The following is a 56,034-nucleotide window of genomic DNA, read 5'->3' as shown; positions in this document are numbered from 1 at the left end:
GCCGCTGCCAGTTGGGCGTCGATCTCGGCGAACAGCGTCGCGTACCCCTCGACGATCAGTGTCGGGATCTCCTCGTAGCCGTCCCACGCCATGTCCTGGACGAGCACCGTGTCCGGCGCCTCGGCGGCGCGCGCCGCCCGTTCCACCGCCGCGTCGTAGGGGCCGGTCACGACGGTGACCTCGGCGCCCTCGCCCTCGATGGCGGCCACGGCCGCCGGATGTACGCCGTCCGGGACGAACACCCGGGCCCGGCACCCCAGTTGGCGGGCGGTTCTGGCCACCGCCCGGCCGTGATTGCCGTCGGTGGCCGTGACCAGACACGGCCGCGCACCGGACGCCGCCGGCCCGTCCTCCGCCCGCGCCAGCACTTGGTGGATCGCCCAAGAGGCGCCGAGCGCCTTGAACGCGGGCAGGCCGAGCCGCGTCGACTCGTCCTTGACGAAGACCCGTCCTACGCCCAACTCGACGGCCAGGGAGGGGAGATCATGCAGCGCGGTCGGTGCGTAACCGGGCAGCGAGCGGTGGAAGGCGCCGGCATCCGCCCGCGCAGGGGGGCAGGTCCACGCCCGTGCGGCGGGACGCGCGTACCAGAGGAGGGAGGAGCGGGAACCGGCCACGGAGTCAGTCTCTCGATTCTGCACGTGATCACCTTCCCGCCCGCCCCGACCATCGGTCCAGCGAGAAAAGGTGGGCACGGGCATGTCGACGTCCGCGCTCTCCAGCGGTGAGCTGCTGGACCCAGGCCGGTTCCGGTCCGTTCCGGTCGGTTCCGGCCAGTTCGGTCAGCTTCGGGAGAAGGCGAGCACCGCCGCGAGGTTCATGGGCCGGCGCGTCGAGACGTAGATGTAGGGCGCGCCGCCGTAGGCGTTCCTCAGCTCGATGCGCAGGGCGGTCGGGATGTAGGAGCGAAGGAGCAGCAGCGCGTACGGGTTCGCCTTGACCGTGCGCCATTCGAAGGCTTCCCGCTCGTCCAGGATCTCCGTCATGCCCAGCGCCTCGATGGGCACGGTCCGCTCACCGACGACCAGGGAGCCCGGCGTCACCAGGATGCGCGCCCTGCCGTGCGCGTGCACGATCGCGGAGGCCACCGCGATGCCCAGTGTCGCCACGGTCACCGCGACGATCGGTCCGAAGGGAATCGCCCCGAGCCCCAGTCCGGCTCCGCCCAGGACGACCAGGGCCCACCAGGAGCGGGGAACACTCAGCCGCTCTTCGTAGATGTGCATGACCGCATCCTGGCAGGGGAGTCCGCCGCCGCGTACAGCAGGATCCGGCCCCGCCGGTCTCCTGTGGTCCGTACGCGCGCCAAGGCAACGCGAAGCCTCCGGTTCCCGTCCTCGAAGAAGCAAGAGGGGCACATGAGTTCGTTTCTGTGCTCTGAGGACAGTGATCCAGAGGAGGACCACTTTGAGACGCGTCTCAAGAGTGGCGACCACGGCGCTCGCGATGCTCGCACTCGCGGCGGCGTCCCCGGGGGCGGCGCGGGCGCTGCCGTCGGCCGACGCCCGGCCCCCCGCGTCGCCCACCCCGCCGGGCAGCGACGACAACCTTCCCCACGGCTGGCGGGTGGTGGGCGAGGGCAACGGCAGGCAACTGGTCTGGGCCGCGCCCGAGCCGGTGCCCATGGGGGACGCCCGCGTCGAGTTCTACTCGGGGGACAAGCTCCTCGGGCGGCCCGAAGCGGCCCGCGACGGCCGCTCGTTCCGGTTGCCGCTCGGCGGTGCGCGCGTCGGAGCGGCGAAGAAGCTGCGCGTCGTCGCCGGCGGCCGCCGCCTGGACGAGGCGGGAGCCGGCCGGGAGCCGAACGCCCCGCGCTCCGCCTCGCTGCCGGCCCCGGCGCCCGCGAACGAGGTCGACCCCGGCACGCCGGGCCGCTACCGCACCGTCAGCGGCTCCTACACCCTGGACTCCGTGCGGCTGCCCGGCTACGCGCAGCCGGTGGAGATGAAGGCCGACGTGGTGGGCCCCGCCGACGCCCCGGGGAAGCGGCCACTGGCGCTGTTCCTGCACGGCCGGCACGCCACCTGTTACGGCGGCGGCGACGGAGCGGACGGTTCCTGGCCCTGCAAGGGCGGCGCCAAGCCGGTGCCGAGCCAGTCCGGGTACCGGAAGGCCCAGCAGCTCCTGGCCTCCCAGGGCTATGTCACGGTGTCCATCGCCGCCAACGGCATCAACGGCCAGGACCACCTCGCCGAGGACGCCGGCGCGCAGGCCCGCTCCTCGCTGGTGCGCCTGCACCTGGCCCGCTGGGCGGACTGGGCCGAGAAGCGGGACGGCGCCCCGGCGGCGGTCCGCGACACCGCGCCCGCGGACCTGGACCGGGTGCTCCTGGTGGGCCACTCCCGCGGCGGCGAGGGCGTCAACCGGGCCGCGCTGGACAGCCTTTACGCCCCGCCCGCCGACCAGGACGGCTACCACGGCCCCGTGCGCTGGAAGATACGGGGCAACGTCCTGATAGGCCCCACCATCTTCGGGCAGAACCCCGTCCCGGACGTGCCCTCCGCGACGATCCTGCCCGGCTGCGACGGAGACGTGTCCGACCTCCAGGGCCAGCTCTACGCCGACGGGACGCGCCGCGTCAGCAACGGCACCGCCCTGCACAGCTCGCTCTACATGGTCGGCGCCAACCACAACTTCTTCAACAGCGAATGGACTCCCGGGCAGGCCAAGGCGCCCGCCGACGACGACTTCCAGACCGGGGGCCGGGACCGGGTGTGCTCGCCGGGCAGCAGGACCCGCCTGACCGCCAAGCAGCAGCAGGCCGCGGGCGCCACGTACATAGCCGCGGCGGCACGGCTGTTCGTCGGGGGTGACGACCGGGTGCGGCCCCTCCTCGACGGCTCGAACCGGCGTGCTCCCTCGGCCGGCCCCGCGCGGGTGCTGAGCCACGCCGTCGGCGCGCGCCGCACGGAGGCCTTCCTGCCCGACTCCTCGACCACCGTCACGGGCGGCCGGCTGTGCGCCCAGGTGCATCCGGACGCCGCCCGCTCCTGCCTGCCGCCCGACATGGCGGGCGGCTCACCGCACTTCGCGGGCTGGGAGGTCTCACCGGAGCCCGGCCGGGACGCCGTGGCGATGCGCTGGACGCGGGCCGGCGCCCCGGTACGGGTGAGCCCCGCCCGCCCGGTGTCGCTGGCGGGCGCCAAGAACCTCGCGCTGCGCGTGATCGTGCCGCCCAACACCACCGGCACCAAGCTGGACGTCACGCTCGTGGACGCCGCCGGGCACCGCGCCGGGCTCGGCCGGGTCCGCGTCGACGGGCTGCCGGGCACCGGTCGGACCACCTCCTACTGGGGCCGCGAGGTCCGCGTGCCCCTGACCGCCGAGGTCCGGACGAAGCTCGACCTCAAGCGGGTGAAGACCCTCGAACTCACCCCGCGCACCCGCTCCGGGAAGGCGTGGCTGGTGGACGCCTGGGGCTGGCGGGCCGGGACGCCCGCGGTGAAGCAGTCCGCGCTGGCCCGGGTCGACATCGGCCGGCTGACCGTCGACGAGGGCGATTCCGGGGTGCGCACGCACCACGTACCGGTCCGCGTCACCGGCTCGGGCACCGGCAAGGTCCGCCTCTTCGCGCCCAAGCCCGGCTCGGAGGAGGTCGGCCACCGCACGGTGCCGGTACGCCCGGGCGGCCCGGACATCGACGTGCCGATCGAGGTGCGGGGCGACACCCGCTACGGCTACGACGTCCCGCACGACGCGTTCGCCAAGGCGGTGCGCGGCGCCGTGATCGGGTCCCACCACGGCGGCGTGACGGCACGCAACGACGACCCGATGCCCGAGCTGACCCTTGAGCCCGTCGCCGACCGCGTCACCGAGGGCAAGCGGCTGAAGTGGCGCATGACGCTCGCGGAGCCCATCGACGTGGACCTCATGGCGGGACTCGCGTTCCGGCCCGTCGACCGGGGCGCCGAACTCTCCACGCTCGACGTGGATCCGCGCTGGCTCATGGAGGAGGCGGGCCAGAAACCCCGCCCGGGGCGCGCGCTCTCCAAGATGTGGAAGGACGGCGAATCCCTCTTCCTCATCCTGCCCGCCGGCAAGAAGAGCGTCGAGGTGAGCGTGCCCACCATCAAGGACACGGTGCGCGAGCCGGACGAACACCTGAAGGCCCAGCTGTTCGTGTACGACCAGTACGGGGAACCGCAGGACGGCGGACCGGTGATCACCGGAACGGTCCGGAACGCGAGGTAGCGCGGGGATCGACCGGCCCGGCGGCCAGTTCGGTCGCCGGTCCGGCCGACCCGCGGGCGCGTTCGGACCGACGCATGAGTCAACAGCATGGCGGCGGGAGAGGTTCCCGGGGGGCGTAAATCCCCGACCCCTTCCGTCGATCTTGCATAGGGTGCGCCCATGTCCGCTTCCTCGAACGCTCCCCAACTCCAGCTCCTCGGCCCCGGGCACGCACCGGCCCTGCTCGCCTTCGAGAAGGCCAACCGCGCCTTCTTCGCCGCGTCGGTGCCCGACCGGGGCGACGCCTACTTCCGGGACTTCGCGGCGCGACACGGCGCCTTGCTGGCCGAACAGGCCGAGGGCGTCTGCTACTTCCACGTCCTGGTCGACGACGCGGGCGACGTGCTCGGGCGGGTCAACCTCGTGGATGTGACCGACGGCAGCGCCGAACTCGGCTACCGCATCGCGGAACGGGCCACCGGCCGGGGCTTGGCCACCCGTGCCGTTCGGCAGGTCTGCGACCTCGCCGGCACCGCGTACGGCCTCACCGGGCTGCGTGCCGCCACGACCTTCGACAATCCGGGCTCACGGGCCGTGCTACACCGCGTGGGGTTCCTCCCCGCCGGCGACATCCGGCTCGACGGCCGCCCCGGGACCCGTTACACGCTGGCGCTCTGACGCCTCGGGTGCGGTCGCCGGAGGCTGCTGGGCCCGTTCCAGGAAGCGGAGCAGCTCCACCGGGAACGGCAGGACGAGGGTGGAGTTCTTTTCGGCGGCGACGGCCACCACGGTCTGGAGCAGCCGGAGTTGGAGCGCCGCGGGCTGTGTGGACATCTCCTTCGCGGCCTCGGCGAGCTTCTTGGAGGCCTGGAGTTCGGCGTCGGCGTTGATGACGCGGGCCCGGCGCTCGCGGTCGGCCTCGGCCTGGCGGGCCATCGAGCGCTTCATCGTCTCGGGCAGCGACACGTCCTTGATCTCGACGCGGTCGATCTGCACGCCCCAGCCGATGGCCGGGCTGTCGATCATCAACTCCAGGCCCTGATTGAGCTTTTCGCGATTGGAGAGCAGGTCGTCGAGGTCGCTCTTGCCGATGATGGAGCGCAGCGACGTCTGCGCCATCTGCGAGACCGCGAAGCGGTAGTCCTCCACCCGCACGACCGCCTCGGCGGCGTCCACCACCTTGAAGTAGATGACGGCGTCCACCCGCACCGTGACGTTGTCCCGGGTGATGCCGTCCTGCGCGGGCACCGGCAGCGTCACGATCTGCATGTTCACCTTGCGCAGCCGGTCGACGAACGGGACGACCAGCGTGAAGCCGGGCTCCCGCACATGTCCGGAGAGCCGGCCGAGACGGAAGACCACGCCACGCTCGTACTGCTTGATCACCCGGGCCGCGGCCATCCCGTACACCAGGCAGCCCGAGGCGACCGCCGCGCCTGCTGTCAGCAGCTCCTGCACCATGGCGACCCCCCTGACGTCCGAGTCGGCCACTGTTTTCACGATATGCCCGCGCTTGTCCATCGGTCGAGCCCCGGGTGGCACCGGAATCAGCCGGCACCGGACTCGGCCGGCACGCGAGTCAATCGGCGGCGGGCCCGGGCCGGTCCGGGTGGGGCCGGGACTCGTGCAGGCGCGTGTGATAGCGCCCCTCGGACTCGCGCCCGGTCGGATCCTCACCGGCCATGATCACCTGCCGTACGGTGTCCCGCCGCTCCTCGGGACCGGTGAAGAGCCGCTGCGGGTAGGTGCGCGACCTGTCCGTCTCGGTGCGCAGGCCGTGCGCCGCCAGCGTCGCCGCGATACGCCCGTAGGGCACGCTCCGCAGCACGAACGCGCTCACCCACACCTGGGTGCGCGCACAGCCGAGCAGCGCGTCGAACGTGCGGTGGGAGAGGTAGCTGATACCGCCCGTGACGGTGATCAGCCCGACGCGGGCGACCGCGCGGCACAACTCGGCACTGGGCGGACGCTGTTCCAGGTCCTCGGCGTACGCCTCGTCGAGGAGCCCCACCTCCAGCGCGTAGCGGGTGGCGTTCGCCGCGACGTCGAGCCCGATGACCGGCGTGGCGTCCGCGCGCCGCCGCGAGGCGTAGAACTCCTTGTCGTACTGGACGAGTTCGTGCGGGGTGAGTGCCGCGGTCCGCGCGGAGGTGTAGTGGGCGTACAGGTCGGCGAGGGTGAGGTCGTGGTTGAGCAGCGCCGCGTTGATGCCGTAGGAGCAGCACACGTCGAGGACCGTGACGGGGCCGCCGCTGCCGGGCACCTGGGCGCGCAGGTCGCGGGTGCGGCGGAAGACCGCCTGGGCGTGGTGCGGGATCTCGTACTCGTACGGCGCCAGGGTGCGGAAGTAGGCGCGCGGGTCCGGCTGGTCGTAGAGGTCGTCGAACCGGGTCTTGCCCGATGCGGTCCTTTTCCTCGGCCGGTCTGTGGCCATGGGGCACCTCCGGGAGTGAGGGGTCGGTCGGGGCCGATGTGCAGCTCTACCCGACACGCGCCGACCTCGCCAGGCCCCGTGGCGGCTACCGGCCACGGCACCGCCCGCCGCGCCGGTCCCGAGGCGCCTGTCCGACCGCCCTGGAGCCGATGCTCACCTCCCAGGGTCCCACGCCCCGGAGCCGGCCGTTCCGGCGCATTCCTCCGGGCCCCCGCGCCGGGGCACCTGGCGAGAGGCACCCGGCGAGGGGCCCGTCTCCCGTAGGCCCCCGCCCCTCCCGTACGGTCCCCTCAGCCGACCGCGACGGCAGGCCCCTCGGCCGGTGCCGTGTGGCCCGGCTCCCGCGCGGCCGCCCCCGCCCGCCGGGCCCACCGCACCGCGGGCCCCATCAGCAGGGACGCCGCGAGGAAGACCGCGCCGAGCACCAGCCACCCCGGCACGCCCCACGTCACCAGGAGCCACGTCAGCAGGAGCGGTCCCGCGGTGCGGGCGACCGGGACGCCCGTGCCGAAGAAGCCCTGGTACTGACCCACGTGCCGCGCGGGCGCCAGCGCGAAGCCGATCTGCCACGCCCCGGCCGACTGCTGCATCTCGGCGATCACCTGGAGCACCGCGCCGACGACCAGGACGGCGGCCGCCGCCCACGGCGAGAACACCGCCGCCGACGCCGCGAAGACCGCGCACGAGGCGAACATGACGAGCCCGGAGCGCCGCACCGCGCGGACGGCCGTCGCCGGACCGCTCACGCCCCGGGCCATGCGCACCTGGAAGGCCATCACCGCGAGGGTGTTGAGGACGAACAGCGCCGAGACCAGCCACCCCGGGGCGGCGGTGCGCTCCACCGTCCACAGCGGGATCGCGAGGCTGAGCAGCGGCATCCGCAGCAGCAGCACCGCGTTGAGGAGCGCCACCACCGCGTAGGGCCGATCGCGCAGCACGGCGAGCCTCGGCCCGCCCACGGCCGCGGCCGGGGTCCGCGGCAGCGGGGGGAGCCGCAGCAGCACGGCCCCGCAGAGCAGGAAACCCGCCGCGTCGAGTGCGAGGACCGCGCGGTAGGCCTCGGCGGTGTCATGGCGCAGGGCCAGCCCGCCGATGGCCGCCCCGAGGGCGAGACCGGCGTTCAGCGTCGACTGGAGGTGGGCCAGCACCGCCGTGCGCTCCGGAGGCGGTACGAGCCCGGCGAGCAGCGCCTGCCGGGCCGCCGCCAGACCGCACTGCGCGACCGCGTACACCACCGCCGCCACGACGAACAGCGGGAAGGAGCGGACGAACAGGAAGGCCCCCACCGCCGCCGCCGTGGCCAGGGCGAGCAGCACCGACGTCCCGCGCGGCCCCCGCCGGTCGGCGAGCGCCCCCAGCGGCACCCCGGCCACCGACCCGATCGCCCACGCGACCGTCAGGCCGAGGCCGATCTGGGTGGGGGAGAGGCCGACGACCCGGGTGAAGTAGAGCGCCGACGACACGTAGTACGCGCCGTCGCCGACGGAATTGCTCAGCTGCGCGGCCGCGAGGGCGCGCGGCGCCCCCGGCGGCGGAAGAACACGGATCGACACGACGCTCCCCGAGTCGGCGGCCCGACGGGCCGGCCCTGGTGTGACGCGTCGAAGGTAGGCCGGGGGCGACGGCCGTGAGCGGGCCAATCACCCACCGCGATCGTGCGCCAATCCGGCCTCACGCCTCACGCCTCGCACCTCACGCCTGGCGCCTCACGCCTGGCCCCTCCCGCCTCACACCCCCGCGTCTCAGCCGTCGGCCGCCGCCCGGAGCGCCGCCACGTCGAGCTTCTTCATGCCGAACATGGCCTGCATGGCGCGCTGGGCGCGCTCCGGGTCCGGGCCGGTGACCAGTTCGGTGAGGATGGTGGGCACGACCTGCCAGGACAGGCCGTACTTGTCCTTGAGCCAGCCGCAGGGACCCTCCTCGCCGCCCTCGGACAGCTTCGCCCAGTAGTGGTCGACCTCCTCCTGGTCGGCGCAGTCGACGGAGAGGGAGACGGCCTCGCTGAAGGTGAACTCCGGGCCGCCGTTGAGGGCCGTGAACGGCTTGCCGTCCAGCTCGAAGTCCACCGTCAGGACGGTGCCCGCCGGGCGCGGGGCGCCTTCTCCGTAGTACGAGATGTTCTTGATCGCGGAGTTCGGGAAGACCGAGACGTAGAAGTTCGCGGCCTCCTCGCCCTGCGTGTCGAACCAGAGGTTGGGGGTGATCCTGGGCATGGCACTCTCCTGTCGCGTACGCGCCGGTCCCGCCCGCACCTGCCGGGCGAACTGTCTCTATGGGGACCGTCGCAGCGCCCGGAACTCATCGCCACTCGGTCACCGGGATGTGCGCACGCGCGGCTCCCGCTCCAGACGGATGCCGAAGTACCGCTCGTAGGCCGCGAGGACCTCCGCCTCCGAGGCCAGCTCGGTGACCGTCCGTTCGCCGTCGCGGGTGGTGGTCAGGGTGCGGCCGCTGAGCGTGATCCGGCTGTCCCCGTCGATGATCGAGCAGACCAGGGAACGGGTGAAGTGGGAGGCGGGGGAGGTGCGGTGATACCAGGCGCCGCCCGTGAAGTCCGCCAGGGTGCGCGGGCGCGGGTCCAGCAGGTACTGCGGTTTTCCGTCCTTGAGGACGTCCAGGTCACCCTCCGCGCTCTCCACGAGACGGAACGTGCCGCCGGGGTCCGTCTGCTCGCCCCGCTCGCCGTACGCCAGCGGCAGATGGCTCTGGGCGCCGAACCCGATGTCCGCGAGCCACTGGCCGCCATCCTGCGTACGCACCAGGAGCGCCAGATGGTCGAAGGGGATGCCGAGCCGGCCCTTCTCGTCGTACACCCGGGCCTGCAGCGGTGTCACGTCGAAGCCGAGGGCCGTCAGAAGGGCCCCGAAGGCGCCGTTGAGTTCGTAGCAGAAGCCGCCGCGGCGCTCCCGCACGACCTTCGCCACCAGGGCCTCGGCGGTCAGTTCGATCTCCTCGCCGAGGTGGACCGAGAGGTTCTCGAAGGGGACGCTGCGCAGATGCGCGAGGTGCAGCTCGCCGAGGGCCCGGGCGGTGGGGGCGGCCGGGCGGGCGGCGCCGATCCGCCGCAGGTAGGCATCGGTCTGTTCGGTGTCCATGCGCCCCAGTGTGGCCGGGGCGGCCGCGCCCGGACCACGGCCCCCCGGCGTTGCCGCACCGGCCATCGGACCTAGGACCTCCGCCCTACCGTCCCGCGCGTCAATTCCCGGACGCGCACCATGCGAGACCCCAGGAGGTGGATCACCGATGGACCACAGGCAGTGAGGGACCACAGACAGTGAGGGACCACAGACAGCGAGGGACCACAGGCAGGAGGAACCGATCGTTCCGCGCCAATGGCCGACGAGAGTATTGACACGTGACTGCACCCTGTGAACTAGACCGGGACCGCGCCTCTCCTCCCAGGGGATGAGACTCCACCGCACGCAGTACACCGCCCGTGGGCCGATAGTCGGGCTCGCAGTCGGACTCCCGCGCCGCCGTCGGCGGCGAGTATGGAGAGCAATCCCGCCGACCCGCCCGACGTGCGCCGACCGCACCGACGGAGGGCCGGCTCCTGCCAGCTCCAACCCGACGGGGGTCCCTTTCGCCGTGGCTACGTTCCTGTACAAACTAGGCCGCCTCGCCTTCCGGCGACGCCGTTACGTGGCGCTGCTCTGGGTGGCGCTCCTCGTCGGTGCGGGCGTCGCTGCCTCGACCGCCCCGGCCCCGCCCGAGGACTCCTTCTCCATGCCGGGAACGGAGTCGCAGAAGGCCTTCGACCTCCTGGAGAAGCGCTTCCCGGACGCCAGCGCCGACGGCGCCAGCGCACGCGTCGTCATACGGGCCCCCAAGGGCGAGAAGATCACCTCGGCCGACTCCAAGGCCGAGGTCAAGAAGATGGTCGCGGCGATCGGCGAGGGCTCGCAGGTAGCCGGCGTCGACGACCCGTACAAGGCGAAGACCGTCAGCAAAGACGGCACCACCGCCTACACCTCCGTGACGTACAAGGTGGCCGCCACCGAACTGACCGACAAGTCGCGGGACGCCCTGACCAAGGCCACCGACACGACCCGGCACGCGGGTCTGACCGTCGAGGCCGGCGGCGACGCCGTCATGGCCGAGCAGGACATGGGCGGCAGCGCCGAACTCATCGGCATCGCCATCTCCGCCGTCGTCCTGATCCTCACCTTCGGCTCGCTGGTCGCGGCGGGCATGCCGCTGCTCACCGCCATCATCGGCGTCATGATCGGCGTCAGCGCCATCGGGGCGCTGGGCAGCACCCTCGACCTGTCCGCCACGACCTCCACCCTGGCGACGATGATCGGCCTCGCCGTCGGCATCGACTACGCCCTGTTCATCGTCTCCCGCTTCCGGGCCGAGATAGCCGAGGGCCGCACCCCGGAGGACGCGGCGGGCCGCGCCACCGGAACCGCCGGTTCCGCCGTGGTGTTCGCCGGACTCACCGTCGTCGTCGCCCTCTCCGGCCTCGCGGTCGTCAACATCCCGATCCTCACCAAGATGGGCCTGGCCGCCGCCGGGACCGTGGTGGTCGCCGTCCTCATCGCGCTCACCCTGATCCCCGCGCTGCTCGGCTTCGCCGGCCGCAAGGTGCTGCGCCGCAAGGACCGCAAGAAGTCCACGAGCGAGCTTCAGGACCCGAACGCCAAGCCCAAGCTCGGCACCCGCTGGGCGCGCTTCGTGCTGCGCCGCCCGCTCGCCGTCCTGCTCGTCGCGGTCGTCGGCCTCGGCGCGATGGCGATCCCGGCCACCAGCCTCGAACTCGGCCTGCCCGACGAGGGCACGGCGGCGCCGGACACCACCCAGCGCAAGGCGTACGACATGCTGTCCGAGTCCTTCGGCGCCGGCTTCAACGGCCCGCTGATGGTCACCGTCAGCAAGGACTCCGGGGTCGCGGCCGCCGCGAAGACCGTCGGCGAGAAGCTCGCCAAGGTCGACGGCGTCGTCGCCGTGACGCCTGCCACGGCCAACAAGGCCGACGACACCGCCATCCTGAGCGTCGTCCCCGGGAGCGGACCGAGCGACCACAAGACCGAGGAACTGGTCAAGTCGATCCGCTCCAGCGCCGAGGGCATCGGCGCCGACACCGGCTCCGAGATCCTGGTCACCGGCCAGACCGCGATGACCATCGACTTCTCGCAGACCCTCGATGACGCGCTGCTGCCCTACCTGGGCCTGGTCGTCGGCCTCGCGTTCCTGCTCCTGATGCTGGTCTTCCGCTCGATCCTCGTCCCGCTCAAGGCGGCGCTCGGCTTCCTGCTCTCGGTGGCCGCCGCGCTCGGCGCCGTCGTCGCCGTCTTCCAGTGGGGCTGGCTCGCGGACGTCGTGGGCGTCGACCAGCCGGGCCCGATCATGAGCATGATGCCGATCTTCATGATCGGCGTGGTCTTCGGTCTCGCCATGGACTACGAGGTGTTCCTCGTGACGCGGATGCGCGAGGCGTACGTCCACGGGGCGCGCCCCGGCGAGTCGATCGTCACCGGCTTCACCCACGGCGGACGGGTCGTGGCCGCGGCCGCGATCATCATGATCAGCGTCTTCTCCGGCTTCATCATGGAGAACGACGACATGATCAAGATGATGGGCTTCGGACTGGCCGTGGCCGTCCTCTTCGACGCGTTCGTCGTCCGCATGGCGATCGTGCCCGCCGTGCTCGCGCTGCTCGGCAAGGCCGCGTGGTGGCTGCCGCGCTGGCTGGACAAGGCGCTGCCGAACGTGGACGTGGAGGGCGAGAAGCTGCACAAGTCCCTCGGCGACACGATGACGCCCGACGCGCGGGACGAACGGGAGCTCGAGTCCGTCGGCAGGTGACACGGCCGTAACCACCGGGCGGGCCGGCCGGGGCATCCCTTCACGGGGCGCCCCGGCCGGCCCGCTCGGCGCTTGTCGGCCCTTCGTCAGGGCTGCTGCCGGCGCTCGCGCTGCTGCTGTGGTGAGGCGTCGTACGAGGCGCGGGCCGCGGCGATGGCGGTCCGGTGGCCGATCGACCAGTCGGCGAGCGCCTTGACGAGGTGCGTGAAGCTGTGGCCCATCTCCGTCAGCTCGTACTCGACCTGGGGCGGGATCGTCGGATACACCGTCCGCCTCACCAGCCCGTCCCGCTCCAGGCGGCGCACCGTGACGGTGAGCATGCGCTGCGAGATGCCGCCGTGGATCCTGCGCTGCAACTCCTTGAACCGCAGGACACCCGCGGCGAGTTCCACCACCACGTACACGGACCACTTGTCGCCGAGCCGGTCGAGGACGTCCCTGACCCCGCACTCGTCCTGCGGCGTCTCGCAGCTGATCACCGGGTCCCCGGCCGCGGGGGTGGTTACCGCGGTGTGCCCTGCTGACATCCAAGTGCCTCCTTACGCGGCGCGGTCGCCGCTGCCGATGATGGTCCCGAAACCGCTGACCGGCGGCGTCACGTAGAGAACCGCTCACCACGGGGGAACCATCCCATGCTCATGATCACCGGCGCCACGGGCGCCCTCGGCAAGCTCGTCACCGCCCGCCTCACCGGCCGCGACGACGTCGTCATCGGCACGCGCCGCCCGGCGCCCGGCGAGCGCCGCGTCGACTTCGACGACGCCGCCTCGCTGGACTTCACCGGCGTCGACACCCTCCTGCTGATCTCCGCGGGCGCCGCCGAGGACGACGTGGTCACCGCCCGCCACGACGCCGCGATATCCGCCGCGGAGAAGGCGGGCGTGCGCCACCTCGTCTACACCAGCCTCAGCGGCGACGGCGACCACCTCACCTACGCGCCGGCCCACCGGTGGACCGAACGCAGGCTCCGCGCCTCCTCGTCGGCGTGGACCGTGCTGCGCAACGGCCTGTACGCGGAGTTCCTCGCCGCCATCGCCGCGCCGGGCCCCGACGGCACGATCGCCGCGCCGCTGGGCGCCGGCCGCCTCACCGCCGTGGCCCGCGAGGACCTCGCGGAGGTGGCCGTCCGGGTGGCGACGGCGCCGGCCGCGCACGCGGGCCGCACCTATGAGCTGGTCGGCGAAGAGGCCCTGGGCGGCGCCGACCTCGCGGCCGCGCTCGGCGGCTCGTACGAACCGGGCTCCCTCGCCGCGACCCGCGCCTCCCTCATCGAGGCGGGCCAGGCCCTGCCCTTCCAGGTGCCGATGCTCATGAGCACCTACTCGGCGATCGCGGGCGGCTTCCTGGACGGTACGTCGGTCGCCCGCAACGACCTGCGGACCCTGCTCGGCCGCGAGCCGCGCCCGGCGATCGAGGCGTACCTGCGAGCGGTACGGGGCTGAGGGTTCGGCCCGGTGCCCGTGGAGCCGTCGGGCCCACGGCCCCGCTCCGGGCGCTACCGCGACGGCGGCGGCGCCGTGCTGTCGCGCAGGACGAGCCGCGTCGGCACCAGCGTCGTACCGCGCTCGGCGGCGCCCTGCCGGACCTGCCGCAGCACCCCCTCGACACAGCGCCGCCCGACCTCCGCGAAGTCCTGGTGCACCGTCGTCAGCGGGGGCAGGAAGGAACCCGACTCGGGGATGTCGTCGAAGCCGATCACGCTGACGTCCCGCGGTACTTCACGACCCCGCTCGTGCAGGGCCCGCAATAGACCGAGCGCCATCTGGTCGTTGGCGGCGAACACCGCCGTGCAGTCGTCCCGCGGGGCGAGTTCGAGACCGGCCCGGTAGCCCGACTCCGCCGACCAGTCGCCCCGCACCGGCGGCGGCACGAAGCGCCCCTCCTCGACGAGCGTCGCGCGCCAGGCGTCGGCGCGGCGCTGGGCGGCGAACGACTCCGCGGGCCCCGCCAGATGCCACACCGTGCGATGGCCGAGGTCGAGCAAGTGCCGTACGGCGGCCCGGGTGCCGCCGGTCTGGTCGGTGTCGACCACGGTGTAGCGGTCGCCCGCGTCCGAGTCCGCCACGACGACCTGGACGTGGGGCGGCAGGGAGAGCGTCGCCGCGTCCAGCAGATGCACCTCCATGATGACGATCACCGCGTCGACGGCCAGTTCGCCGAGCCGGGAGAAGGCGCCGCGCACCTCGTCCTGCGTGGGCACGGCGACCGGCAGCAGCGTGACGGCGTACCCCTCCTGGGCCGCGGACGTGGCGATCGCCTCCAGCGTGCGGACGTTGCCCGTGGTGGAGAGGGTGAAGGTGATGACGCCGATGGTGCGGAACTCACCGCGTTTGAGGGCGCGGGCGGCGCTGTTGGGCCGGTAGCCCAGCTCCTTCATGGCGGCGAGCACCTCCAGGCGGGTCTCCTCCGTCACGCCGGCGTAGCCGTTGGAGACCCGGGACACCGTCTGGGAGGACACGCCGGCGAGGCGGGCGACGTCCGCCATGGAGGCACGCTGCGGCTGCCCCCCGGCCCGGGGCCGACGGCCTGCCCGCGCCCCTGCTACCCGCTCCGACGGGCCGCTGCCCGCCTCCCTCGCCGGGGCACTGCCCCTCATCCCCACGCCGTTCTTCGCTGCCACGCCGTCCCCTGCTTCCACGCTCTCCCTCACCAGGTGAGCCGTCGGTCCGCCGAACGACCCTTGACCCCCGTCATCGGGGCAGTGTAGACATGCCGCCACCGAATGTTTACGTAAACATAACACCGCGCCCTGCGCGGCGGAGCGCGATGTTTGCGTAAACACCCGGCCTATGTTTACGCAAACATCGCGGCACGGAGCGGCAGGCGCCGGTTCCGCGCGGGACGAGCGAGGAACGTGACATGACGACGCTGCACCCGACGACGGCCCCAGGGCGGAGATCCATCCGGCCTCCCTCGCGGCGGCCCCGCCGCGCCGGCCGCTCCTGGGCGGGGTGGGGGTTCATCGGCCCGTTCGTGACGGTCTTCGCCCTCGTCTTCCTCGCGCCCCTCGCGTACTCCGTCCACCTCAGCCTGTTCCGTGAGCAACTCATCGGCGGCACCACGTTCGTGGGGTTCGACAACTACGAGCAGGCGCTCGAGGACGAGCAGTTCTGGGCGTCTCTCGGCCGCGTCTCGCTGTTCCTCGCGGTCCAGGTGCCGATCATGCTCGGCATCGCCCTGCTCGTGGCCCTCGCCGTGGACAGCGGCCGCCTCTACGGCAAGGACTTCTTCCGGATCGCGGTCTTCCTGCCGTACGCGGTGCCCGCCGTGGTGGCCTCGCTGATGTGGGGCTTCCTGTACGGCACCCGCTTCGGGCTCGTCGGCGACATCAACGACGCCCTCGGCGTGTCGCTGCCCGACCCCCTCTCCCCGGACCTGGTGCTCGCCTCGATCGGCAACATCGTCACCTGGGAGTTCGTCGGCTACAACATGCTGATCTTCTACGCGGCGCTCCGCGTGGTCCCGCACTCCCTCTACGAGGCCGCGCAGATCGACGGCGCCGGCCAGTGGCGCGTCATCGCGGCGATCAAACTCCCCGCCATCCGGGGCGCCCTCGTCATCGCGACCATCTTCTCGGTCATCGGCAGCTTCCAGCTCTTCAACGAACCCGCGATCCTCCAGAAGCTGGCGCCCAACGCCATCACCACCGACTACACCCCGAACTACTACACGTACTCGCTGTCCTTCTCCGGCCGGCAGCACAACTACTCCGCGACGGTCGCCATCGTCATGGGCCTGATCACCATGGTCGTCGCCTACGTCGTCCAGCTGCGCGGCATGCGCAAGGGAGCGTGAGCCCGATGACCGACGCCACCACCGCCCCCGGCCCCGCCACCCGGCCGCCCGCCGCCGTCCCCCGGCTGCGCGCCCCGAGCCGCCGCGTGACGAGGCGCCGGCCGAGGCGCAGTGTCACGCTGACCGTCGTCACCGGCGTGGTCCTGCTCTACAGCCTGGCACCGCTCGTGTGGCTGCTGCTGAGCGCCACGAAGACGCAAGCGGGCCTGGCCGACTCGTTCGGGCTCTGGTTCGACGGGGAGTTCGCGCTCTGGGACAACATCACCGAGACGTTCGCCTACCAGGACGGCGTGTTCGTCCGCTGGCTCCTCAACACCCTGCTGTACGTGGTGGTGGGCGCGGGCGGCGCCACCCTCCTCGCGGTCCTCGGCGGCTACGCCCTCGCCAAGTTCGACTTCCCCGGAAAGCGGGGCGTGTTCGCGGTCGTCATCGGGGCGGTCGCGGTGCCCACCACGGCGCTCGCCGTCCCCACCTTCCTGATGTTCAGCGAACTGGGTCTCACCGACACCCCCTGGGCGATCATCGTCCCCTCCCTGATCTCGCCGTTCGGCCTGTACCTGATGTGGGTGTTCGCGAGCGAGGCGATCCCCACCGAGCTGATGGAGGCCGCCCGCGTGGACGGCGCGGGCGAGCTGCGCACCTTCTTCCAGGTCGCCCTGCCGCTGCTGGCGCCCGGCACCGTCACCGTGCTCCTGTTCACCACGGTCGCGACCTGGAACAACTACTTCCTGCCGCTGATCATGCTGAAGGACCCCGACTGGTACCCGCTGACCCTCGGCCTCGACGCGTGGAACAAGCAGGCGTCCACGGCCGGCGGCGAAGCCGTCTTCAACCTCGTCGTCACCGGCTCCCTGCTGACCATCGTGCCGCTGATCGCGGCCTTCCTGCTGCTCCAGAAGTACTGGCGGTCCGGCCTCTCCGCCGGAAGCGTCAAGGAGTGAGCTCGACCCCCGCCCGCCGTACGGCAGCCCGGGCACGACAGCCCACACACGGAATGTCGCACCCCGTCCCCGAGCACCACCACGAGAACACGAGAAGTGGAAGCATCGCCATGCCCAAGCGTCCCCGCCGCCTGCTGCGCGGCACCGGTATCGTCTGCGCCCTCGTCCTCGGGGCGAGCGCCTGCGGCGGCTCCGACGACGGCAACTCCACCCAGGAGCGGGTCGGCCCGGCCGACATCCGGGCCGCGCTGAAGAAGGGCGGCACCGTCACCGTCTGGGCGTGGGAGCCCACCCTGAAGCAGGTCGCCGCCGACTTCGAGGAGAAGTACCCGAAGGTCGACGTCGAACTGGTCAACGCGGGCACCAACAACGACCAGTACAAGGCGCTGCAGAACGCCATCTCCGCGAAGAAGGGCGTCCCCGACGTCGCGCAGATCGAGTACTACGCGCTCGGCGAGTACGCCCTGACGAAGTCCGTCACCGACCTCACCCCCTTCGGCGCAGGCAAGCTCGCCGGCAGCTACTCGCCGGGGCCGTGGAACGCCGTGAAGAACGACGAGGGGATCCACGGCCTCCCCATGGACTCCGGGCCCATGGCGCTCTTCTACAACAAGAAGGTCTTCGACAAGTACGACATCGCCGTGCCGACGACCTGGGACGAGTACGTCGAGGCGGCCCGCAAGCTGCACAAGGCGAACCCCAAGGCGTTCATCACCGCTGACGTCGGGGACGCCGGGCTGACCACCAGCCTGCTGTGGCAGGCCGGTTCGCACCCTTACGACGTCGACGGCACCGAGGTCGGCATCGACTTCACCGACGCGGGGGCGAAGAAGTACACCGGCACCTGGCAGAAGCTCATCGACGAGAAGCTTCTGGCGCCCGTCGCTGGATGGAGCGACGACTGGTACAAGGGCCTCGGCGACGGCACCATCGCCACCCTGCCCATCGGCGCCTGGATGCCCGCCAACTTCGCCTCGGGCGTGAAGGGCGCGGCCGGTGACTGGCGCGTGGCGCCCCTGCCCCAGTGGACCAAGGGCGCCGGGGCGAGCGCCGAGAACGGCGGCAGCTCGCTGGCCCTGCCCACACTCGGCGAGGACAAGGAACTGGCGTACGCCTTCGTCGAGTACGCCAACTCCGGCGCGGGCGTGCGGACCCGCGTCGAAGGCGGCGCCTTCCCCGCGACCACCAAGGACCTCCGGTCCAAGGAGTTCCAGGACACCAAATTCCCCTACTTCGGCGGCCAGCGGGCCAACAAGATCTTCGCCGAGTCCGCGGCGGACGTCCCGGCCGACTGGGAGTACCTGCCGTACCAGGTCTACGCCAACTCGATCTTCAACGACACCGCCGGGAAGGCCTACGTCTCGGGCACGCCGCTGGCCAAGGGACTCAGGTCCTGGCAGGACGCCTCGGCCAGGTACGGAACCGAGCAGGGCTTCACCGTACGGAAGTAACAGAAGCAGCCGACGGCCCCGGCCCCGCACGGGCTCACCCCCCTCCCGCATCCCCGCACCCGTGCGCCGCTCGCCGGCGGCGCACCGGAAGGACCACCATGATCTCCCCCCTCCCGCTCCGGCTCCTGGACGGAGCGGACGGCGACGGCCCCCGCCCCCGCCTCGCCTACGGCGCGGACTACAACCCCGAGCAGTGGCCGCGCGAGGTCTGGGCGGAGGACGTGCGGCTGATGCGCGAGGCCGGCGTGAACATCGTCTCCCTCGGCATCTTCTCCTGGGCCCGCCTCCAACCCGCCGAGGACACCTGGGACTTCGCCTGGCTCGACCACGTCATGGACCTGCTGCACGCGGGCGGCATCGCCGTCGACCTGGCCACCGCGACCGCCTCACCGCCGCCCTGGCTGACCACGGCACACCCCGAGATCCTGCCCGTGACCGCGTCCGGCGAGACCCTGTGGCCCGGCGCCCGCCAGCACTGGCGGCCCACCTCACCCGTCTTCAGGACCCACGCCCTGCGGCTGGTGCGCGCGATGGCCGACCGCTACGCCGGCCACCCCGCCCTGGTGGCCTGGCACATCTCCAACGAGCTGGGCTGCCACAACGTCTACGACTACTCCGACGACGCGGCCCGCGCCTTCCGCGTCTGGCTGCGCGAGCGCTACCGCACCCTCGACGCCCTCAACCACGCCTGGGGCACCGCCTTCTGGTCCCAGCGCTACGGCGACTGGGAGCAGATCCTGCCGCCCCGCCTGGCCGCCTCCCACCCCAACCCCACCCAGCAGCTGGACTTCAAGCGGTTCTCCTCCGACGCGCTGAAGGAGTATCTGCGCGCCGAGCGCGACATCCTGCGCGACCTCACCCCGGACGTGCCCGTCACCACCAACTTCATGGTGATGGGCGGCACGAAGGGCATGAACTACGCCGACTGGGCGGACGAGACCGACTTCGTCTCCAACGACCACTACGTGAGCCCCGGCCCCCAGGCGCGGGACGAGCTGTCCTTCTCGGCCAACCTCACCAGCGGCATCGCGGGCCACCGCCCGTGGTTCCTCATGGAGCACTCCACCAGCGCCGTCAACTGGCAGCCCGTCAACCTCGCCAAGCGCCCCGGCGACCTCGCCCGCGATTCACTGCTGCACGTCGCCCACGGCGCCGACGCCGTCTGCTTCTTCCAGTGGCGCCAGTCGGCGGCGGGCGCCGAGAAGTACCACTCCGCGATGGTCCCGCACGCCGGGGCGGACAGCGAGGTCTTCCGCGCCGTGCGCGACCTCGGGCGCACGCTCGGCGCGCTGGCCCCCGTCGCGGGCAGCACGCGGGAGCCCGCCCGGGTCGCCGTCCTCTTCGACTGGGAGTCGTGGTGGGCGAGCGAACAGGACTCCCATCCCACCACACTCCTCGACTACCGCCAGGAGGCCCTCGACTGGTACTCCGCGCTGCTCACCCTCGGCATCCGCGCCGACGTCGTCACCACACGGGCCGACCTCGACACCTACGACCTGCTGATCGCGCCCGTCCTCCACCTGGTCCCCGAGGCGCTCGCCAAGGACCTCACGGGCTACGTCGAGAGCGGCGGCCACCTGGTCACCACGTACTTCTCCGGAATCGTCGACGAGAACGACCACATCTGGCTCGGCGGCCACCCCGGTGCCCTGCGGGAGCTCCTCGGCATCCGGGTCGAGGAGTTCGGGCCGCTGCTCGCCGACGACAGCGTCGAGCTGGACGACGCCACGACGGGCACGGTGTGGACCGACCGGATCACCGTCGCCGCCCCCGGCGTGGAGGTCCTGGCCACCTACCGCACCGGCGCGTACGCGGGCCGCCCCGCCGTCACCCGCAGGGCCTCGGGCGCAGGCTCGGCCGCGTACGTCTCCACCCGGCTCGGCGCCGAGGGCCTGACCGCGCTGCTGCCGCGGCTGCTCGACGCCGCCGGCGTGGACAGCGAACTGCCCGCCGCCGCACGCGGACGCGTCGAACTCGCCGTACGCCGTGGCGATGACGGCCGCTACCTGTTCCTCGTCAACCGGACCGACGAACCGGTGCCCCTGCCCGGCCTGACCGGCGAACCGCTGACCGGCCCCGGCGAGGGCGGCGACCTCGTCCTTCCCCCCAGGGGCGTCGCCGTCCTGCGGCAGCCCGCCCCCTGACCCGCACCCGATCCCCGCGCACAGCGCCACCGCACCGCGACCGCACACGAGTTGGGAGCACACGTTGGCACGCCGTACCCGCACACGACGCCTCGTCGCAGCCGTCGGCATCACCGCCCTCGCCACCGGGGCCGCGCTGATCACCGTCCCGCAGCCCGCGGCCGTCGCCGCCACCGCCGCCGTCACCGTCCGGCCCGACCCCTCCTACCGGCAGGAGAAGTTCGAGGGGTGGGGCACCAGCCTCGCCTGGTTCGCCAACGTCACGGGCGGCTACCCCGAGGAGATACGCCAGAAGCTGGCGCGCCTCCTCTTCGACGACGACGGACTCGCCCTGAACATCGCCCGCTACAACATCGGCGGCGGCAACGCCCCGGACGTCAAGGACTACCTCCGCGCCGGGGGAGCGGTCGAGGGCTGGTGGCGGGCCCCCGAGGGCACCACCCGCGAGGACACCGGCTGGTGGGACGCGAAGGACCCGGCGGACTGGAACCCCCGCGCCGACGCCACCCAGCGCTGGTGGGTCGACAGGATCAAGAACGACATCGACCACTGGGAGACGTTCAGCAACTCCCCGCCCTGGTTCATGACCAGGAGCGGCTACGTCTCCGGCGGCTTCGACGCCGCCCAGGACCAGCTGAAGGCCGCATCGGCCGACGATTTCGCCGCCTACCTGGCGGGCGCGACCAGGCGGCTGGAGAAGGAGCACGGCATCAAGGTCGACACCCTCGACCCGTTCAACGAACCGAACACCACCTACTGGAGCACCCGCCTCGGCAGCGACGGCGAACCCGTCGGCGGCCGCCAGGAAGGCGCCCACATGGGCCCCGAGCTCCAGCAGCGCGTCATCCGGGCCCTGGCACCGGCCCTGCGCGCGTCCGGGACCCGCGCCAAGATATCCGCGATGGACGAGACCAACCCCGAGGTCTTCGCGCGCAACTGGCACAACTACCCCGCTGAGGTCCGCGCCCTGGTCGACAGGATGAACGTCCACACCTACGGCACCGCCGGCCGTACGACGGTACGGGACCTGGCGAAGGCGGCCGGCAAGCCGCTGTGGATGAGCGAGGTCGAGGGCGACTGGGGGGACGGCCAGGACTTCGCGGACATGTCCCCGGGCCTCGGTCTCGCCCAGCACATGGTCGACGACCTGCGCGAACTGGAGCCCCGTGCCTGGGTGTTCTGGCAGCCGGTGGAGGACTACGACAACATGAAGCCGGGCGGCGAGTCCGCCAAGGGCGGCAACTGGGGCAGCATCCAGCTCCCGTTCAGCTGCACCGCCGAGGACACCCTCGACACCTGCCCCATCCGCACGAACACCAAGTTCGACACCGCCCGCAACTTCACGCACTACATCAAGCCCGGCGACCGCCTCATCAAGGTCGACGACACCTCGAGCGCCGCCGCCGTCGCCGAGAACGGCCGAGGGGCGACCGTCGTCCACGTCAACAGCACCACCGCCGAACGAACCGTCACCGTCGACCTGTCGAAGTTCGCCCGCGTCAGTCGCGGTGCCACCGTCACACCGGTGGTGACCAGCGCCGGGGGCAAGCTCGAACGGCACCCCGCCATCGGCGTCACCGGCCGGAAGGCCACCTTCACCGTGCCCGCGGAATCGGTGACCTCCTTCGTCGTCACCGGGGTCTCGGGCGTCGCCGAGGACGCGGCCGTGCCCCGCAAGGACGCCACCTACCGGCTGACCGGCGTCCACAGCGGCAAGCACCTCACCGCCACCGAAACCGGCCTCGTCGTCAAGAGCGCCGAGGCGCCCGGCGGGACACAGCGCTGGCAGCTGCGCGGGATCGGCGGCGCCACCGGGAGCACGCGGCGCCACGTGATCACGGACCCGGCGGGCGGCAAGCGCCTGACCGTACGCGCCACCGGGAACCACGCCCCGGTGCTCGAACCCGACCGGGGCCGCCCCTGATCAGCTGCGGTCCGCGTAGACGATCCAGACCTGACCGGGGGCGAAGGGCATCCGCCGGCCGTCGGGCAGCGTGAACGTCGTGCCGGCGGTGGCCGAGGGCCGCGCCCACCGGGTGGGGTAACTCTTCCCGTCCCGCAGGACGAGCGCCTCCCCGCCGCCGACCGTCTCGATGTACGGCGTCACCGCGCCGGTGTAGTCCTTGTAGCGCGAGGACCGCATCGTCACGTACTGGATCACGACGGTCCGTGCGCCCAACCGCGCCCCGGAGGTGCTGCGCGCAGGCGCACCGTCGAAGGACGCCAGCCAGCGGCCCTCATCGGCCGACCAGTCGAAGGTGTGCGAGGCCAGGTCGTAGTCGACCGCCATCCGCGCCATAGGGGTGCCGCCCGCCGGGGCGGGACCGAAGCGGAAGCCGATGTCGGCGGGCCGGTCGGCCTTCGGCATCGAGCGCAGCAGCGCCTTGGGACGGACGAAGAGGTCGTGCGGGGCGGGCCGGCCGGACTGCCGGAAGTACGCCTCGGGGACATCGGTGTGCGTGCGGGCGTGGACGGGGGAGTCCTGGAGCGTCTTGAGGAGCGCGCTGCGCACCCCCGAGTACGCGAGGGCCGGCCGGCCGAACTGGCGCAGGAGTTCGATGTCGGACTCGCGGGCGCTGCGCACCGGCCCCGCCGCTTTCGGCAGTTTGCCGGAGTACACGCCCATCAGGCGGCTCATCCCGCCCTCGACCTTCTCCACGTAGACGATGTCCGCGTCCCCGATGCCGGTGTGCGGACGTGCCTCGCTCGCGTTGTCGAACTTCACCGCGAGCACCGGGCCCTGTCGTGCCGCCTGCCCGGTGAAGGGGGAAAGGCTCTGGGCCGGCGGCACCCGCTCGGGCGCCGGGGCACCGCTGCCCGCCGGGGCGGGGCCACCAGCGGGGGAGGGGTCACCGTCCAGGGCGGAACAGCCTGCGGCGAGGGCCGCCGTGGCGGTCAGGGTGAGAACGGTCGCGGCGACGCGGATGCGGCGCGCGGGGCGGACCGGTGCTGATGCCATCGAGGTGTCTCCCTTCATGGCGGGACCCGGCGTCGGGCCGGGCATCTGTCGTGGCCGCACAGCGGCAGCACCAGGCCTTCCTCCCGGAGCCGGGCCCGTACCACCGCAGGGGCCATCCACCCGGTCACGTCACTCCTTCCGGGCGTTGTGCGCCCTTCCTGGCGCGCCGCACCCGGGCGGCGCGTCGCGGCAGTAGGCGGGACTCAGCAGTAGGCGGGACTCAGCGGTGCCACGCGCCCGTCGGCGAGAATCATGTGCATGGCAGCGCTGAACGAGATCCTCCCCGTGGCAGCCGTCCTCCTCGACGCGCCGGCGGCCGACTGGCGCGAAGCCGTCCGGCGCGCCGGTGACCTGTTGGTCGCGACGGGCGCCGCGGCGGACGCGTACACCGCCGAGATGATCGAGAACATCGAGCGGAACGGCCCGTACCTCGTCGTCGCCCCCGGTCTCGCCCTGGCCCACGCCAGGCCCTCGCCCGCCGTCCACGCCACCGGCATGTCCTGGGTGCGGCTCGCGGCACCCGTGGAGTTCGGCCACGAGACCAACGACCCCGTCGAACTGGTCGTCGGTCTCGCCGCGAAGGACGCCGGCGAGCACACCGCCGCCATGGGCGCGCTCGCGCGGCTCCTCGCCGACCCCGACACCGCCCGCGCCCTGCGCGAGGCGCCGACCCCGCGAGCGGTGCACGCCCTCCTGGCGGACGCGCCCGAGGAGGCGCGTCCGGAGGTACGCGGCGGCAGGGGTGCCCCGCACAAGATCCTGACCGTGTGCGGCAACGGCGTCGGCACGAGCCTGTTCCTCAAACAGACCCTGGAAGTCGTCCTGGAGCGCTGGGGCTGGAGCGGGTACGTCACCGTCGAGGCGACCGACACCATCTCCGCCAAGGGCAAGGCGCACGAGGCCGTCGCCGTCCTCACCTCGCGAGAGATCGCCGGGACACTCGGCGACGTCGGCGTGCCGGTGAAGGTCGTGGAGGACTTCACCAGCGCGGCGGAGGCCGACCGCGTCCTGCGCGACACGTACGACGTCTGACGGCCCCGGCAGCTGCAAGGAGAGGGAACACACCATGGACCGGCTCGTGACGATCGCACAGTTCCTGGTCGACGAGATCCTCAGCCGACCCGCCTACCTCATCGGGCTCATCACCGCCGCCGGGCTGCTCGCCCTGCGGAAGTCCGCCGGGCAGATCGTGGGCGGCGCCATCAAGGCGACGCTGGGCTTCCTGCTGATCGGGGCCGGCGCCACCCTCGTCGTCGACGCCCTCGCCCCGCTCGGCAGGATGATCCAGGGCGCCACCGGGGCGCACGGCGTGATCCCCACCAACGAGGCGATCGTCGGCATCGCCCAGGAGCGGTACGGCGCCCGCGTCGCCTGGCTGATGATCCTCGGGTTCGCCGTCAGCCTGCTCCTGGCCCGCTTCACGCCCCTGCGCTATGTGTTCCTGACCGGCCATCACATGCTGTTCATGGCGACCCTGCTGACGATGGTGCTCGCCATCGGGGGCCAGGCCTCGTGGGTCGTGGTCGCCGTGGGCGGTGTCCTGCTCGGAATCCTGCTGGTGGCACTGCCGGCCTTCGCGCACCCCTGGACCAAGCGGGTCACCGGCAACGACAGTGTGGCGATCGGCCACTTCGGCACCGCCGGCTACATCGCGGCGGGCGCCACGGGCCGGCTGGTGGGAGGCCGCAGCCGCTCCACCGAGGAGATGGACCTCCCCGAAGGGCTGCGCTTTCTGCGCGACTCGATGGTGGCGACCGCCCTGTCCATGGTCCTGATCCACCTCGTCACCTCCCTCGTCTTCCTCGGCAAGGTCGGCAGGACGGCCGCCTTCAAGGCCTTCGGCGATGACGGCGCGGCGGGTGCGGCCGGCGTCGGCGACTACGTCATGCGGTCCGTCATGCAGGGGCTCCAGTTCGGCATCGCGGTCGCCGTGATCCTCTTCGGCGTGCGGACGATCCTCGGCGAACTCGTCCCCGCCTTCCAGGGCATCGCGCGCAAGCTGGTGCCCGGCGCCGTGCCCTCGCTCGACGCGCCGATCGTCTTCCCCTACGCCCCGAACGCCGTCCTCGTCGGTTTCTTCTCCAGCTTCACGGGCGGCCTCGTGAGCCTCGGACTGCTCGCCTGGATTTTCCACCCCGCCTTCGGTCTCGCCCTGGTCCTGCCCGGTCTGGTCCCGCACTTCTTCACGGGCGGCGCGGCCGGCGTCTACGGCAACGCGACCGGCGGCCGGCGCGGCGCGGCCCTCGGCGCCTTCGTCAACGGCGTCCTCATCACCTTCCTGCCGGCGCTGCTCCTGAAGGTCCTCGGTGCCTTCGGCGAGGAGAACACCACGTTCGGGGACGCGGACTTCGGTTGGTTCGGCACGCTCGTGGGGTACGCGGCCAAGGCGGGGGAGACGGGCGGGGCCCTCCTGATGCTGCTGATCGGCGCGGTCGTCCTGCTCGGCGCGATCGTCGTCCAGAAGCGGGTGGTGGAGACCGGCTGGGACCCGGGCGCCCACCGTGACGCCCTGCTGCCACCGGACAAAGGCCCGACCGCCGGGGCCACGGACACCGGCGGTCCCGCGGTGACGTACGGCAAGATCGCTCCTCCGCGCGGCGCCCCGAAGCCCCCTCCGCCGCCCGGGCGGCAAGGCTGACCGGCCGGGAGGCCCGCGCCGTCAGCAGTGCCGGTACACGTGCCCGTCCTCGCCCGCGGGCAGGACGTCGCGGTCGCGCAAGGTCACCGACAGTTTCGCGCCCCAGGAGCGGCAGGCGGCGTCGAAGTCCTTCTGCTCGTACTCGATGTCGAAGACCCTGCCGTCGTACGCCGCCTCGAACGCGGGGCACTCCCGGTAGCGGGCGCACTCCTCGGTCACGGCGAAGTCGAAGCCGATGGAGCGGCGCCGCGCCAGGAGGTCGGTGGTGTTCTTCTGGGCGATGGCCAGGCCCTCGTCGTGGGCGCGGCGGGCCAGGAGCCGGGCGAAGGCCGCCGCGTCGTCCACGGTGAGCAGCCCCTTGGAGCGCTCGTAGGAGTCGAGGTTGTCGGGCTCCACGGCGTCGAAACCGGCCTCGGAGCAGCCCTCGATCCACTTCCCGACGACATCGAGCAGGGCGGAGCGCTTGGCGGGGTTGGAGATGTCGAGCAGGGGCTCGTGCCAGTCCTCGTCGACGACCAGGCGCCCGTCGCCGTCGCGCAGGAGCAGCTCGGGGTGCTCGCGCTGCCACCAGCGCGCGGCCTTCCTGCCGGGCTGGGCCTGGAAGGCGTTGACGTAGCAGATGTTGTACCGGCCGGGGGCGGGATCGGCGGCGCGATCGCGCGTGAGGGCCCGCACCTTCGCCGGGGGCCGGTAGGCGCCGCCCAGTTGGTAGTCGAACGCCGCGTCGACGGGCGGGCGCCGGACGGCGTCACCGGCGGGGGAGCCGGGGGCCGGCGAACAGGAGGTGGCGAGGGGGCCGAGAAGCACGAGGAGCAGCGCGCCCCCGACGCCGGCGCGTGCGGTCCGCGTGCGGCGGTTCTTGCTGGTGGGCCACTTGATTCCGGTCACCGGGCCAGGATCGCAGCCCCGCGCCGTCGGACGGTGCGCGGGGCGCGGTCCCTGGGCGGTCAGGACAGTTTCAGTGCTTTCGCCGCCTGCTGGGCCATCCCGGCCTCGCCGGCGGCGTTGGGGTGCACGGGGACGAAATTCGTGCCGAAGAGCACCGGTTCGATCCACCGCTCCTTCACCGGGCGGCAGGCGTCATGGGCGTCGGAGGCGGCGTCCATGTCGACGTACGTCGTGCCGGTCGCCGCGGCGGCGCGCCGGGCGGCGGCGTTCAAGTGGGCCTGCGTGTCGCGGAGGTAGGGCACATCGCCCTCGGCCAGGGGCATCTTGAGGAAACAGCCGGGGACGGCCTTGGCGGGAGTGATCCAGGGGTAGCCGAGGATCGCGACCCGCGCCTTCGGTGATCTGGCCTTGATCCGCTGGAGGGAGGCCTTGATGGCCGGGTACGTCGTGGACTCGATCCGGTCCTTGAAGGTGGTGCCGTACGTGTCCTTGCAGGGGCTGCCCTTTCCGCCGGAGAGGACCCCGGCGGTACCGCAGGCGAGGACGGCGTTGATGAACGTGTTCTGGTCGTTGCCGCCGATGGTGAGCGTCACCAGCTGTGTGTCGCTCTTCAGCGCGTCGAACTGCGGGGGCACGCCCGGGTGTTGGGAGGACGTGAAGTCCTTGGTCTGGGCTCCGCCGCAGGTCACGTCCGTCAGTTTCGCGCCGAGGGAGGCGGCCAGCAGGTGCGGGTAGTTCTTCGACGTACGGGCGCAGACGAGCGGCGCTCCCGGGTCGAGGGGCAGAACGCCCGAGCCCGCGCTGTAGCTGTCGCCGAGGGCGACATAGCGCAGTGGCTTCGGGGTCTCGGTGGCGGCCGGTCCCGCGCCGAGGCCGAGTACGGCGACCGCGCCGACGGCGGTGAGGGCGGCGACGGGGCGATGCTGAGCGGGCATCCGCATGGACGTTCTCCTCCGAGGGGGAGCGAGGCGGGGGTATCCAGGGCCCGGGCAACGTATTGCAGCATCCGCGGCGTCGACTACAGGCGGGGATGCGTGTCGGGGTGAGACGTGTTGGCATCGGGGTGACAAAAGACGACGACCGGCGTCCGCCCCGCGCTCAGGGCCCTCGTCGTGAGGTCTGGTTGCTGCGCGGTGCGAACGCCGGTCCGGCCTCGAAGGCCACGGAGTCACGAGGTGACGGGGCGAGCGGATGAGTCAGTGAGCGGGTGGGCGGGTGAGTGGGTGTGGGGGGGCGCCGGGTCAGAGCTTGCGCCAGCGCGCGTTCGCGAAGGAGAAGAGGCCGAAGGCGGCGAGCCCGAAGGCGATGATCGCGAGCAGCCACGGCCCGAAGCCGGTGTCGGCGAAGGAGCGCAGGGTGTTGTCCATGCCCTTGGCCTCGCCGGACTTGTGCCGCACACCGGCGGCGACGGCGAACCCACCGGCCACCGCGAAGACGACGCCCCTGGACACGCCGCCGAACACACCGAGGATGTCCACGGCCTGGCGCACCCGGTGCGACATCTCGGACAGACGCAGCCGCTTGTGGAACTTGCGCATCAGCGCGCGGCCGGCGATCCAGAGGCCCGCCACGAGCACGGCGGCGCCCGCCGCGGCGACGATCCACCGCCCGCCGGGCCAGTCGAAGGCCTTGGCCGTCACGTCCTTGGTCTGCTGGTCGCTCGAACCGCTGCCACTGCCCTCGTCGCCGGTCGCGTAGGCGAGGACGGAGTACGCGACGAAGATGTAGAAGAGGCACCGCGCGGCGGACATCGCCCGCTTGCTCGGCTTGTCGCCGTCCGGCCCGGCCTGCCCGAAGAAGGCCTCCGAGAGCCGCCACAGGGCCATTCCGGCCAGGGCGATGCCGAGCAGCCACAGCAGGATGTTGCCGAACGGCCGGTCCGCGAGCTCCGCCACGGCGCCACCGCGGTCCGCCTGCCGGCTCCCGCCGTCGGAGAAGGCGATCCGCAGGGCCAGCGTGCCGATGAGGAGGTAGATCACTCCGCGGCCGATGAATCCGGCGCGGGCGATCGAGGCGATGGCCGTCCCCTTGGCCGCCCGTCGGGCCCGGCCTTTTCCGTGTGCTGTCACCGAAGGCAGATGCATGGCTTCCCCATGCCCCGAGGGCCTCTCCTTATGCGATCCGAACAGTCATGATGTGCCCCCCGACCGGCGGGGGCACATCAGTGGTGGACGCTCCGCGCGCCCGGTCGCCTGTTGGTGTACGGGGCGCCGGCCGGGATCGTGAAGCTCCGGTCGAGGCGGGTGATGCGCAGCACGCGCCAGTTGCGGGCGCTGCCCGGCACGAGCCACAGCGTGCCCTGTGCCGAGGCCACCTGCTGCCGGATCCGTACCAGCAGCCGCAGGCCACCGGCGTCGAGGAACGTCACCTTCCGCAGGTCCGCGACGACCTGCTGACCGGCTCGGTCGAGCAGGGCCGTCACACGAGGGGTGAGCTCCTGGTCGGCCCAGGCGTCGAGTTCACCCCAGAACGCAAGGACATCCGTGCCGTTCACCATGCGATGGTTCAGGCCGAAGGTGAAGTCGGCGGTGCCCGTTTCCCAGTCCAGCAGTGTCCTGCCTCCTTCACTGAGAGTAATCAATAGAAGGGTGGTGCGGCTGATGCGAAGCGGCATCGGACGCCGCCGGATTCCAGGGCGGTACCGAAGTCCTATGCTCATCTTTCCCGCTCAGCGCCGTTCGTACCCTTGTCCGGCCGGTAGTTTGAACGGATCGAACGATGGATCACGGTTCAAGTGGTTTACTACTCAGTGTAGTTGCGGTCCGGGTGGCCGGCGCCCGGTCCCGACCCGCCGATGACGGCGGCGGCCCCCCTCGCCGTACGCCGGGGCCGCCCGGGCAATTCGAACGGATCACCGCCTGCTTGTCGTGCCCGGCGCAAGCAGCGGATACGGTGCTGACGTGGTGATCGATAGGGAGGGGCCGATGCCAGGTACTGCGCTGCTCATCGCGGCGGCCCCCGTCAGCAAGAGCCGGCTCGTCGACGCGGCCTCCGTACTTCCCGTACTCGCGGCGGTGTCGCCCGCGGCGCTCGCCGGGACCGACCCCGCGAGCGTGGTGGAACTGGCCGACCCGCTGGACCCGCAGTCGGTCCTGACGCGGCTGCGGGCCGCCGCCATGGCGCCGGGGCCGTTGACGATCTACCTGGTCGGGCAGGTCCATCTCGACCGGCGCCAGCGCCACCTGCACCTGGCGCTCGCCCGCACCACCCCGGCGACCATGCGCTACACCGGATTCCCCTGGCACTGGTTCACCCAGGAACTCCGGCTGCGCCCCGCGGGCAGCACCACCCTCGTCGTCGACCTGCACACCGACCCCGAGAGCTGGCAGGCCCTGCACGAGCACCCGCTCGACGCGGGAGCCGGCGTCGCGCTGTACGGCCGTATCGCCCCGCCCGCCAAGCGGCGCGCGCCGGCGGCCCCCGCCTACATGAAGGCGCTCGCCACCGTGCTGCGCAGCGGCCACCGGCCTCCGCTCCCGCACCTGCACGAGCAGGCGGTCGCCCAGTCCCTCGCCGAGGGCGCGCAGGACCTCGTGGTCGCCGGGGAGCCCCGCCTGGCCCCGCCCGCCGCCCACCAGCGGCTTATCGTGAGCCCCGCGCCGGAGCCGGCCGCCCCGGCGGGCGGGCCCGAGCCGGACGCCGGGCCCGCCGATCCGCACGCCGCGATCACCGCCGCCGTGGAAGCGGGCCGGCACGAGGAGGCGGCGGCCCTCGCCGCCTCCTGGGAGCAGACCGCGCTGCGCGCGCACGGACCGGGCTCGAACGAGGTCATCCATTGGATGGAAGTCCGTGCGGATCTCGCCCGGTTCGCCGGTGACGTGGCGCGCAGCTGCGAGATCTGGCTCGCCGTGGCCGAGGCCCGCCTCGCCGCCGGGCAGGCCCCCGACTCCCCGCAGGTGGAAGCCGCGGCGGACCGGGCCCACCACCTGTGGGACCGCGTGCGCGACGCCGAGACCGTCCGGGCCCTCGGTCCCGACCTGATCCGCCTGCGCCGCCGGGTGCCGGGCCGCCGGCCGGGCACCCTGCAGCTGGCGCAGCGCCGTCTCGAACAGTTCCACACGCAGCGCGTCGGCTGAGGGCGTCCGCCCGCCGGGCGGGAGTTCAGAGCGCGGTGCCGAACGCCTGCGTCCACCAAGGCCCGCCCGAGCCGTTGTGGACGCCCACGCCCAACTCCTTGAAGTCGCAGTTGAGGATGTTGGCGCGGTGCCCGGCGCTGTTCATCCAGGAGTCCATCACGGCGGCCGGCGTCCGCTGGCCGCGCGCGATGTTCTCGCCGTAGGTGCTCCAGCGGTAGCCGGCGGCCGTGATGCGGTCGCCCGGGCCCGTGCCGTCCGGGCTCGTGTGGTCGAAGTAGTCGCGCGCCGCCATGTCGGCGGAGTGTTTGGTGGCGGCCGCGGCGAGCCGGCCGTTGGAGCGGACGGGCCCGCACCCCGCCTTGGCGCGCTCGGCGTTGACCAGGGCGACGACCTGTGCGGCGGTGCCGCTCGGCGTGGCCGCCGGGGTGGGCTCGGGCGCCTTCGGCTTCGGCCGGGGCTTCGGCGCGCTCTTGACCGGGCTAGGCTCCCGCTTCGGCTCGGGCTTTTTCTTCGCCTTCGGCTTCTTCTTCGCCTTCGTCCTGCTCGGGGTGGGCTCGGCCGACGCGGAGGCGGAACGCTTGGGGGAGGGGGACGCGCTCCTGGAGGCCTCGGCCGCGGCGGGGGAGGCCGGTGCCGCGGCGGTGGCCGGGGCGGTCTCGTCCGTCTCCGGGCCGGTCAGCAGGTGGAGGGCGGCGCCCCCGGCGACGAGCGCGACGACCGCGGCCGCCACGCCCGCGGTACGGCGCCGGCGCCGGGCGCGCCCTCGGCGGGCCCGTGTCCGCGCGGGCACCGGCGCACCGGCGGCGGGGGCGGGGGCGGACGAGACCGAGCCGACGGTGCCGAGGTCGGGCTCAAGGACTCGCTGCGACAGGGCCGCACCGACGGGGACGAGGGCGAGCGCCACGAGCAGCCGCTCGGCGGGCACCAGGTCCGTCCAGTGGCCCGAACAGGCCACGCAGTCCCGCGCGTGGCGGGCCAGCCGCTTGCGCCACAGGGCCGAGGGCACACCGTCCCAGCCCGCGGTCAGCTGCCCGAGCGCCGCGCAGCGGGGCTCGGCGGCGAGGGCGCGGACCACCACCCGCGCCGTCTCCAGCTGCGCCTTCATCCGCTGCACCCGCACCGCCGCGTGCTGCGGGGACAGGTCGAGGGCCGCGGCGACCTCCGCCCGGGTCAGCTCGCCCGCCGACTCCAGCCACCACAGCGACAACAGCCCCCGGTCGTCCTCGTCCAGCCACCGCGTGGCCTCGGCGGTCTCCCTGCGCTGCCCGGACAGGCCGAGCCGCACGATGGTCAGGTCCACGAAGTCCGCGCCCGGGTCCACGACGTCGTAGCCGTCCACCGGGCCGCCACCGGCCGGTATCGCGCCCGTGGCGCGCTCACGCCAGTGCCCGCGTATCCGGTTCATGGTGATGGCCACCAGCCAGCTGCGGAAGTGGGACGGATCGCGCAGCCCGTCCAGGCCGCCGAGGACGCCGAGCATGGTCTCCTGCACCACGTCGTCGACGTCCGCGTGGCCGCCGAGGGCCCGCCCCACGATGTTGTAGACCAGCGGCAGGTACTCCGCCACGAGCGCGTCCTGCGCCTGCTGGTTGCCGTCCTGCGCTGCCCTGACCATCGCGACTTGGCGTTCGCTGCTCACGCTGTGACCACTTTCTGTGTGGGGACCTGTCTCCTCCGACACAAGGGAGACGCGCGGCCCGCGCCCGGATAACAGAAATCCGGCGGACCTCACGCCTCGTCGTGGGCGGTGAGCCGCTCGGACCTGGCCACGAGCCGGGACAGTTCGACGCGAGAGCGTACCCCGAGCAGCGCGAAGACGTTCCGCAGGTGGTGGTCGACGGTCCGCGGGCTCAGCGACAGGCGCCGCGCCACCTCACGGTTGGTGGCGCCCTCCGCGACGCAGTGGGCGATCCGCAGCTGCTGCGGGGTCAGCCGCGACAGGCCGCCCGGCGCCCCCGTGCTCCACGCCTCCCCGGTGGCGCGCAGCTCGGCGCGCGCCTGCTCGGCCCAGGCGCGGGCGCCGCACCGCTCGAAGGAGACGAGGGCGTCCCGCAGCCGCCCCCTGGCCTCGCCGGGACGGCGTCTGCGGCGCAGCCACTTGCCGTACAGGAGCTGCGTACGGGCGTTCTCGAAGTCGCCGCCGGCCTCCTCGTGGCGGGCGAGCGCGGCGGCGTACAGGGCGTCACCGTCCGCGGGGCCCGCGAGCAGGGCGTGGCAGCGGGCCAGCTGGGCGGGGGCCTGCGGGTCGGCGCCCTGGGCGGCCCACTCGGCGAACTCCGCGACGCGCTCGCGGGCCGCTCCCTCGTCCTCCCCGGCCAGGCAGGCCGCCTCCACGAAGCAGGGCACGGCGAGCATCCGCACGGCGAAGTGGCCCCGGCGCGGCCCCGGCCGCACCACCGGGCCGAGCCGGGCGGCGGCCTCAGGGGCGCGGCCGCGGCTCAGGTCGAGGCGGGCCAGCGCCCACTGGGCCAGGGTCGAGGCCTGCGCGAGGCCGTGCCGCCCGGCGGTCCGCGCCGCGGCTGCCGCGTGGGCGGCGACCGCCTCGTCCTCGCCCTCCACCGACGCCACCAGCGCGAGGATCGCGTGGTGCTGGGCGGCGATGTTGCGCTGCCCGGTACGGCCGGCGGTGCGCAGCCCCTCCTCGGCGTGGGCGCGGGCGCGCGCGTGCCGCCCGGCCCGCAACTCGGCGTAGGCGAGGTACTCCAGGGCCTGCGGTACGTGGATCTCCGTGCCCCGCGCCCGCGCGGCGGCCAGGGCCCGGGCGTTGACGCGGGAGGCCGCCGCGAAGTCCCCGACGAGGAGGGCGGCGACCCCGGCCCGCAGCAGCCGCGACGGCTCGTCCGCCCCCGCGCCGTGTGCCACGACGTCGCGCAGGCCGGGGCTCGCGGCACCGAGCCGCCCGCTCATGACGACGGACATGGCGGCGCGGTACTCCTCGGCCAGCGCGTCGGTGCCCCCGGCCGGCGCACCGGTGGCCCCGGCCGCACGGGGGGTGCCGAGAGCCGCGAGGTAGGCGTCGGCGTCCCCCATGTCCCAGGCCGCCGCCATGGCGCACAGCCGGGCCTCCCGGGCGCCGTCCGGGTCGTACGGGGCGAGGAGTTCCGCCGCGAGCAGGAGCGCCTCGCGGGCATCGGCGACGGGGCCGTCCCCGAGCGTGAGCCGGCCCCGGACCAGTGCGACCGCGCCCCGCACCTGGGCGTCGCTCGACTCGGCGCGGGCGGCGGTGAGCAGCTCCTCGGCCTGTGCGGGGCGGCCCGCGAGCCGGGCGTGGTGGGCGGCGGCGGCACGCCGCAGGGCACGCTCCCGTGACGCCCGGGTGAGATCCGCCGCCGCGGTCAGGGCCGCGGCGCGCAGCGCGTGGGACGGAGCGGTCCCGGGCGCGCGGGCCTCGACGGCCAGCGCCGTCGCGAGCCGGGCGTCGGGCCGCTCGGCCGCCAGGGCCCGGTGCAGTCGCTGGAGCAGCGCCGGTGTGCGCCCGTCGTCGAGGGCCGAGGCCAGCAGCCGGTGGGCGGCACGGCGCCGGGCGGCCGGGGCCCCGGTGTACAGGGCGCGGCGCAGATCCGGGGCGCCGAAGTGGACGCGGCCGGCGCTCAGGCGCACGATCCCCGCCGCTTCCGCCGCGCGCAGCGACGCGCCGTCCAGGCCGGCCGCCGCGCCGGCCCGCAGTACGAGGTCCAGGTCCGCGCCGGCCGGCTCGTCCCCGGGGTCGTGGACGGCGGCGGCGATGAGCAGCAACCGCGCCGTGTCCCGGGGGAGTTCGGCCGGATCGATGCCGCCGTACGGCGGGGACGGCGCCCCCTCGGCGACCCGTCGGGGCAGTGGCGCCCGCCCCGCCAGCTGAGGAGACGTGAGTCCGGCGAGGAGGGCGTGGACCAGGCCGGGGTTGCCGCCCGCCGCGCGGAGAACAGCCTCCCGTACGGCCGGGTCGGCGCCGCCCGGGGCGACGTCGTCGAAGAGCGCGGCCGCCTCGGACGGCGCGAGCGGGTCGAGGCGCAGGACGGGCAGCGCGGCCAGCTGGGGATCGTCCGCGCGGTGTGCCGCGACGGACAGGAGGAGAGCGACGGGGTGGGGCCCGCCGAGGCGGCGGGCGGCGAAGCCGAGGGCCGCGCGGGAAGCGGCGTCCCACAGATGGGCGTCGTCCACGCAGATCAGCAGCGGATGCCCGCCCGCGAGGTCGCGCACCACGCAGAGCAGGGCCCCGGGCCCCTCCGGCAGCGGGCGCAGCGGCGCTCCCGCACACCACAAGGAGTGGACGCCGCTGTACGGGATCAGGGACTCGGCGGGGACGGCGCGCGTGCTCAGCACCGTCCCCGTTCCCAGCGAGCGGAACCGGTGGGCGGCGTGGGCGAGCAGCGTGGTGCGGCCGAGCCCTGGTGCCGCGGCCAGCACCAGGGCTCCGCCCCGACCTTCGCGCACGCCGGTCAAGAGGGCGTCGACGGCGTGCAGTTGAGCGCTCCGGCCGTATATCCGGAGGGGACCCGTCGCAGTCGTCAGTCCGGCCACGACCGCCACGTTACTTCGGCGTAAAACTTCTTGGAAGCCTCCTCGAACCCTCAAGCGGAGGCGTTCTCAGGAGGTGTGCGGGCAGTTGCCCCGGTACTCCTCGATCGTCGTGCTGGGACGAGGCAGCGGGCAGAGGAACTGCTCGTAGCGCTGATCGTTGTCGATGAACCGCTTGAGCCACGAGACGCTGTACTTCGCGATCGTGGTGTTCGAGGTGTTGGGCGTGAAGTGGGTCGCGTTGTTCAGCTCCAGATACGCCTTGTCGAGCGAGGCGGGCAGCGTCTCGTAGAAGGGCTCCGAGTGGGTGGCGACGGGGGCGACCGTGTCGCCGTCCGCGCCGACGACCAGGGTGGGGGTGCGCAGTTCGGGCCAGGTCTTGTCGAGGTTCCACCCGGTCAGCGGGATCGCCGCCTGGAGACTGGGGCGGTCCTTGGCGGCCTCCAGAGTGCCGCCACCGCCCATGGAGTGGCCCATGACGCCGAGCCTGCCGCTGTCGACGCGGTCCCGCACGGAGCTGCGCTGCGTCAAGTAGTCCAGGGCCGACAGGAGTTGGCTGCCCCGGCTGGCGGGCTGGTCCAGGGTGGTGAGGGTGTCGATGGTGAAGACCACGAAGCCCTGCGAGGCGAGCCGCGGCCCCAGCCAGGAGATGGACGACTGGGTGGCCGTGTAGCCGGGCGAGACGGCGACGGCGCCGAACGTGCCGTCGGCGGTGGTCGTCGGGTAGTAGATCGTGCCGCCCCCGAAGCCCGTCACGCTCAGGGACGACACGCGGGTCTCGGACACGGCGTAGGGGCCGCGGGGAGCCTCGATGCTGGAGACGGTCGGCGCGGGACCGCGTTCGTACGGGTTCTCCGCGGCGCCGGCGCTGCCCGACTGCGCGGTGATCAGCCCGCCCACGGCGAGCAGGGCGGCGAGCCCCGCCCGCACCAGGCGCGGACGGAGCCGACGGGTCGGACGCGGAGGGGGCGGGGTGCCGAGGAATGCGTCGGTGAGCTGCTGCACGGCGGTCGTGTCCTTTCGGCGAGCGTTTGCTGGCAGCGGCAACTGTCCGGGCACACCCGCCCCGGGCACATCGGTGAAATCACCGGTCTTCGGCGCGGAGCCGAGCCGGACGGCCGCTCCTTCGGCCGGTCAGCGCTTGGGGAAGGCGACCTCGGGGTGCTGCGGTGCCGGGCCGTCGAGCAGTGGCCGCGGCGCTCCCCGCAGCCACTTCTCGAAGAAGGCGCCGGCATAGGCGCGGGTGATCCGCTGGGACCGCTCCCCGGAGAGCGGCACGTCGGGATCGACGATCCCGGCCTGCTCCGCCAGAACCGGCACGTCGGTGAACGTGAAGTGCCCGGCGCCCTTGACGGTGAGCCACCGCTTCCAGCCGTCGAGGCTCTGCCAGGTGCTGTCCCAGTTCTCCCCGTCGCCGCGCCCCGGCGTGTGCTCGGCCTCGGTGCCGAGCATCAGGAACGGGCGGCCGTCGATCCCGCCGGGGTCCGTGTGGAAGTGGCCGTCCATGTTCATGCCCGCCCGTACGCGGTCGTCGCGGGTCATGGTGGCGAGCGCGGCCGCGCCCCCGATGGAGTGCCCGCCGGCCCCGATCCGGCGGGGGTCGATCATTCGGGAGTGCCGCCACGCGGGGTCGCGGCCGGTGAGCCGGTCGATGACGAAGGACAGGTCCTTGGCCCGTCCCTCGGTGACGACCTTGCCCATCCCCGGTTTCTCGGCGGGGCCGCAGGCCTCGCAGGTGAGGATCCGCCCGCCGGGGAACGCCGTGCCGAGCGACTCGTACGCGTGGTCGACGGTGGCGACGACGAACCCCCGGGCGGCGAGGTCCTCGGCGAGGTGGGTGAGCGTGGACCGGGGCGCGCTGAAGCCGGGGGAGAGCACGACCAGCGGGAAGCGCCCCGGCGCGGGCCGTGCCCCGGAGCGGGCATGGGTGCGGGTGGCGCTGTACGCGGCGGGCGAGAGCTGCCCCTGCACGCCCTACCACTCCAGCAGGAGCCGGGCCTCCTCCTCGGAGGTGTACGCGGTCGGCCGCCCGCCGCCGTGCCGGCCCGGATAGTAGACGGACACCATCAGCTCCCGCGCGTCCGCCGACGGCACCCATGGATCCCGGCGGCTCTTGTCGACCAGATGCACGGTGTCCCGTCCCACCGCGTACGGCCCGGTGGGGCGCGGCAGCCGCAGGGGAGCCGACGCCGGTTCATCGGCCGTGACAGGTACGGAGCCGGCCGGCCGGGGCGCGGCGTGCGCGGTCGCACCGCTCACGGCGGGCACGGCGAGGGCGAGGACGAGAGCGGCGGCGAGGGCGCTGCGGCGCGCGGTGTTGCGGGCTGGGTTCATGTCGACTGACGCTAGTGCGCCGCCCGTTGCCGACACGTCGCCCCGTGGTCGGACCCGGGGCAGACCGTGGAGGTACGCGCGCGTCAGCTTCTGGTAGGACCACCGGCCGCGCCGTCGACCCGGGGCGTGACCAAGGGGGCCGCGTCGGGGCCGTGGGGACGCGCCCGCGCGTCACGGGGCGCCCCCACGGTCCTCGGCCGCCGTTCGGGGGCAACGGCGACGCCCCTCAGCGGCGCCGACCCCGCTGAGAGGCGTGGGGAGCGAGGTCCGGGCGCCCCCCGCCGACCCCGAGTCGGCGACGACCACGAAGGGCTGCCCCTTGCTTCCGCCGCCCGGGGGCGCGCGGATGCACCAGGCCGAGGATTTCTTCCGCTCGCTGCGGCCGAGGGCTTCTCATGCCTCGCGGGAGGCGTCCCCCAGCAGCGCGCGAAGCCGCTGCATGCCGCGTCGCGCGTGGCTCTTGACCGTGCCCAGCGGCCACCCGGTGCGCTCGGCGATCTGCGGCTGCGTGAGATCCTCGTAGAACGTCAGGCGCAGCACCGTCCGCTGCGGCGCCGGAAGCCGTGCCAACTCCCGTTCCACGAGCACCCGGTCGAGGACCTCGTCCGCCTCCGGGCGGCCTGCCGCGTGCAGCAGTCCCGCGTCCTCCACGAGGTCCGCCCTGCGCGTCCGCGCCGTCAGCGCGTCCGCGACCTTCCGCCGCGTGATGCCCGTCAACCACGCCATGGGGCTGCCCAGTTCGGGCCGGTACCCGGCGTGGCCGCGCCACGCGGCGAGGAAGACCTGCTGGGCGACGTCCTCCGCCTCGCGGCTGTCACCGAGCGCGCGCCATGCCAGCGCCCGCACCCGGGGCCCGCACCTGCGGTACACCGCGTCGTGGCACGCCTCGTCGCCGCGCGCCAGCCCCACCGCCAACGCCTCTTCCCGCCACGGCACTTCGCCGAAGGCCGCCGCGGGCTGTGACACCGCTGTGCTCATCGACGCCTCGTCCGCTCCTCGTAGTGATCGCCGACGCCTCGTTCCCGAAGCGAATCGGTCAGGCGGGCCGCGGTTTCGGCCGCGGCTGGGTCATCTTGGGAGCAGCCCCGGACACCCGGCAACCCGCATCGGTTGTGCGTCGTATCGTGAGCGCATGAGCCAGCCTCCGGGACCCAGGGGACGCACCGGCGCGGTGCGGGGCCGCCCGTCCGACGAGGCGAGGGGCGGCGGGACGGCCAGTGCGACGGAGGAAGCCGCCGTCACCACCGGTGCCCTGGCCAGGCGCCTTGGAGTGTCCCCCACGACCTTGCGCACCTGGGACCGCAGATACGGCCTCGGCCCCGCCCGGCGGGAGTCCGGCCGCCACCGCCGCTGGTCGGAGCGGGACATCGCGGTCGTCGAGGAAATGGGCCGCCTCACCGCACGGGGAGTGCCCCCGGCCGACGCCGCCCGCACAGCCCTCCGACTCACCCCCGCCTCCTGCGGCATGGGCCCAGATCCCACCCTCGTACCCCCGTCCCGCACTCCCGGGCCGACGCGCACCGGACCGCCCGACTCCCTCGCCCGCCGGCGCAAGGGCCTTGCCCGCGCCGCCGTCCGGCTCGACGCGCCCGCCGTCCAGGACCTGCTGACCGAGACGGTGGAGCGCCACGGCCTCATCACCGCCTGGCAGGAGGTGATGGCGCCGACACTGCACGCGGTGGGCCGCAAGTGGGAGGAGGCGGGCGACCGGTACGTGGAGGTCGAACACCTGCTGTCCTGGCACGTCTCCCGCACCCTGCACCACCGCGCCGCCACCGCCACCCCGAGCGCCTCGCCCCGCGCGACACCGCTCGTGCTGGCCTGCGTCCCCGGCGAGCAGCACTCGCTCCCGCTGGAGGCGCTCAGCGCGGCTCTGGGCGAACTGGGCGTCCCCCAGCGCATGTTCGGCGCGGCCGTGCCCGTCGAGGCGCTCTCGGCGGCGGTCCGCAGGACGGGCCCCGAGATCGTCGTCCTGTGGTCGCAGGCCCGCTCCACCGCGAGCGTGCCACTGGCCCAGCACCTCGCCGACACCCGCTGGGGCGTACGCGGCGCCCGCGGCCGGCCCGTCGTCATGCTCGGCGGCCCCGGCTGGGCGGGACCCGCGGTGCGCGGCGCGCTGCGGCCCACCTCCCTCCAGGAGGCGCTGGCCCAGATCGGCACGGTGCGCAGCCGGCCGAGCGGCGGGCCGGATTGACCCGCGCGACCCGCCGACACCCATGCATATGCGTACGGTTTCGCGACTTTTGAGCATCGCCGAGAGGACGGTCGATCTAAGGTGGACATCACCATCCACGGGCTCGACGGGCTGAGTGACGCCCTGCGTTCGGCCTGGCACCAGGCAATGGACGAGTCGCCCGAGTACGCCAACCCCTTCCTCGCACCGGAGTTCGCGGAAGGCGTCGCCGCATTCCGGGCCGGCGCGCAGGTGGCCGTCCTGCGGGAGGACGACCGGCCCGTGGGCTTCCTCCCGTACGAACGCAACCCTCTCGGCGTCGGCCGCGCCATCGGGCTCGGCCTCTCCGACTGCCAGGCGCTCGTGCACCGCCCCGGAGTCACCTGGGACACCGACGACCTGCTGAAGGCCTGCCGCCTGTCGGTCTTCGAGTTCGACCACCTCGTCCAGGAGCAGAAGCCCTTCACCGGCCACGTCACGGGTACGTTCGCCTCGCCGGTGCTCGACCTGACGGCCGGCGACGGCAACTACCCCCACTGGCTGCGCGCCACCTACCCGGGGCTGGCCAAGACGGTCCTGAAGAAGGAGCGCCGCCTGGCCCGCGACGCCGGCGAGACGCGGTTCGTCCACGACGAGCGCGATCCGCGCGCACTGCGCACCCTCATGCGCTGGAAGTCCGCCCAGTACCGCAGGACCGGCCGCATGGACCGGTTCGCGCGGCCCTGGATCGTCGGCCTGGTCGACCACCTCTTCGGGGTCCGCGAGGAGCACTTCACCGGCGTGCTGTCCGTCGTCTACGCCGGTGACCGGCCGGTCGCCGCGCACTTCGGGCCCGCCTCGCGCACGGTCCTCGCGGCGTGGTTCACCGCGTACGACCCCGCGTTCCGCTACTACTCGCCCGGCCTGATGCTGCACCTGCGCATGGCCGAGGCGGCGGGTCGCGCCGGAATCCGGCTGATGGACATGGGGCGGGGCGAGAAGGAGTACAAGGACTGGCTCAAGACACGTGAGCTGCGCGTGGGCGAGGGCTTCGCGACCCGCCCGCACCCGGTGGCCGCCGCGCACCGCCTGTGGCGCCGACCCGTGCGCGGCCTGCGGAACACGGTCCTGGCACACCCGGGCCTGCGGGACCCGGCCGACCGGCTGCTGAGGACCGTCGGCGCCCTGCGCACGTCGAACCGCACGGACTGACAGGTGCCGAGCCCCTACGGCTCGCGGCTCGCCGCGCGGATCACACGCCGAGCGGAGCTGACCTGCGGACGTGGACGCCGCTGCTCGCCCGCGGGGTCAGCAACGCCCTGACGAAAGAGGCCGTACGACCCGCACGCCCCGGCATCCGTGCACCGCGCTGCTACCGTCGCGCCATGTCCAAGGCCGAGATAGACACGCTGACCGCCGACTTCTTCGGCGCTTTCGACAACCGGGGCGGCAAGCCCGCCGACGTGGCCCGGCTGCGCCGCCTGATGCTCCCCGGCGGGGTGATCGTCAGCACGGGCGAGAAGCTCACCGCCTACACCGTGGAGGAGTTCATCGAGCCTCGTGAACGACTGCTGGCCGACGGCCGGCTCGTCGAGTTCTCCGAATGGGAGACCTCCGAGCGGACCTCGATCGTGGGCGACATCGCGGCGCGGTTCGGCGAGTACCGCAAGGCGGGAATCCTGGACGGCGAACCGTTCGAGGGGAGCGGCACCAAGAGCATCCAGTTCGTCCGCGGCGAGGAGGGCTGGCGGATCGCGTCGTTCACCTGGTACGACCACTCCTGAGGTCGGTCCGAGGCCGACTCCGGGGTCAACGCAGCCGTCGAGCCCTGTGGTGACGGCCCGTCAGTCGTACCTCGACCGTCAAGGGGCGGGGCGCCGCCGCGGCCCTCGCCTCGGCGACGGTCCGGCGCACGAGCTCGCCCAGTACGGCCTCCGGACGGCCCTCGGCGGTGAGGACCAACGTGACGCGCGCCCTCAGCCGCCGCGGGCGGCCGAGCAGGCTCACGTGCGCGCGGGCCACCCCGTCGAGCCCCTGGGCCCGTTCGGCCACCGCCGCGGCGAGCGCGGGGCCGGACAGCGTCACCTCCGGCTGCCCGAGCGGCAGTTCACGCAGCCGCCCCGCCCGGACCTGTGCCACGCCCCAGCACAGTGACAGCAGTACGCCGACGGCCAGCGCGCTCATCACGAGCGGCGGCCACCAGTCCTGGTCCCGCCAACGGCCCAGGGCGTCCCCGTCCAGCCACGCCCTCCCGGAACCGAGGCGGGGCCAGTCCGAGGGCAGCCGGTCGCGCACCACATCGGTCGCCGAGCCCAGCACCGCCCCCGCGGCCAGCAGCGCCGCGCCGGCGCAGGCCAGGACGGCGCGATTGGTGCCGTTACGGAGCCGGCTCATGCGCGGCTGCTCCCCTGCGTCGTAGCCGTCGTAGCCGTCGTAGCCGTCGTGGCCGTCGTGGCCGTCGTGGCGTCCGGCGTGGGGGAGGGCGAGGCGGGTGAACCGGCGGGGCCGGAACCGGTGTTCGCCCCGGGCGGTGTCGGAGCGCGCCAGAGGGGATCGGTCCGCACCCGCGCCCTCAACCGCGAGGGCCTCGCCAGGCCACACGCGCCCAACGCCTCCTCGCAGGCCTCGGTCACCGCTCGGCGCGCGGACTCCAGGCCGCCGAACCCGAGCCGGGCACGTACCCGCGCCCCGCGCCGGCCGACCCGCACGCGCACCCGCGTGATCCCCGGCACCTCCGCCACGGCGTCGCGCAGCAGTGCCGACACGGCCCGCCGGTCGAGGACGGCCCGGACGCCCTCGGCCGGCGCCGCCATCGGCAGCAGGCGCCGCCGACCCGGTGTGAGGGCCAGCACCAACAGCCACACGCCGAGCAGGAACACGGCGCCCGCCGACACCAGGCCGGGCCAGACACCGCTGTCCGGGCCGTGCGTGACCAGCCACTCCATGAGCCGCGCCCGCCATCGGGCGGGAGGACGGCCCACCGCGTGCACCCGGACCACGTCGTACAGGAAGGCCCCGCAGACCGCCGCGCAGCCGAACGCCGACACCGCGGCGGGGACCCGGCGTTGCGACCAGGGCCGCCCGGCCCCGGACCGGCCCCGCCCCGCCCGCGCCACCGGCGCGGCCGCCTCCGCGCCCTGCTTCGGCTCCCGCACCCGCAGGGCGCGGACCCGCACCCGTGCCGAGGGCACGACGAGTCCGGTCAGTCCGGCCGTCCGGTCGGCGACATGCGAGCGCACGCGTTCACCCGCGTCATCGAGCACCGTCGGATAGGGCAGCGTCACGGCGACACTCACCCGGGCCCGGCGCCCGCGCACGGCGGCAGCGCCCCGGGCGGCCAGGACCTCGCCCGGGGGCAGCGCCTCCGTGGCGGCCCGTTCCGCGATGCGGCGCACCGCGCGCTCGGCCACGGTGGTCGCGCCGCGGTCCGCCGCCGGCACGCTCATCGGCGCTCCCGGTCACGGCCGCCGAGGAAGGTCCGCAGGTCCGTGCCGTCGTCCACCAGGCGCCCCACGACGAAGCCGACCGCGCCGAGCGCGGCCACCAGAAGGAAGGCGCCGAAGCCGCCGAACCACCCGGCGAAGCCGAGGGCCATCCCGGCGATCATGCCGGCCAGAGCTGTGCTCACCACTCACCTCACACCACAGAAGGAGACACCACGGCCATGCCCGGACCCGCTCCGGGCGCTACTCCACGCGCGTCTCGCCCGTGGAGTCGGCGGTGTCGTCGTCCGGCAGCCGTACGTCGTTGACCGCGACGTTGACCTCGACGACCTCCAGGCCCGTGATGCGCTCCACGGCCGCGACGACGTTCTCGCGCACGTCGTGGGCGACATCGGTGATCGGCACGCCGTACTCGACGACGATGTCCAGGTCGATGGCCGTCTGCCGCTCGCCGACCTCCACCTTCACCCCGCGTCCGACGTTGGGGCGCCCGCCGGGGACGCGGTCGCGGACCGCGCCGAGGGTGCGCGAGAGTCCGCCGCCCATGTCGAACACGCCGGGGATCTCCCGCGCCGCCATGCCGGCGATCTTCACCACCACCACATCGGCGATGGAGGTCTTCCCGCGCGTCGCGGCGGGCTCACCCGGGCCCGTCCGGCCCGTCACGGTGGTGGTGCCGGCGCTCTTTTGGATCGTGCCGGTGGAACCGGTCGAGCCCGCCGGGCCGGCGGGCTCGCCACCGGACGTGGTCGCGTTCGAGCGGATGTCCTGAGTCGTCATGCCGCCATCTCCTCGGTCGAAGTCATGCCGTCGGTCGCCGGTGCGTCGCGCACCCGACCGGGTGCCCGGCTTCCCGCTTGTCTGACACGGTTGCCGGCAATTCGTTACGCGCCTCGGCAGAACTGCTCCTTCCGGGAGGTAACGTGCCTTCGCCGCGTAACGCCGGCGGCCTTCCGTGTGTCGTACGAGCACGACCTGGATGAGAGGAGCCGCGTGTGCCCGGGGACCGGGGCCAAGCGCCCGAGGGCCGAGCGGAGCAGCCCGCACGGCACGACGACGGATTGCTGGCGGTACGGGCCGGGGAAGGTGACGAAGAGGCCTTCGAGGAACTGGTGCGCCGCCACGCGCCCCCGCTGCTGCGCCTGGCGACGCGGCTGCTGGGAAGCAGGACGGAGGCCGAGGACGCCGTGCAGGAGTCTTTCGTGAGCGCTTGGCGCAAGCTGCCGGAGTTCCGCGCCGACGCGCGGTTCGGCACCTGGATACACCGGATCGTCACCAACCGGTGCCTGAACGTGCTGCGCGCGCGCCGCCCGGCCCTCGACCTGGCGGGCGTGCCCGAGCCGCAGGCACCGGACCACGAGGCCTCGCCCGTCCGGGTGGCCGAGGGGCACGCGGCCGTGGCGGACCTGACCAGGGCGATGGCGGGCCTGTCACCGGAGCAACGGGTGTGCTGGGTGCTGCGCGAACTCAACGGCCTCTCCTACGAATCCATCGCCGAGTCGGTCGGGATCAGCCCGGAGGCGGTGCGCGGCCGCGTCTTTCGGGCACGGCGCTATCTCACGGAGGCGATGGCCGCATGGCGATGAACGAGGGGACCGGATCGGGCGTGGAGCGCGGGGCGCCCGCCGGGGGGCGGCAGCCGGACGAGGGCTGCGCGGAGCGCGAGCCGCTGCCGTGCGGACGGGACCTGTGGGGCGTCTGGGAGCGCGGCGAGAGCGGCGAGCCGGACCCCCACGCCGCCGAATGCCCGCACTGCACGGAGGCGTTGGAGACCCTGCGCCGGCTGGAGGACGTCGTCTCCGCCGCGCGCCGGCGGGAACCACGCGAGCGGGAGGCCGACGCCTCCGCGCTCGTCGGCCGGGTCATGGACGTGGTGCGGCTCGAACTGCGGCCCGGTCGGACGCTTCCGCTCGGCGAGGAGGAAGAGGACGCCTGGGTCGTGGAGGCGGCCGCCGCCCGGACCGTGCGCGCGGCGGCGGAGAGCCTGGCGGGGGTGCGGGCGGGCAGCTGCCGCATCGAGGTGCCGCCCGAGGACGACGAGCCCGCCGGCCCCCGGGACCGGTCGCCCAGGGGCCCCGTCATGATCCGCCTCGAAGTGCAGGCGGCGCTCGCCCCGAATCTGCGGGAGACCGCCGAGCGGGTCCGCCGGCGGGTCCTGGCGGCGGTCCGCGCCGAACTGGGCATGCCGGTCCTGGCCGTCGACGTGACGATCACGGACATCACCGGCGACGACGACACCGAAGGACGGCAGCCGTGACCGAACAGCCCGCTTCCGGTGATCTCACCGACGCCGTCGCACGGGCGGTGCTCGGCACGGCCGGGGTCGCCTTCCTGCGCCCCGGCCTGGCTCAACTGCTGCGCGCCTCGGGCCCCTTGACCCGGCTGAACCGGGACGGCGGGGGTGCGGGCAGCGGCTGGTCCGGGCGCTCGGCGGGCGTACGCGTGAAAGGGGGCGGTGACGCGGGGCGGTGGCACGTCGAGGTCCACGTCGTCCTGCACCGCGGCCACCGCGCGGTGGACGTCACACGGGCGGTGCGCGCCGCCGTCGCCGAGACCGTGCGCGAAGCGCTCGGGGCACCCGAGCCCCCACGGGTGTCCGTGACCGTGACGGGGCTGGTGTGAGGCGGCGTGTTGCCGTTCGGTGACATGGCGGACAGACCTGTGACGCGCGAGAGGGCAACGACCCCGGGGTGTGGCGGGTCGTATGAGGCGTGGGATCCAAGGGCGGACCGATCCGCCCGAGGCACGTCGACCGACCGAAAACATGTGGGGGAACGATGAGGACGAACACGCGTATCGACAAGAAGCTGCTCGCCGCGGCCGCCGTACTGGCCGCGTCCGGTGTCGCCGCGACAACGGTGCCTGCCTCCGCTGCCGACGACACCCCCCGCTTCCTGGCGGCTTCCGAACTGCCGCCGCACGCCTCGTCGGCCTGGCAGGCCGGGCCGGTGACGGCGGGGCAGCCGGACCCCCTGCCGATGTGTGTCGGTGAGGCGCTGCCGTCGATCTCCGTGCACCGCGCGTACCGCACGGACCTGGACACCGGCGCGCTGCAGGTGACCGTGGTCGAGCGCAGCGAGCAGCGGGCCAAGGACTTCGCGGCCCTGCTGCGCAAGAAGCTCGACGGATGCGCCGAGACGGTGATGAAGCTCGACCCCGAGATCACCGCGAAGCAGAAGTACTACGGCAAGCTGAACGTCGAGGAGGGCGCCCATGTCTACGGCGTCCACACGGTCGCCTCGTGGGGGGCCTCCGACATCAACATGTTCTCGGTGGGGCGCGACGGCACCACCGTGACGCTCGTGCAGTGGGGTCAGATGGGCGGCTTCGCGGACGCCCAGGTCTCCGACTTCAAGACCACGACCGTCACCGCCGTGAACAAGCTCTACTGACGGTCACGGAGCTGTGCTGATTTTCGGCAGCTGATGTCCGGCTGCTGATGTCCGGCTGCTGATGTCCGGCTCCGACGGGTCCGTACGGCATCCGTCGGAGCCGGACATCAGGACTTCGTGCCCTGCCGGGAGAGTCGTTGGTCCCGAGTGCCGCCGAACCCACCGGGGCACCCGATCATTGCTCCGGTCGCCGGACTCGTCTGGCGCCGCCCCCCAGTGTGGTCATGCTGAAGGCGGGTACCGGAGCGACCGATCGACTTCGAAAGTGAACGGAAGGTAGCACCGTGGGCGTCATCGCCTGGATTCTGGTCGGCTTGATCGCAGGGGCGATCGCGAAGGCACTGACGCCGGGGAGGGACCCGGGCGGAATCATCGTCACCATGCTGCTCGGCATCGTCGGCGGGTTGCTCGGCGGCTGGCTCGGCAAGCTGATCTTCGGGGTGGAGTCGATCAACGGGTTCTTCCACCTGTCGACGTGGATCGCCGCCGTCATCGGATCGGTGGTCGTCCTGTTCCTCTACCGCATGGTGTCCGGCCGCACCGCCCGCTGAGGCCGAAGACCACGGCGCACGAAGAACTCGGCGTGCGAAGAAGACGGCGCCGAGGGAAGCCGAAGGAAACAGCACAGCACCAGGAAAGGCAACCTCATGGCTGACAACACCCTGAACGGCCGCCGCGTACTGGCGATCGTGACCAACTACGGAGTCGAACAGGACGAGCTGGTGGTGCCGGTGCAGCACCTGCGCTCCCGCGGCGCGCACGTCGACGTGGCCGCCGTGTCGAGGGAGGAGATCCGCACCCTGGTGGGGGACAAGGACCCCGGCAAGAGCGTCGAGGCCGACGTCACCCTCGCCGACGTGGACGCCTCCTCCTACGACCTGCTGCTGGTCCCCGGCGGCACGGTCAACGCCGACACCCTGCGCCTGGAGGACAAGGCGGTCGACATCGTCCGCTCCTTCGCCGAGCCCGGCCGCAAGGTCGCGGCCATCTGCCACGGCCCGTGGCTGCTGGTGGAGGCCGACGTGCTCGACGGCAAGACCCTGACGTCCTACGCCTCGGTCGCCACCGACATCCGCAACGCCAAGGGCACCTGGGTCGACAAGTCCGTCATGCGCTGCGACGCCAAGGGCTGGGAGCTCATCACCTCCCGCAACCCCGACGACCTCGACGACTTCCTCCGCGAGATCGAATCCGCGCTCGAAGCGGCCTGAGCGGCGGCCCGCCGCGCGGCGGGACCACCTGACACACCGGTGGCCGGGAGACTCCCTCCCGGCCACCGGTGTGTCCGCACGCGTCAGGACTCCCGGCGCCGCGTCCGGTACACGGTGTATCCGCCTGCCGCGAGGACCAGTGCCACCCCGGCCCCCACATACCCGGCGTCCACGCCCCGGGACCCGCCCGTCCCCGCCCGCACACCCCGCTCCGGGGTCGGCGTGGCCGCTCCCGCCACGGTGATCGAGTACGTGGACGTGCCGCCGCCGGGACACGAGACGTGCACCGTGTGGGTGCCGGCGTGGGCGTCCGGGCGGATGGTGCCCGTCCCGGTGTAGATGCCGGCCGAGCCGGTGGACAGCTGGACGTTCTGGGTGAAGGCGTCCGAGCGGGCGGTGGCCGACGGGGCGTGGCACCCGCCGCTGACGGAGACGACCACCGACTGCCCCGGCCTGCCGGGGCTCGGTGTGATCGACAGCGACGGCTGCCCCCCGGCCTCCTCATGCTGCCCCCCGGCCTCCTCGGGGCGCCTCCCGGCCTCCTCGGGCGGCTGCCAGGCCTCCTCGGGCGGCCGTCCGGCCTCTTCCTCCATCGGCCTCTCGGCCTCCTCCTGCAACGGCATCGTCTCGTCCATGTCGCTGCGCGTGTGCGGCGCCGGCGGAGGTTCTGCCTCGGCCCGGGCCTGCGGAGCGAGCGAGGCGAACGCCAGGGCGGTGAACACGGCTGCGGTGACGGTGGGACGGACGCGCATGAGTGCAGACCTCGATCCTTCGCGCGGCCGGGAGCACGCCTCCCTGCGGACTCCGCGCTGCCCCCATGCAAGGCGCAACCGGCGTCCGCTGCGCGCCGGACACGGCCACGCGGAGTAGCCCGCCACCACGGCCGACCGCCACGGCCGACCACCTCGGCGAACGGGTGACGAGCGGATCGGGGAGAACCGGTGCCGCGCGGGCGTCTCGCGCTAACGGGCCGACCAGACCAGCACTCCGCCGAGGACGAACAGCAGGCAGATGGCGAGGTTGGTCCAGCGGTAGGCGACCAGCACGGCGGCGAACTCGCGGAGCGTCGCGTTGGGCCAGAAGTACCGGGCGGTGGGCGCGCCGACCACCTGGCCCCTGACGCCGAGCCGCCGGGCGGTGACCGCGGCACGGAAGGCGTGGTAGTTGTTCGTGACGACCACGCACCGGTAGTCGGGCTTCGCCGCCTCCATGATGGCCTTGCTGAACAGCAGGTTCTCCTCCGTGGTCGTCGACCGGTCCTCCCGCTCGACGAGGTCGGCGGGAAAACCGCGCTCCGTCAGATAGTCGGCCATGGCGTGGGATTCCGGCAGCTCCTCGTCCGGCCCCTGACCGCCCGAGGTGATGAGTACGGGGGAGCCCCCGCGTGCGGAGAGCCGCTCGTGCACCTCCCGCGCCCGCCCGAGACGACTGGCCAGCAACGGCGGCACCGTCGAACCGCCGACGAGCCCCGAGCCGAGGACGACCACGAAGTCGGCCTTGCGGCGGATCCGCAGCCGCCCGTAGAGGAAGGCGTAGCAGACGAAGCTCAGGAACAGGAACGAGATGTAGCCCGACAGGCCGAGGGCGGCCGCCCCCACTCCGAGCAGCACCGGCGTGCGCACCACCGCGGCCGTGACGACCAGGGCGATCACGCCGAGGATGCCCAGGGCGGCCATCAGGGAGAGCAGATTGGTCGGGCTCCTGCCCTCCTTGCGCGCCATCCGCAGGCCGTTGACGAACAAGAGGTACGTCAGGACGAGGATGCCGAGCGCGCCGACCGTCAGCAGGGAGAAGGCGATGACCAGGCCGGACGTCGAGCCCGACCGCAGCAGTTGGGACATCCAGGCGACCAGCCCGCACACGACGGCGAGCCCCAGGAGCACGGCGTTGCCGAATCTTCGGCGTTCCCGCAGCACCCGCCAGCAGAAGACGAGGAAGAGCAGGGCTGCCGGCGCGTAGACGAACATCCGCACAGCGTAAGGGGGTGCCACGGCACGGGTGACGCGCACCCCCTGTCCACCGGCTGCCCGGAGCGCCCGGCGTCAGTGCCGAGTGGAGTGGGCCGTGCGCTGGGAGGGCACCCCGAAGGGGCGGTGGGGCCGGGGGTGACCGGCCTGCGCGTCGGCCTTGCGGTCCTGCGGCCGGGGCAGGAGCAGCTCGTGGAAGAGCTCGTACCCGGCGAGCATCGCGCGGCGCATCGCCTCCGTGTCGGCCTCGCCGGCGGCCGCACGCCGCGCGCACTCGTGCAGCTCACGGCAGCCCTGAGCGTGCCGCGGGCAGTGCAGGGACAGGGCGTCGGCCTGCCGCTCACGCGACTCCGCGGGGAAGCCGCGCTCGACGGCCAGCCGGTTGAGCAGCGCGTTGGCGCGGGCGACCGTCTGCCCCGGGGCCTCGATGAACCGCTCCTGCACGAGGGTCCATTCGGTGCGGTAGCGCTCCCGGACGTCCGTGGTCAGCCCCTTGACGCGCAGACCGCCGAAGCGTCGGAGCCGCTCGCTGAGCTCCCGCTCGGCGGCCGCCGTGTCCCCTTGGTTCCGTGTCACCGCGCGATCGAACTCGGGGCCGAAGCGGCGCCGCAGGTCGTCGGTGGTCGTCTGGTTCAGCGGGCGGGCGAGCAGCAGCGCGGTGACGATCGCCACCGCCGCACCCAAAATGGCCAGCATGCTTGCGGACATGTGCCTGCCTTCCGCAGAGGATCCCTCACGCGAGGCTTTCGCTACAGCGAGTTACCAACCCGGGGGGTAAATAAACGCATGGGGTGGCATTCGCGGGGTGATTCACCTTTCCAGGCCTGAGGAGGACCGAAGATGCCTGGTCAGGGGCTCGACACGCCGCGTTTGGTGAAGCGGTGCCACCAGTGCCGACGGCGCGGGTGCACGGCCCGTCCGAGCCGCCGTCCCAGCAGGAGGTAGCCGAGCAGCGCGCCCGTCGTGTTGAGGATGACGTCGTCGATGTCGAAGGTCCGGCCGGTGACGAAGGCGCCCTGCGCCAGCTCCACCAGCACCATGGTCAGCGCCGTGGCCACCGCCACCCGTACCAGTCCCCGCGTACGGGGGAGCAGCACCGGGAACAGCATCCCGAACGGCACTCCCAGGAGGATGTTGCCGCCTATCTGCTTGACGGTGTCGCGGAAGGCGGGCTGGGCGAGGTAGTCGCGGATGGAGTCACCGGGCGTGAAGTTGCTGTGCGTCAGGTCCACGGAAGCCGCCGAGGGCTGCAGGGTCAGCCGGGCGAGCACCACCCCGAAGGCGACCATCCCGGCGAAGGCGACGAACATCGCGGCTCCGCGCGCCACGGGGGACAGGGGCGCTCTGCGCCCGTCCGCCGCCTCGATGTCCTGTTCCCGGGTTCCGCTTTCTTCCGTCAGCTGCCGGTATCGATCTGTTCGTGCCATCAGTGTCTCCGGGGGGTCGGGGCTCTGGACCGGGCGGCACGGCGGGCGGTGCCACACAAACGAGTTCCTCCGTCCGCGCGTTCCAAGCACGGTCCGGCGCCCCGACCCTCGACGCGAGCCCCCGGCACTCCACGAAAAGGGGTCCGACGGTCGGCCGGCGTCAGCGCGCGGCGGTCCGGGCGCGGGCCAGTTCCACGGTGAACTGCGCCCCGGAGAGCAGCGCGAGGTTGGACACCCACAGCCACACCAGGAAGACGACGACGCCCGCGAGGGAGCCGTAGAGCTTGCCGTAGGTGCCGAACCCCGACGCGTACCAGGTGAACAGGCCGGAGGCGAGCAGCCACAGCAGCGCGGCCAGCAGACCGCCGGGCAGTATCTGCCGCCAACCGCGCGCCACGGGCGGCCCGTTGCGAAAGAGCACGAGGACGAGCAGCGCCACCAGACACAGCAGCGCCGGCCACTGCAGCACGCTCCAAGCGGTCCTCCCCGCGTCACCGAGGCCGACGCGCCGCCCCAGCCCGGCGGCGAGCGGACCACTCAGTACGAGCAGCAGCGCGCTGGCGACCAGCAGCGCGAGCAGCGTCACCGCGGTCATGAGGACGCGGTGCGCCTTGCGCAGCGCTGGCCGGCAGTCCTCCACGCCGTGCATCGCGTGCAGCGCCCGCCGGAAGACGGCCGCGTAACTGGACGCCGACCACACCGCGCTGACCGCTCCGCCGATCATCACCATGAGGGCCGCGGACCGGGCGTCGGCCATCTCGCTGAGCGCCTCGTGCAGGGAGCGGCCCGACTCCGCGGGCGCCCAGTCGGTGACCTCCGCGATGAGCGCCGCGGTCGTGGAGGGCGAGACCAGGCTGATCAGACTCACCGTGACGAGCAGGGCGGGGAGCAGCGCGAGGATCGCGTAGTACGTCAGCGCCGCGGCCCAGTCCGACACGTCGTCGTTCCACATGGATATGGGGGTGCGCCGCAGCGCGCGGCGCCCCATGGCCCACGTCGACGACACCTCCGCGGGCCCGGCCGGGGCGGTGGGGGCCGCCCCGGTCCCGTGCGGGAACCCCGCGCACGCTCCGTCGGCGGTCGACGGCGGACTGTCCATGGGGATGCTCCTTCTCGGATGTGCGCGACGCGAGGGGCGGCGCGGTCAGTCCTGCTGCTCCGCCTCGTTGCGGTTGAGGCCGTGGGCCAGTTCCTGGAGCACTTCGTGCTGGGTCTTTCCGGTCATCTCGGCGAGCTGCAACAGCAATGCGGCACACAAGGCCGTCGCACTGTCGGCGAGTTGATCCAGATTGCCGTCGGCGGCGCGCTTCTCCGCGACGTATTCCTCCATTACGGGCTCGCCGGAAATGTAGGCCGTCATCGCCTCGATGCCCGCACGCACACGGTCGTAGTCATTCATCGTCATGGCCGTAGACTTTCACGTTCTCTCATCATCACGCCAAAGACGGCGACGACGTACCACTGGACCTTCCACTGGGCCTTGCTGCGGGCCTTCCGGCAGAAAAACAATCCGAAGGGAAACCCCGCGGCGGTGCTGGTCGTCTTTGCCGCACGGCCGCGGCCGGGACCCGCGAGAATTCCCTTCGGGTCCCGGCCGCGGCCGTGCGGTCAAGCAGCTTTGCTGTTCCGCGGTTGCCTGTGGTGCTGTGGTGCCGGTGGTGCGTCGCTGCCACCGGGAATCAGGCGCAGGTGCCGCCGACGGGCATGACGGGCATGTCGGGCGGACGTCGTCTCACCTTTGGCGGCGAGAAGCCCGTCTTCCAGACGTGCCATCACGAACAGCACAAACGCCAGCCCCGGCAGGAGGAGGACGGCGACCGCGATCATGCCGCTTCCCTTCCGTTGAGGACGCGGTGCGAGTGCCCGTCACATCGACGGATAAGACCGCCCAAGCGTGAAGATTCCGCGACGACTCGGCCGGGGCGGCCGGGGCTAGCGGTCGCGGGCCAGCCGGTGGAGGTCCTCCAGGGCGTCGAGCAGTACCGTGCGCCGATGCCAGTCGATCCACGAGCCGACCGCCCGGCCGGCGTCCTGGAGCGCCAGGAGCTGCGTCCGGGTGAAGCCGGCGAGGGGCAGCGCGTGGTGGGAGGAGATGACGCCGTGGACGTTGTCGGCCGCGTCGACGAGGGGCACGCTGTGGCAGGCACGGCTGCCGGCCGACAGGATCACGCGCCGGCTGGCGTCGTCGAACCCGCGCGAGGAGGCGATCTCCTTGACGGTGACCTGGTGGCTGGCGCTCGCCGCCCGGGAGCACGAGGTGCCCCCGTCCACGAAGGCGAAGTAGTCGGTGAACTCACGGGACAGACCGGCATGCTTCTCCATGCGCAGCACACCGTCCTCGACCAGCTGGACGTTGCCCATGGACGTACTGGTGATGGTCAGGACGCGGCGCAGCGCGGCGCCGAGCACCTCGCCCTGGTTCCGCGCGTCGAGGGTGCCCGCGCCGAGCGTGCCCAGCGGCGGCGCCGGATGGCGCTCCCGCACCCCGAACCACACGGCGGCACCCGGCGTCGGCCCCGGCGCGCGGGCGACCACGGTGGCCAGCTGGTGCATCTTGATGTTGGCCCGCTGAGAGGCCTGGCGCAGCAGATCGAACGCCGCGTCCGCGTCCGGCAGGCGGTACCGCTCGAGAAGGACGCCCTCGGCCAGCGCGATCCTCGGGCGGGCGCGGACCTGCACCTCCAGCTCGGCCACCTGGCGTTGCAACTGCTGGGCCCGGGCGGCGAGCCGGTCCGCCTCGCTCTCACGCGAGGCCCGCTGTTCGTCCTCGGGTCCAGGCCCGGTCTGGTGTTCCGTCATGCTGTTCTTTTCTCCCGCGGCGCGCTCGGAACTTGCTCTCGTGGTTCGGTGAGCAACAACGTCCACGAGGACTCCGCTGTCCTCGCCGCTCCGCCCGGCCCCGGAGAGGGGCGCTCCCCACGCACGGGGGCCGACAGTAGCCGGGCCCGTTCGCCCCTGCCATGGCGGGTCGGGAAGAGCGGCCGAGAACCGCTGGTGGGACGGGGTGCGGGACCGTCCGGCCGGGTCACAGACGGCGCTGGGGCCGGGCGGAATCAGAGCCCGCCACCAAGCCGGTCGCGCTCGGCAGGCATGGAAGGCCCACCCCGGGGCAAGCGGCCGGGTGAGTCACCCCCCTTGTCCGCGCGGGATCGAACCGCGCCCCTCGAAGGAGTAACCGTGCTCGCTCTCGCCGCCGCCGTCGTCTTCGGCATTGCCTGGATCCTGCATCTCACCGAGACATCGACCAACATCTTCTTCGGCACCACCAGCCTGATGCTGCTCGGCCTGACCCTGACCGCGATACACCTCGCGGGCATCGGCGCCGGCTGGTCCCCGCAGAGCCGCCGGCGCCGCTGACCACCGAGCGAGCCGACGGCCGGAACCGCTAGGCGAAACGCGTCGTGTCGCCCGCGCCGTGGCGCACGACCTCGGCCTCGCCGTTGGAGAAGTCGATGACGGTGGTCGGCTCGGTGCCGCAGTCACCGGAGTCCAGGACGACGTCCACGACGTGGTCGAGCCGCTCCTTGATGTCCCAGCCCTGGGTCAGCGGCTCCTCCTCGTCGGGCAGCAGCAGGGTGCTGGACAGCAGCGGTTCGCCGAGCTCGGCCAGCAGCGCCTGGGTGACCGTGTGGTCGGGGATGCGCACCCCGACGGTCTTCTTCTTCGGGTGCAGCAGCTGGCGGGGGACTTCCTTCGTCGCGGGGAGGATGAAGGTGTACCGGCCGGGAGTGGCGGCCTTGATCGCGCGGAACACGTCGTTGTCGAGATGGACGAGCTGACCCAGCTGTGCGAAGTTCCGGCACATGAGGGTGAAGTGATGGCGCTCGTCGAGATCACGGATCGCACGGATCCTGCCGATGCCGTCGCGGCTGCCCAGCCGGCATCCCAGCGCGTAGCAGGAATCCGTGGGATACGCGATGAGCGCGTCGGCGCGGATGCTGTCGACCACGGTGGTGATGCTGCGCCGCTGAGGATTGTCGGGGTGCACGTCGAAGTACTTCGCCATCGGACGAGTCTAGGTGATCAACACGCGGATGGCAGCGCGGCGCCCTCCCGGTGGGCCGGGCCGGGCGCGCCCCCACTCCCACCGGCGGCGCGGCGCGGTCAGTGCCAGGGGCAGCGGGGCAGGCCGGGGAAGGGGTCGGTGGAGGTGAGGACGCTGCTCGCCGGCACGTTGCCCCACGCCTGGAGGCTCGGCAGGTTCACCGCCTCGTCGCCCTGCGTGTAGTACCAGACGTTGTTCCCGCCCTTGTGCGCCTCGCCGTACGACCAGCAGACGAACCAGCTCTGGGTCGTCTGCAGCC

54 protein-coding genes and 1 pseudogene (2 of these 55 only partly in view) are annotated in these 56,034 nt (G+C 73.0%); 22 read left to right on the top strand and 33 right to left on the bottom strand.

Going from position 1 to position 56,034, the window contains the following annotated elements:
• A protein-coding gene (locus tag ABZ385_RS06005; RefSeq protein ID WP_358909921.1) for a diaminopropionate ammonia-lyase crosses the window boundary here: on the bottom strand, positions 1–641 show its 5' portion. 490 nt of this gene lie to the left of the window's left edge; the window shows 641 of its 1,131 coding nt (coding positions 1–641); its start codon is at positions 639–641; the stop codon falls past the left edge of the window.
• 141 nt (positions 642–782) lie between these two features.
• On the bottom strand, positions 783–1,226 hold the full coding sequence (locus ABZ385_RS06000; RefSeq protein ID WP_358584625.1) for a DUF3093 domain-containing protein: 444 nt from the start codon (positions 1,224–1,226) through the stop codon (positions 783–785).
• A 220-nt stretch (positions 1,227–1,446) separates the two neighbouring features.
• On the opposite strand from ABZ385_RS06000, the gene ABZ385_RS05995 reads away from it, so the two are divergent.
• Together ABZ385_RS05995 and ABZ385_RS05990 are read left to right on the top strand one after the other, a co-directional pair.
• Positions 1,447–4,191 carry a hypothetical protein gene (locus ABZ385_RS05995; RefSeq protein WP_358910280.1) on the top strand — a complete coding sequence of 915 codons (2,745 nt, stop codon included), beginning with the start codon at positions 1,447–1,449 and terminating at the stop codon, positions 4,189–4,191.
• 159 nt (positions 4,192–4,350) lie between these two features.
• Positions 4,351–4,848 (top strand): GNAT family N-acetyltransferase, encoded by a 498-nt coding sequence (locus ABZ385_RS05990; RefSeq protein WP_358909919.1) that lies wholly within the window; start codon positions 4,351–4,353, stop codon positions 4,846–4,848.
• On the opposite strand, the gene ABZ385_RS05985 is transcribed toward ABZ385_RS05990, so the two are convergent.
• The 5 genes from ABZ385_RS05985 to ABZ385_RS05965 form a co-directional block, all read right to left on the bottom strand.
• Positions 4,768–5,631, bottom strand: coding sequence for a slipin family protein (locus ABZ385_RS05985; protein ID WP_358910279.1), 864 nt, complete (start codon positions 5,629–5,631; stop codon positions 4,768–4,770). The genes ABZ385_RS05990 and ABZ385_RS05985 overlap by 81 nt on opposite strands.
• 118 nt (positions 5,632–5,749) lie before the next feature.
• Positions 5,750–6,604, bottom strand: a complete 855-nt coding sequence (locus ABZ385_RS05980) for a hypothetical protein (protein WP_358584621.1) — start codon at positions 6,602–6,604, stop codon at positions 5,750–5,752.
• Between the two features lie 290 nt (positions 6,605–6,894).
• On the bottom strand, positions 6,895–8,157 hold the full coding sequence (locus tag ABZ385_RS05975) for an MFS transporter (protein ID WP_358909917.1): 1,263 nt from the start codon (positions 8,155–8,157) through the stop codon (positions 6,895–6,897).
• 189 nt (positions 8,158–8,346) lie between these two features.
• Positions 8,347–8,817, bottom strand: a complete 471-nt coding sequence (locus tag ABZ385_RS05970) for a VOC family protein (RefSeq protein WP_358699471.1) — start codon at positions 8,815–8,817, stop codon at positions 8,347–8,349.
• Between the two features lie 99 nt (positions 8,818–8,916).
• Positions 8,917–9,699, bottom strand: a complete 783-nt coding sequence (locus tag ABZ385_RS05965; protein ID WP_358909915.1) for an arylamine N-acetyltransferase — start codon at positions 9,697–9,699, stop codon at positions 8,917–8,919.
• A gap of 493 nt (positions 9,700–10,192) precedes the next feature.
• On the opposite strand from ABZ385_RS05965, the gene ABZ385_RS05960 reads away from it, so the two are divergent.
• Entirely contained in the window at positions 10,193–12,412 is a 2,220-nt protein-coding gene (locus ABZ385_RS05960; protein WP_358699473.1) for an MMPL family transporter, read from the top strand.
• A gap of 86 nt (positions 12,413–12,498) precedes the next feature.
• On the opposite strand, the gene ABZ385_RS05955 is transcribed toward ABZ385_RS05960, so the two are convergent.
• Positions 12,499–12,939, bottom strand: a complete 441-nt coding sequence (locus ABZ385_RS05955; RefSeq protein ID WP_358909913.1) for a helix-turn-helix domain-containing protein — start codon at positions 12,937–12,939, stop codon at positions 12,499–12,501.
• A gap of 105 nt (positions 12,940–13,044) precedes the next feature.
• Between ABZ385_RS05955 and ABZ385_RS05950 the strand changes: the two genes are divergently transcribed.
• Entirely contained in the window at positions 13,045–13,854 is an 810-nt protein-coding gene (locus tag ABZ385_RS05950; RefSeq protein WP_358909911.1) for an NAD(P)H-binding protein, read from the top strand.
• Between the two features lie 53 nt (positions 13,855–13,907).
• Here ABZ385_RS05950 and ABZ385_RS05945 read toward each other — a convergent pair whose 3' ends face one another.
• The gene (locus tag ABZ385_RS05945) at positions 13,908–14,897 is read right to left on the bottom strand and encodes a LacI family DNA-binding transcriptional regulator (protein WP_358909909.1); all 990 of its coding nucleotides are present in this window, start codon (positions 14,895–14,897) and stop codon (positions 13,908–13,910) included.
• Between the two features lie 374 nt (positions 14,898–15,271).
• Between ABZ385_RS05945 and ABZ385_RS05940 the strand changes: the two genes are divergently transcribed.
• The 5 genes from ABZ385_RS05940 (at position 15,272) to ABZ385_RS05920 (ending at position 22,667) form a co-directional block, all read left to right on the top strand.
• Complete coding sequence (locus ABZ385_RS05940) at positions 15,272–16,207, top strand: sugar ABC transporter permease (RefSeq protein ID WP_358909907.1); 936 nt, start codon at positions 15,272–15,274, stop codon at positions 16,205–16,207.
• A gap of 5 nt (positions 16,208–16,212) precedes the next feature.
• Positions 16,213–17,148 carry a carbohydrate ABC transporter permease gene (locus ABZ385_RS05935; protein ID WP_358909905.1) on the top strand — a complete coding sequence of 312 codons (936 nt, stop codon included), beginning with the start codon at positions 16,213–16,215 and terminating at the stop codon, positions 17,146–17,148.
• A 110-nt stretch (positions 17,149–17,258) separates the two neighbouring features.
• Positions 17,259–18,599 carry a sugar ABC transporter substrate-binding protein gene (locus tag ABZ385_RS05930; protein ID WP_358909903.1) on the top strand — a complete coding sequence of 447 codons (1,341 nt, stop codon included), beginning with the start codon at positions 17,259–17,261 and terminating at the stop codon, positions 18,597–18,599.
• Positions 18,600–18,697: 98 nt separating this feature from the next.
• Positions 18,698–20,743 carry a beta-galactosidase gene (locus ABZ385_RS05925; protein WP_358909901.1) on the top strand — a complete coding sequence of 682 codons (2,046 nt, stop codon included), beginning with the start codon at positions 18,698–18,700 and terminating at the stop codon, positions 20,741–20,743.
• A gap of 64 nt (positions 20,744–20,807) precedes the next feature.
• Entirely contained in the window at positions 20,808–22,667 is a 1,860-nt protein-coding gene (locus tag ABZ385_RS05920) for a glycoside hydrolase (RefSeq protein ID WP_358909899.1), read from the top strand.
• Here the strand turns inward: ABZ385_RS05920 and ABZ385_RS05915 are convergent, their stop codons facing one another.
• A complete protein-coding gene (locus ABZ385_RS05915) occupies positions 22,668–23,702 on the bottom strand; it encodes a DUF3048 domain-containing protein (protein WP_358909897.1) in 1,035 nt (344 codons plus the stop codon).
• Positions 23,703–23,960: 258 nt separating this feature from the next.
• Between ABZ385_RS05915 and ABZ385_RS05910 the strand changes: the two genes are divergently transcribed.
• Together ABZ385_RS05910 and ABZ385_RS05905 are read left to right on the top strand one after the other, a co-directional pair.
• Positions 23,961–24,734, top strand: coding sequence for a PTS sugar transporter subunit IIA (locus tag ABZ385_RS05910; RefSeq protein ID WP_358909895.1), 774 nt, complete (start codon positions 23,961–23,963; stop codon positions 24,732–24,734).
• A 34-nt stretch (positions 24,735–24,768) separates the two neighbouring features.
• Positions 24,769–26,340: a PTS ascorbate transporter subunit IIC gene (locus ABZ385_RS05905; RefSeq protein WP_358909893.1), complete on the top strand. Its 1,572-nt coding sequence runs from the start codon at positions 24,769–24,771 to the stop codon at positions 26,338–26,340.
• 21 nt (positions 26,341–26,361) lie between these two features.
• Here ABZ385_RS05905 and ABZ385_RS05900 read toward each other — a convergent pair whose 3' ends face one another.
• The 4 genes from ABZ385_RS05900 to ABZ385_RS05885 form a co-directional block, all read right to left on the bottom strand.
• Positions 26,362–27,219, bottom strand: a complete 858-nt coding sequence (locus ABZ385_RS05900; protein WP_358910277.1) for an endo alpha-1,4 polygalactosaminidase — start codon at positions 27,217–27,219, stop codon at positions 26,362–26,364.
• Positions 27,220–27,287: 68 nt separating this feature from the next.
• Positions 27,288–28,169 carry an SGNH/GDSL hydrolase family protein gene (locus ABZ385_RS05895; RefSeq protein ID WP_358909891.1) on the bottom strand — a complete coding sequence of 294 codons (882 nt, stop codon included), beginning with the start codon at positions 28,167–28,169 and terminating at the stop codon, positions 27,288–27,290.
• A gap of 300 nt (positions 28,170–28,469) precedes the next feature.
• Positions 28,470–29,312: a DUF1206 domain-containing protein gene (locus ABZ385_RS05890; RefSeq protein ID WP_358584589.1), complete on the bottom strand. Its 843-nt coding sequence runs from the start codon at positions 29,310–29,312 to the stop codon at positions 28,470–28,472.
• 77 nt (positions 29,313–29,389) lie between these two features.
• The gene (locus ABZ385_RS05885; RefSeq protein ID WP_358909889.1) at positions 29,390–29,842 is read right to left on the bottom strand and encodes an STAS domain-containing protein; all 453 of its coding nucleotides are present in this window, start codon (positions 29,840–29,842) and stop codon (positions 29,390–29,392) included.
• A 310-nt stretch (positions 29,843–30,152) separates the two neighbouring features.
• Between ABZ385_RS05885 and ABZ385_RS05880 the strand changes: the two genes are divergently transcribed.
• Complete coding sequence (locus tag ABZ385_RS05880) at positions 30,153–31,304, top strand: hypothetical protein (RefSeq protein ID WP_358909887.1); 1,152 nt, start codon at positions 30,153–30,155, stop codon at positions 31,302–31,304.
• 25 nt (positions 31,305–31,329) lie between these two features.
• On the opposite strand, the gene ABZ385_RS05875 is transcribed toward ABZ385_RS05880, so the two are convergent.
• The 5 genes and pseudogenes from ABZ385_RS05875 to ABZ385_RS05855 form a co-directional block, all read right to left on the bottom strand.
• Entirely contained in the window at positions 31,330–32,943 is a 1,614-nt protein-coding gene (locus ABZ385_RS05875; RefSeq protein ID WP_358909885.1) for a sigma-70 family RNA polymerase sigma factor, read from the bottom strand.
• 89 nt (positions 32,944–33,032) lie between these two features.
• Complete coding sequence (locus ABZ385_RS05870; RefSeq protein ID WP_358909884.1) at positions 33,033–35,807, bottom strand: LuxR C-terminal-related transcriptional regulator; 2,775 nt, start codon at positions 35,805–35,807, stop codon at positions 33,033–33,035.
• A 66-nt stretch (positions 35,808–35,873) separates the two neighbouring features.
• Positions 35,874–36,713: an alpha/beta hydrolase gene (locus ABZ385_RS05865; protein WP_358589747.1), complete on the bottom strand. Its 840-nt coding sequence runs from the start codon at positions 36,711–36,713 to the stop codon at positions 35,874–35,876.
• 225 nt (positions 36,714–36,938) lie between these two features.
• A pseudogene (locus ABZ385_RS05860) lies at positions 36,939–38,138 on the bottom strand (alpha/beta hydrolase).
• 393 nt (positions 38,139–38,531) lie between these two features.
• The gene (locus ABZ385_RS05855) at positions 38,532–39,116 is read right to left on the bottom strand and encodes a sigma-70 family RNA polymerase sigma factor (protein WP_358909882.1); all 585 of its coding nucleotides are present in this window, start codon (positions 39,114–39,116) and stop codon (positions 38,532–38,534) included.
• A gap of 154 nt (positions 39,117–39,270) precedes the next feature.
• Between ABZ385_RS05855 and ABZ385_RS05850 the strand changes: the two genes are divergently transcribed.
• The 3 genes from ABZ385_RS05850 to ABZ385_RS05840 all read left to right on the top strand — a co-directional run bounded on the left by ABZ385_RS05850 (position 39,271) and on the right by ABZ385_RS05840 (position 42,074).
• Positions 39,271–40,332 (top strand): cobalamin B12-binding domain-containing protein, encoded by a 1,062-nt coding sequence (locus ABZ385_RS05850; protein WP_358909880.1) that lies wholly within the window; start codon positions 39,271–39,273, stop codon positions 40,330–40,332.
• An 81-nt stretch (positions 40,333–40,413) separates the two neighbouring features.
• Positions 40,414–41,502, top strand: coding sequence for a GNAT family N-acetyltransferase (locus ABZ385_RS05845; protein WP_358909878.1), 1,089 nt, complete (start codon positions 40,414–40,416; stop codon positions 41,500–41,502).
• Between the two features lie 173 nt (positions 41,503–41,675).
• Positions 41,676–42,074 (top strand): DUF4440 domain-containing protein, encoded by a 399-nt coding sequence (locus ABZ385_RS05840; protein ID WP_358589737.1) that lies wholly within the window; start codon positions 41,676–41,678, stop codon positions 42,072–42,074.
• Positions 42,075–42,099: 25 nt separating this feature from the next.
• Here the strand turns inward: ABZ385_RS05840 and ABZ385_RS05835 are convergent, their stop codons facing one another.
• Genes ABZ385_RS05835 through ABZ385_RS05820 form a run of 4 tightly spaced genes read right to left on the bottom strand, consistent with a single transcriptional unit; the run spans position 42,100 to position 44,513 of the window.
• On the bottom strand, positions 42,100–42,684 hold the full coding sequence (locus ABZ385_RS05835; RefSeq protein ID WP_358909876.1) for an alkaline shock response membrane anchor protein AmaP: 585 nt from the start codon (positions 42,682–42,684) through the stop codon (positions 42,100–42,102).
• A complete protein-coding gene (locus ABZ385_RS05830) occupies positions 42,681–43,736 on the bottom strand; it encodes a DUF6286 domain-containing protein (RefSeq protein ID WP_358909874.1) in 1,056 nt (351 codons plus the stop codon). The genes ABZ385_RS05835 and ABZ385_RS05830 overlap by 4 nt, the downstream gene beginning before the upstream one ends.
• On the bottom strand, positions 43,733–43,918 hold the full coding sequence (locus ABZ385_RS05825) for a hypothetical protein (RefSeq protein WP_358588698.1): 186 nt from the start codon (positions 43,916–43,918) through the stop codon (positions 43,733–43,735). Before ABZ385_RS05825 ends, ABZ385_RS05830 begins: the two co-directional genes overlap by 4 nt.
• Positions 43,919–43,976: 58 nt before the next feature.
• A complete protein-coding gene (locus ABZ385_RS05820; protein ID WP_358588699.1) occupies positions 43,977–44,513 on the bottom strand; it encodes an Asp23/Gls24 family envelope stress response protein in 537 nt (178 codons plus the stop codon).
• 215 nt (positions 44,514–44,728) lie between these two features.
• Here ABZ385_RS05820 and ABZ385_RS05815 point away from each other — a divergent pair, with 215 nt between their 5' ends.
• The 6 genes from ABZ385_RS05815 to ABZ385_RS05790 all read left to right on the top strand — a co-directional run bounded on the left by ABZ385_RS05815 (position 44,729) and on the right by ABZ385_RS05790 (position 48,336).
• A complete protein-coding gene (locus ABZ385_RS05815; protein ID WP_358588701.1) occupies positions 44,729–45,319 on the top strand; it encodes a sigma-70 family RNA polymerase sigma factor in 591 nt (196 codons plus the stop codon).
• Entirely contained in the window at positions 45,310–45,990 is a 681-nt protein-coding gene (locus tag ABZ385_RS05810; protein ID WP_358588703.1) for an Asp23/Gls24 family envelope stress response protein, read from the top strand. The genes ABZ385_RS05815 and ABZ385_RS05810 overlap by 10 nt, the downstream gene beginning before the upstream one ends.
• A complete protein-coding gene (locus ABZ385_RS05805) occupies positions 45,987–46,355 on the top strand; it encodes a hypothetical protein (protein WP_358588705.1) in 369 nt (122 codons plus the stop codon). Before ABZ385_RS05810 ends, ABZ385_RS05805 begins: the two co-directional genes overlap by 4 nt.
• 155 nt (positions 46,356–46,510) lie before the next feature.
• A complete protein-coding gene (locus tag ABZ385_RS05800) occupies positions 46,511–47,125 on the top strand; it encodes a hypothetical protein (RefSeq protein ID WP_358588708.1) in 615 nt (204 codons plus the stop codon).
• A gap of 284 nt (positions 47,126–47,409) precedes the next feature.
• A complete protein-coding gene (locus ABZ385_RS05795) occupies positions 47,410–47,676 on the top strand; it encodes a GlsB/YeaQ/YmgE family stress response membrane protein (RefSeq protein WP_358909872.1) in 267 nt (88 codons plus the stop codon).
• A 96-nt stretch (positions 47,677–47,772) separates the two neighbouring features.
• Complete coding sequence (locus ABZ385_RS05790; protein ID WP_358909871.1) at positions 47,773–48,336, top strand: type 1 glutamine amidotransferase domain-containing protein; 564 nt, start codon at positions 47,773–47,775, stop codon at positions 48,334–48,336.
• A gap of 83 nt (positions 48,337–48,419) precedes the next feature.
• Here ABZ385_RS05790 and ABZ385_RS05785 read toward each other — a convergent pair whose 3' ends face one another.
• The 8 genes from ABZ385_RS05785 to ABZ385_RS05750 form a co-directional block, all read right to left on the bottom strand.
• Positions 48,420–49,088 carry a hypothetical protein gene (locus ABZ385_RS05785; RefSeq protein WP_358909869.1) on the bottom strand — a complete coding sequence of 223 codons (669 nt, stop codon included), beginning with the start codon at positions 49,086–49,088 and terminating at the stop codon, positions 48,420–48,422.
• Between the two features lie 210 nt (positions 49,089–49,298).
• Positions 49,299–50,303 carry a YdcF family protein gene (locus ABZ385_RS05780; protein ID WP_358588717.1) on the bottom strand — a complete coding sequence of 335 codons (1,005 nt, stop codon included), beginning with the start codon at positions 50,301–50,303 and terminating at the stop codon, positions 49,299–49,301.
• A gap of 75 nt (positions 50,304–50,378) precedes the next feature.
• Positions 50,379–51,011 (bottom strand): hypothetical protein, encoded by a 633-nt coding sequence (locus ABZ385_RS05775; protein WP_358909867.1) that lies wholly within the window; start codon positions 51,009–51,011, stop codon positions 50,379–50,381.
• A gap of 140 nt (positions 51,012–51,151) precedes the next feature.
• A complete protein-coding gene (locus tag ABZ385_RS05770) occupies positions 51,152–51,730 on the bottom strand; it encodes a VanZ family protein (RefSeq protein WP_358698778.1) in 579 nt (192 codons plus the stop codon).
• A 160-nt stretch (positions 51,731–51,890) separates the two neighbouring features.
• A complete protein-coding gene (locus tag ABZ385_RS05765) occupies positions 51,891–52,718 on the bottom strand; it encodes a YihY/virulence factor BrkB family protein (RefSeq protein ID WP_358910275.1) in 828 nt (275 codons plus the stop codon).
• 156 nt (positions 52,719–52,874) lie between these two features.
• Entirely contained in the window at positions 52,875–53,135 is a 261-nt protein-coding gene (locus ABZ385_RS05760; protein ID WP_358588724.1) for a hypothetical protein, read from the bottom strand.
• Between the two features lie 203 nt (positions 53,136–53,338).
• Positions 53,339–53,557 (bottom strand): hypothetical protein, encoded by a 219-nt coding sequence (locus ABZ385_RS05755; protein ID WP_358909865.1) that lies wholly within the window; start codon positions 53,555–53,557, stop codon positions 53,339–53,341.
• A 105-nt stretch (positions 53,558–53,662) separates the two neighbouring features.
• Positions 53,663–54,529, bottom strand: a complete 867-nt coding sequence (locus tag ABZ385_RS05750) for an ANTAR domain-containing protein (protein WP_358909863.1) — start codon at positions 54,527–54,529, stop codon at positions 53,663–53,665.
• A 378-nt stretch (positions 54,530–54,907) separates the two neighbouring features.
• On the opposite strand from ABZ385_RS05750, the gene ABZ385_RS05745 reads away from it, so the two are divergent.
• Positions 54,908–55,087 carry a hypothetical protein gene (locus tag ABZ385_RS05745; protein ID WP_358588731.1) on the top strand — a complete coding sequence of 60 codons (180 nt, stop codon included), beginning with the start codon at positions 54,908–54,910 and terminating at the stop codon, positions 55,085–55,087.
• A 28-nt stretch (positions 55,088–55,115) separates the two neighbouring features.
• On the opposite strand, the gene ABZ385_RS05740 is transcribed toward ABZ385_RS05745, so the two are convergent.
• Positions 55,116–55,736, bottom strand: a complete 621-nt coding sequence (locus ABZ385_RS05740) for an L-threonylcarbamoyladenylate synthase (protein WP_358588733.1) — start codon at positions 55,734–55,736, stop codon at positions 55,116–55,118.
• Positions 55,737–55,834: 98 nt separating this feature from the next.
• A protein-coding gene (locus ABZ385_RS05735; protein WP_358588735.1) for a hypothetical protein crosses the window boundary here: on the bottom strand, positions 55,835–56,034 show its end. It continues 259 nt past the right edge of the window; the window shows 200 of its 459 coding nt (coding positions 260–459); its start codon lies off the right edge, out of view; it ends in the stop codon at positions 55,835–55,837.

Source organism: Streptomyces sp. NPDC005898 (assembly GCF_040629635.1).
Lineage (GTDB): Bacteria > Actinomycetota > Actinomycetes > Streptomycetales > Streptomycetaceae > Streptomyces.
The sequence above is the reverse complement of the archived record's forward strand: the minus strand, read 5'-3'. Positions and strand labels throughout refer to the sequence as shown.

Coding starts and splice junctions, on each gene's coding strand:
- ABZ385_RS05945 (WP_358909909.1), bottom strand. CDS start 14,897: ATGGCGGACGTCGCCCGCCTCGCCGGCGTGTCCTCCCAGACGGTGTCC.
- ABZ385_RS05980 (WP_358584621.1), bottom strand. CDS start 6,604: ATGGCCACAGACCGGCCGAGGAAAAGGACCGCATCGGGCAAGACCCGG.
- ABZ385_RS05780 (WP_358588717.1), bottom strand. CDS start 50,303: ATGTTCGTCTACGCGCCGGCAGCCCTGCTCTTCCTCGTCTTCTGCTGG.
- ABZ385_RS06000 (WP_358584625.1), bottom strand. CDS start 1,226: ATGCACATCTACGAAGAGCGGCTGAGTGTTCCCCGCTCCTGGTGGGCC.
- ABZ385_RS05950 (WP_358909911.1), top strand. CDS start 13,045: ATGCTCATGATCACCGGCGCCACGGGCGCCCTCGGCAAGCTCGTCACC.
- ABZ385_RS05820 (WP_358588699.1), bottom strand. CDS start 44,513: ATGACGACTCAGGACATCCGCTCGAACGCGACCACGTCCGGTGGCGAG.
- ABZ385_RS05925 (WP_358909901.1), top strand. CDS start 18,698: ATGATCTCCCCCCTCCCGCTCCGGCTCCTGGACGGAGCGGACGGCGAC.
- ABZ385_RS05910 (WP_358909895.1), top strand. CDS start 23,961: ATGGCAGCGCTGAACGAGATCCTCCCCGTGGCAGCCGTCCTCCTCGAC.
- ABZ385_RS05760 (WP_358588724.1), bottom strand. CDS start 53,135: ATGACGATGAATGACTACGACCGTGTGCGTGCGGGCATCGAGGCGATG.
- ABZ385_RS05835 (WP_358909876.1), bottom strand. CDS start 42,684: ATGAGCCGGCTCCGTAACGGCACCAATCGCGCCGTCCTGGCCTGCGCC.
- ABZ385_RS05905 (WP_358909893.1), top strand. CDS start 24,769: ATGGACCGGCTCGTGACGATCGCACAGTTCCTGGTCGACGAGATCCTC.
- ABZ385_RS05990 (WP_358909919.1), top strand. CDS start 4,351: ATGTCCGCTTCCTCGAACGCTCCCCAACTCCAGCTCCTCGGCCCCGGG.
- ABZ385_RS05840 (WP_358589737.1), top strand. CDS start 41,676: ATGTCCAAGGCCGAGATAGACACGCTGACCGCCGACTTCTTCGGCGCT.
- ABZ385_RS05775 (WP_358909867.1), bottom strand. CDS start 51,011: ATGTCCGCAAGCATGCTGGCCATTTTGGGTGCGGCGGTGGCGATCGTC.
- ABZ385_RS05985 (WP_358910279.1), bottom strand. CDS start 5,631: ATGGTGCAGGAGCTGCTGACAGCAGGCGCGGCGGTCGCCTCGGGCTGC.
- ABZ385_RS05830 (WP_358909874.1), bottom strand. CDS start 43,736: ATGAGCGTGCCGGCGGCGGACCGCGGCGCGACCACCGTGGCCGAGCGC.
- ABZ385_RS05755 (WP_358909865.1), bottom strand. CDS start 53,557: ATGATCGCGGTCGCCGTCCTCCTCCTGCCGGGGCTGGCGTTTGTGCTG.
- ABZ385_RS05810 (WP_358588703.1), top strand. CDS start 45,310: ATGGCGATGAACGAGGGGACCGGATCGGGCGTGGAGCGCGGGGCGCCC.
- ABZ385_RS05855 (WP_358909882.1), bottom strand. CDS start 39,116: ATGAGCACAGCGGTGTCACAGCCCGCGGCGGCCTTCGGCGAAGTGCCG.
- ABZ385_RS05740 (WP_358588733.1), bottom strand. CDS start 55,736: ATGGCGAAGTACTTCGACGTGCACCCCGACAATCCTCAGCGGCGCAGC.
- ABZ385_RS05880 (WP_358909887.1), top strand. CDS start 30,153: ATGCCAGGTACTGCGCTGCTCATCGCGGCGGCCCCCGTCAGCAAGAGC.
- ABZ385_RS05770 (WP_358698778.1), bottom strand. CDS start 51,730: ATGGCACGAACAGATCGATACCGGCAGCTGACGGAAGAAAGCGGAACC.
- ABZ385_RS05765 (WP_358910275.1), bottom strand. CDS start 52,718: ATGGGGCGCCGCGCGCTGCGGCGCACCCCCATATCCATGTGGAACGAC.
- ABZ385_RS05955 (WP_358909913.1), bottom strand. CDS start 12,939: ATGTCAGCAGGGCACACCGCGGTAACCACCCCCGCGGCCGGGGACCCG.
- ABZ385_RS05800 (WP_358588708.1), top strand. CDS start 46,511: ATGAGGACGAACACGCGTATCGACAAGAAGCTGCTCGCCGCGGCCGCC.
- ABZ385_RS05890 (WP_358584589.1), bottom strand. CDS start 29,312: ATGCATCTGCCTTCGGTGACAGCACACGGAAAAGGCCGGGCCCGACGG.
- ABZ385_RS05930 (WP_358909903.1), top strand. CDS start 17,259: ATGCCCAAGCGTCCCCGCCGCCTGCTGCGCGGCACCGGTATCGTCTGC.
- ABZ385_RS05750 (WP_358909863.1), bottom strand. CDS start 54,529: ATGACGGAACACCAGACCGGGCCTGGACCCGAGGACGAACAGCGGGCC.
- ABZ385_RS05895 (WP_358909891.1), bottom strand. CDS start 28,169: ATGCGGATGCCCGCTCAGCATCGCCCCGTCGCCGCCCTCACCGCCGTC.
- ABZ385_RS05935 (WP_358909905.1), top strand. CDS start 16,213: ATGACCGACGCCACCACCGCCCCCGGCCCCGCCACCCGGCCGCCCGCC.
- ABZ385_RS05885 (WP_358909889.1), bottom strand. CDS start 29,842: ATGCCGCTTCGCATCAGCCGCACCACCCTTCTATTGATTACTCTCAGT.
- ABZ385_RS05790 (WP_358909871.1), top strand. CDS start 47,773: ATGGCTGACAACACCCTGAACGGCCGCCGCGTACTGGCGATCGTGACC.
- ABZ385_RS05785 (WP_358909869.1), bottom strand. CDS start 49,088: ATGCGCGTCCGTCCCACCGTCACCGCAGCCGTGTTCACCGCCCTGGCG.
- ABZ385_RS05970 (WP_358699471.1), bottom strand. CDS start 8,817: ATGCCCAGGATCACCCCCAACCTCTGGTTCGACACGCAGGGCGAGGAG.
- ABZ385_RS05940 (WP_358909907.1), top strand. CDS start 15,272: ATGACGACGCTGCACCCGACGACGGCCCCAGGGCGGAGATCCATCCGG.
- ABZ385_RS05850 (WP_358909880.1), top strand. CDS start 39,271: ATGAGCCAGCCTCCGGGACCCAGGGGACGCACCGGCGCGGTGCGGGGC.
- ABZ385_RS05995 (WP_358910280.1), top strand. CDS start 1,447: ATGCTCGCACTCGCGGCGGCGTCCCCGGGGGCGGCGCGGGCGCTGCCG.
- ABZ385_RS05965 (WP_358909915.1), bottom strand. CDS start 9,699: ATGGACACCGAACAGACCGATGCCTACCTGCGGCGGATCGGCGCCGCC.
- ABZ385_RS05915 (WP_358909897.1), bottom strand. CDS start 23,702: ATGGCATCAGCACCGGTCCGCCCCGCGCGCCGCATCCGCGTCGCCGCG.